This window comes from candidate division KSB1 bacterium (assembly GCA_034521575.1).
In the GTDB taxonomy this organism is placed as follows: domain Bacteria; phylum Zhuqueibacterota; class Zhuqueibacteria; order Residuimicrobiales; family Krinioviventaceae; genus JAXHMJ01.
Map to the genome: position 1 here is coordinate 2,422,201 of JAXHMJ010000005.1, position 57,671 is coordinate 2,479,871.

At 49.4% G+C, this 57,671-nt stretch carries 50 protein-coding genes, 4 tRNA genes and 1 pseudogene (2 of these 55 only partly in view); 46 read left to right on the plus strand and 9 right to left on the minus strand.

Features of this window, described 5'->3' with window-relative positions; translation table 11 throughout:
• The 9 genes from polX to nifJ form a co-directional block, all read right to left on the minus strand.
• Nucleotides 1-670 carry the 5' end (the start) of a DNA polymerase/3'-5' exonuclease PolX gene (gene polX / locus U5R06_23855; protein ID MDZ7725777.1) on the minus strand. 1,058 nt of this gene lie to the left of the window's left edge, so only the first 670 of its 1,728 coding nucleotides appear in the window; its start codon is at nt 668-670; its stop codon lies off the left edge, out of view.
• A 127-nt stretch (nt 671-797) separates the two neighbouring features.
• Complete coding sequence (locus U5R06_23860; GenBank protein ID MDZ7725778.1) at nt 798-1,610, minus strand: hypothetical protein; 813 nt, start codon at nt 1,608-1,610, stop codon at nt 798-800.
• A gap of 259 nt (nt 1,611-1,869) precedes the next feature.
• Nucleotides 1,870-2,631 (minus strand): creatininase family protein, encoded by a 762-nt coding sequence (locus tag U5R06_23865; protein ID MDZ7725779.1) that lies wholly within the window; start codon nt 2,629-2,631, stop codon nt 1,870-1,872.
• Nucleotides 2,632-2,674: 43 nt separating this feature from the next.
• Nucleotides 2,675-2,980, minus strand: a complete 306-nt coding sequence (locus U5R06_23870; protein MDZ7725780.1) for a YhbY family RNA-binding protein — start codon at nt 2,978-2,980, stop codon at nt 2,675-2,677.
• 18 nt (nt 2,981-2,998) lie between these two features.
• Nucleotides 2,999-4,237, minus strand: coding sequence for an N-acetylmuramoyl-L-alanine amidase (locus tag U5R06_23875; protein ID MDZ7725781.1), 1,239 nt, complete (start codon nt 4,235-4,237; stop codon nt 2,999-3,001).
• Nucleotides 4,238-4,242: 5 nt separating this feature from the next.
• Nucleotides 4,243-4,755, minus strand: a complete 513-nt coding sequence (locus tag U5R06_23880) for a nitroreductase family protein (protein MDZ7725782.1) — start codon at nt 4,753-4,755, stop codon at nt 4,243-4,245.
• 137 nt (nt 4,756-4,892) lie between these two features.
• Entirely contained in the window at nt 4,893-7,430 is a 2,538-nt protein-coding gene (glgP, locus tag U5R06_23885) for an alpha-glucan family phosphorylase (protein MDZ7725783.1), read from the minus strand.
• Between the two features lie 241 nt (nt 7,431-7,671).
• Complete coding sequence (locus U5R06_23890; protein MDZ7725784.1) at nt 7,672-8,661, minus strand: dihydroorotate dehydrogenase-like protein; 990 nt, start codon at nt 8,659-8,661, stop codon at nt 7,672-7,674.
• Nucleotides 8,662-8,732: 71 nt separating this feature from the next.
• The gene (gene nifJ / locus U5R06_23895) at nt 8,733-12,302 is read right to left on the minus strand and encodes a pyruvate:ferredoxin (flavodoxin) oxidoreductase (GenBank protein ID MDZ7725785.1); all 3,570 of its coding nucleotides are present in this window, start codon (nt 12,300-12,302) and stop codon (nt 8,733-8,735) included.
• Between the two features lie 231 nt (nt 12,303-12,533).
• On the opposite strand from nifJ, the gene U5R06_23900 reads away from it, so the two are divergent.
• The 46 genes and pseudogenes from U5R06_23900 to U5R06_24125 all read left to right on the plus strand — a co-directional run.
• Nucleotides 12,534-12,606: transfer RNA gene (locus tag U5R06_23900), tRNA-Phe, on the plus strand.
• A 199-nt stretch (nt 12,607-12,805) separates the two neighbouring features.
• The gene (locus U5R06_23905) at nt 12,806-14,518 is read left to right on the plus strand and encodes a T9SS type A sorting domain-containing protein (protein MDZ7725786.1); all 1,713 of its coding nucleotides are present in this window, start codon (nt 12,806-12,808) and stop codon (nt 14,516-14,518) included.
• A gap of 288 nt (nt 14,519-14,806) precedes the next feature.
• Nucleotides 14,807-17,014: a glutamine synthetase III gene (locus tag U5R06_23910; GenBank protein ID MDZ7725787.1), complete on the plus strand. Its 2,208-nt coding sequence runs from the start codon at nt 14,807-14,809 to the stop codon at nt 17,012-17,014.
• Nucleotides 17,015-17,108: 94 nt separating this feature from the next.
• A complete protein-coding gene (locus U5R06_23915) occupies nt 17,109-17,333 on the plus strand; it encodes a hypothetical protein (protein MDZ7725788.1) in 225 nt (74 codons plus the stop codon).
• Nucleotides 17,324-17,398, plus strand: a tRNA-Val gene (locus U5R06_23920). Before U5R06_23915 ends, U5R06_23920 begins: the two co-directional genes overlap by 10 nt.
• Before the next feature lie 61 nt (nt 17,399-17,459).
• Nucleotides 17,460-17,533: transfer RNA gene (locus tag U5R06_23925), tRNA-Asp, on the plus strand.
• A gap of 188 nt (nt 17,534-17,721) precedes the next feature.
• The gene (locus U5R06_23930; GenBank protein MDZ7725789.1) at nt 17,722-17,970 is read left to right on the plus strand and encodes a GIY-YIG nuclease family protein; all 249 of its coding nucleotides are present in this window, start codon (nt 17,722-17,724) and stop codon (nt 17,968-17,970) included.
• 676 nt (nt 17,971-18,646) lie between these two features.
• On the plus strand, nt 18,647-20,830 hold the full coding sequence (gene katG / locus U5R06_23935) for a catalase/peroxidase HPI (GenBank protein MDZ7725790.1): 2,184 nt from the start codon (nt 18,647-18,649) through the stop codon (nt 20,828-20,830).
• Between the two features lie 580 nt (nt 20,831-21,410).
• On the plus strand, nt 21,411-21,947 hold the full coding sequence (locus tag U5R06_23940) for an N-acetyltransferase (GenBank protein MDZ7725791.1): 537 nt from the start codon (nt 21,411-21,413) through the stop codon (nt 21,945-21,947).
• Between the two features lie 144 nt (nt 21,948-22,091).
• Nucleotides 22,092-22,445, plus strand: a complete 354-nt coding sequence (locus tag U5R06_23945) for a hypothetical protein (GenBank protein MDZ7725792.1) — start codon at nt 22,092-22,094, stop codon at nt 22,443-22,445.
• A gap of 279 nt (nt 22,446-22,724) precedes the next feature.
• Complete coding sequence (locus U5R06_23950) at nt 22,725-24,191, plus strand: sodium:solute symporter family protein (GenBank protein MDZ7725793.1); 1,467 nt, start codon at nt 22,725-22,727, stop codon at nt 24,189-24,191.
• Between the two features lie 15 nt (nt 24,192-24,206).
• Nucleotides 24,207-24,680 carry a DUF1801 domain-containing protein gene (locus U5R06_23955; protein ID MDZ7725794.1) on the plus strand — a complete coding sequence of 158 codons (474 nt, stop codon included), beginning with the start codon at nt 24,207-24,209 and terminating at the stop codon, nt 24,678-24,680.
• A gap of 125 nt (nt 24,681-24,805) precedes the next feature.
• Nucleotides 24,806-25,435: a GNAT family N-acetyltransferase gene (locus U5R06_23960; GenBank protein ID MDZ7725795.1), complete on the plus strand. Its 630-nt coding sequence runs from the start codon at nt 24,806-24,808 to the stop codon at nt 25,433-25,435.
• A 121-nt stretch (nt 25,436-25,556) separates the two neighbouring features.
• The gene (locus U5R06_23965; GenBank protein MDZ7725796.1) at nt 25,557-27,179 is read left to right on the plus strand and encodes a T9SS type A sorting domain-containing protein; all 1,623 of its coding nucleotides are present in this window, start codon (nt 25,557-25,559) and stop codon (nt 27,177-27,179) included.
• A 394-nt stretch (nt 27,180-27,573) separates the two neighbouring features.
• Nucleotides 27,574-28,251, plus strand: a complete 678-nt coding sequence (locus U5R06_23970) for a zinc metallopeptidase (protein MDZ7725797.1) — start codon at nt 27,574-27,576, stop codon at nt 28,249-28,251.
• Nucleotides 28,252-28,448: 197 nt separating this feature from the next.
• Entirely contained in the window at nt 28,449-28,652 is a 204-nt protein-coding gene (locus U5R06_23975; GenBank protein ID MDZ7725798.1) for a hypothetical protein, read from the plus strand.
• On the plus strand, nt 28,649-28,999 hold the full coding sequence (locus U5R06_23980) for a nucleotide exchange factor GrpE (GenBank protein MDZ7725799.1): 351 nt from the start codon (nt 28,649-28,651) through the stop codon (nt 28,997-28,999). Before U5R06_23975 ends, U5R06_23980 begins: the two co-directional genes overlap by 4 nt.
• A gap of 20 nt (nt 29,000-29,019) precedes the next feature.
• Nucleotides 29,020-29,187: pseudogene (locus U5R06_23985) on the plus strand (DnaJ domain-containing protein).
• Nucleotides 29,188-29,394: a hypothetical protein gene (locus U5R06_23990; protein MDZ7725800.1), complete on the plus strand. Its 207-nt coding sequence runs from the start codon at nt 29,188-29,190 to the stop codon at nt 29,392-29,394. It abuts the pseudogene before it with no gap.
• Nucleotides 29,391-29,891 carry a J domain-containing protein gene (locus tag U5R06_23995; protein MDZ7725801.1) on the plus strand — a complete coding sequence of 167 codons (501 nt, stop codon included), beginning with the start codon at nt 29,391-29,393 and terminating at the stop codon, nt 29,889-29,891. The genes U5R06_23990 and U5R06_23995 overlap by 4 nt, the downstream gene beginning before the upstream one ends.
• Nucleotides 29,892-30,149: 258 nt before the next feature.
• Nucleotides 30,150-30,389, plus strand: a complete 240-nt coding sequence (locus U5R06_24000) for a hypothetical protein (protein MDZ7725802.1) — start codon at nt 30,150-30,152, stop codon at nt 30,387-30,389.
• A gap of 20 nt (nt 30,390-30,409) precedes the next feature.
• The gene (locus tag U5R06_24005) at nt 30,410-31,444 is read left to right on the plus strand and encodes a PDZ domain-containing protein (protein ID MDZ7725803.1); all 1,035 of its coding nucleotides are present in this window, start codon (nt 30,410-30,412) and stop codon (nt 31,442-31,444) included.
• Nucleotides 31,445-31,704: 260 nt separating this feature from the next.
• Nucleotides 31,705-33,624: a molecular chaperone DnaK gene (dnaK, locus tag U5R06_24010; protein ID MDZ7725804.1), complete on the plus strand. Its 1,920-nt coding sequence runs from the start codon at nt 31,705-31,707 to the stop codon at nt 33,622-33,624.
• Between the two features lie 94 nt (nt 33,625-33,718).
• A complete protein-coding gene (clpB, locus tag U5R06_24015) occupies nt 33,719-36,322 on the plus strand; it encodes an ATP-dependent chaperone ClpB (GenBank protein MDZ7725805.1) in 2,604 nt (867 codons plus the stop codon).
• An 89-nt stretch (nt 36,323-36,411) separates the two neighbouring features.
• Complete coding sequence (locus U5R06_24020; GenBank protein ID MDZ7725806.1) at nt 36,412-36,921, plus strand: tetratricopeptide repeat protein; 510 nt, start codon at nt 36,412-36,414, stop codon at nt 36,919-36,921.
• A gap of 101 nt (nt 36,922-37,022) precedes the next feature.
• The gene (locus U5R06_24025; protein MDZ7725807.1) at nt 37,023-37,982 is read left to right on the plus strand and encodes a hypothetical protein; all 960 of its coding nucleotides are present in this window, start codon (nt 37,023-37,025) and stop codon (nt 37,980-37,982) included.
• 17 nt (nt 37,983-37,999) lie between these two features.
• Nucleotides 38,000-38,989, plus strand: a complete 990-nt coding sequence (locus U5R06_24030) for a MoxR family ATPase (GenBank protein ID MDZ7725808.1) — start codon at nt 38,000-38,002, stop codon at nt 38,987-38,989.
• A gap of 30 nt (nt 38,990-39,019) precedes the next feature.
• The gene (locus U5R06_24035) at nt 39,020-39,898 is read left to right on the plus strand and encodes a DUF58 domain-containing protein (GenBank protein MDZ7725809.1); all 879 of its coding nucleotides are present in this window, start codon (nt 39,020-39,022) and stop codon (nt 39,896-39,898) included.
• Nucleotides 39,899-39,922: 24 nt separating this feature from the next.
• The gene (locus tag U5R06_24040; protein ID MDZ7725810.1) at nt 39,923-40,846 is read left to right on the plus strand and encodes a hypothetical protein; all 924 of its coding nucleotides are present in this window, start codon (nt 39,923-39,925) and stop codon (nt 40,844-40,846) included.
• Between the two features lie 24 nt (nt 40,847-40,870).
• Entirely contained in the window at nt 40,871-41,872 is a 1,002-nt protein-coding gene (locus U5R06_24045; protein MDZ7725811.1) for a hypothetical protein, read from the plus strand.
• Nucleotides 41,865-42,863 carry a VWA domain-containing protein gene (locus tag U5R06_24050; GenBank protein MDZ7725812.1) on the plus strand — a complete coding sequence of 333 codons (999 nt, stop codon included), beginning with the start codon at nt 41,865-41,867 and terminating at the stop codon, nt 42,861-42,863. The genes U5R06_24045 and U5R06_24050 overlap by 8 nt, the downstream gene beginning before the upstream one ends.
• Before the next feature lie 15 nt (nt 42,864-42,878).
• The gene (locus U5R06_24055; protein ID MDZ7725813.1) at nt 42,879-43,901 is read left to right on the plus strand and encodes a VWA domain-containing protein; all 1,023 of its coding nucleotides are present in this window, start codon (nt 42,879-42,881) and stop codon (nt 43,899-43,901) included.
• Between the two features lie 25 nt (nt 43,902-43,926).
• A complete protein-coding gene (locus tag U5R06_24060) occupies nt 43,927-44,187 on the plus strand; it encodes a tetratricopeptide repeat protein (protein ID MDZ7725814.1) in 261 nt (86 codons plus the stop codon).
• Nucleotides 44,163-44,714, plus strand: a complete 552-nt coding sequence (locus U5R06_24065) for a tetratricopeptide repeat protein (GenBank protein ID MDZ7725815.1) — start codon at nt 44,163-44,165, stop codon at nt 44,712-44,714. Before U5R06_24060 ends, U5R06_24065 begins: the two co-directional genes overlap by 25 nt.
• A gap of 7 nt (nt 44,715-44,721) precedes the next feature.
• Nucleotides 44,722-46,524: a BatD family protein gene (locus U5R06_24070; protein ID MDZ7725816.1), complete on the plus strand. Its 1,803-nt coding sequence runs from the start codon at nt 44,722-44,724 to the stop codon at nt 46,522-46,524.
• Nucleotides 46,525-47,274 (plus strand): tetratricopeptide repeat protein, encoded by a 750-nt coding sequence (locus U5R06_24075; GenBank protein ID MDZ7725817.1) that lies wholly within the window; start codon nt 46,525-46,527, stop codon nt 47,272-47,274.
• A gap of 291 nt (nt 47,275-47,565) precedes the next feature.
• Nucleotides 47,566-48,684, plus strand: coding sequence for a hypothetical protein (locus U5R06_24080; protein ID MDZ7725818.1), 1,119 nt, complete (start codon nt 47,566-47,568; stop codon nt 48,682-48,684).
• A gap of 25 nt (nt 48,685-48,709) precedes the next feature.
• Nucleotides 48,710-50,113: a hypothetical protein gene (locus U5R06_24085; GenBank protein ID MDZ7725819.1), complete on the plus strand. Its 1,404-nt coding sequence runs from the start codon at nt 48,710-48,712 to the stop codon at nt 50,111-50,113.
• 192 nt (nt 50,114-50,305) lie between these two features.
• Nucleotides 50,306-50,884, plus strand: a complete 579-nt coding sequence (locus U5R06_24090; protein ID MDZ7725820.1) for a hypothetical protein — start codon at nt 50,306-50,308, stop codon at nt 50,882-50,884.
• Between the two features lie 158 nt (nt 50,885-51,042).
• Nucleotides 51,043-51,372, plus strand: a complete 330-nt coding sequence (locus tag U5R06_24095; protein MDZ7725821.1) for an OB-fold nucleic acid binding domain-containing protein — start codon at nt 51,043-51,045, stop codon at nt 51,370-51,372.
• Entirely contained in the window at nt 51,339-51,602 is a 264-nt protein-coding gene (locus U5R06_24100) for a hypothetical protein (protein ID MDZ7725822.1), read from the plus strand. Before U5R06_24095 ends, U5R06_24100 begins: the two co-directional genes overlap by 34 nt.
• Entirely contained in the window at nt 51,551-51,988 is a 438-nt protein-coding gene (locus tag U5R06_24105; GenBank protein ID MDZ7725823.1) for an HD domain-containing protein, read from the plus strand. Before U5R06_24100 ends, U5R06_24105 begins: the two co-directional genes overlap by 52 nt.
• A gap of 70 nt (nt 51,989-52,058) precedes the next feature.
• A tRNA-Asn gene (locus U5R06_24110) sits at nt 52,059-52,130 on the plus strand.
• A gap of 126 nt (nt 52,131-52,256) precedes the next feature.
• Nucleotides 52,257-54,527 carry an alpha-amylase family glycosyl hydrolase gene (locus U5R06_24115; protein MDZ7725824.1) on the plus strand — a complete coding sequence of 757 codons (2,271 nt, stop codon included), beginning with the start codon at nt 52,257-52,259 and terminating at the stop codon, nt 54,525-54,527.
• Nucleotides 54,528-54,730: 203 nt separating this feature from the next.
• Nucleotides 54,731-55,756 carry a LacI family DNA-binding transcriptional regulator gene (locus tag U5R06_24120; protein ID MDZ7725825.1) on the plus strand — a complete coding sequence of 342 codons (1,026 nt, stop codon included), beginning with the start codon at nt 54,731-54,733 and terminating at the stop codon, nt 55,754-55,756.
• Between the two features lie 84 nt (nt 55,757-55,840).
• Nucleotides 55,841-57,671, plus strand: partial view of a TonB-dependent receptor gene (locus U5R06_24125; protein ID MDZ7725826.1) — the 5' portion only. The gene runs 1,115 nt beyond the window's last position; only the first 1,831 of its 2,946 coding nucleotides appear in the window; its start codon is at nt 55,841-55,843; its stop codon lies beyond the right edge, outside the window.

Here is a 57,671-nt window from a genome sequence, read left to right on the forward strand (position 1 = left end):
CATCTTCATACCGGACAAATGGGTCCATGACATCCGCATCCTGCTTCCAGCTCACCAGGATATCCACATCGCCTACCGTCTCTTTGCGGCGCCGATAACTGCCGGCGATATCGAGCTGTTTGACGCCGTCGATGCCCTGCAGATAATCCTGCAGGGGTTTGATATAGTCTTCGGCAATGGCCCACCTGAAGCGTTGTTTTTCGCCGCTTTGCTGCAAACGCTCCAACTCGTCCAGGATTTTGTCCTGGGTTTTCTGGCCGAATCCCTTCAGAGCCTTGATCTTGTCCGATTTTGCGGCGCTTTCCAGATCGGACAGACTTTTGATATTCAGTTTGTCATACAGGGTTTTGACGCGTTTGGGACCCAGACTCTCCATTTGCATCATGCGCGGCAGCGCTTCCGGGAGCTCGGCTTCGAGTTCTTTGAGCTGTTTCAGGCGGCCGGTCTCTGCGATTTCCTGAATCTTGCCGGCCAGATCCTGTCCGATGCCCGACAGGTCGCTCAGGTTTTTGCCCTGATCGAGCATGTCGGTTATGTTTTGCGATAATCCGGAAATGGTAGCCGAAGCCTGCCGGTAAGCGCGCACACGGAACGGATTGGCGCCTTTGATGTCCAGCAGGTCGGCAACTTTGGACAAACTATCGGCAATATCGCTGTTGTGTATGGGCATAATGTGTTCTCTTTTATTGCAAAGCTGTCATTGATTGTGTTTCATCTGGCGTCTTGTCGCGCTACAGACAAAGTTCAAACGCCCGGGTCCTGTTTTGCCTGACCGGGCGCTCATTATTAATAACAAATCAGAGATGGCGCTTTAAAGATGCGCGAAGGTAAGATGCTGATCCCCCCGAGAGACGATATTTACTGCAGGTGTGCACCAGATCCCCGACCTGCGGCGACCCGTCGACAATTTTGAATGCAATATTGTTATCCAGGGTCTGGATCACCCGGCCTTCTCCGATAGATGCATAGTCGGATTTGCTGCCGCGGACGATTTCACAGAGTTTGCCTTTGCTGAAATATTCCGGGCGATCGGCTTTGACCAGGAAATAACCTTGTTTGATTTTTAAAATCTCATAAAACAGATCCTCGACCCTCTGTTGATCCTGAGAGTCTGCCCACACCGCCTCCGTATCGGAGTCGGCCGGTTCGGGTTCAAAGGCATCTGTTTGCTGTACGGACTCTGCCTGTGCCCCTTGCCGGTTCACCACCTGGCCGGTGATTACGGTCATCGCGCCATGCCGCATGCCCAGCAGTCCGAGAATCCAGGGACCTTGCGGCGTATAGGATACATGCGCGCCGATTAGGGCATCGCCGCCCATCTGTTCAACCTCCGGGATGATCTTGGCGTCAAAAACAAATTGCGGGCTTGCGTTTCCGCTTTTCATAAAGATGCCCAGAATGGGGATCGGCAGGTAGGCCTCCTTTTCCACGTGGATCAACTGACCCCGCGGAGAATACGGCGTGGCGCTTTCGCTGCCGGGATCATCGCCCAGGGTGACAAACAATTCATCGGGAGACGGATAGCCCACTTTGTGGGTGATGCTGGAGGCACAGTTCAATAACAGAGACAGAATGGCAAACAGCACAAGACATAAAGAGATGTTTTTCAATTTGATCTCTCCTTTGAATGATTTGCATTTTCTGTTTTAGCATGCAGTCAAATGTATCAAACGCTATACATTTGAAAATTGTCCAAATCGATTAATCTTTTGAATCCAATGCGTCTGGCTCCTGTATGGTCAATCTGTTGGCACGCGCGTATGTATTCACGCTCTGTCAACAGTGTGTATTTCTGTACAAATAACCCCGACATTACTCTCCAAACTTAGTATTTTTTATGTTTGAATGCAAGATATTTTTCCAGATAACCTATTCGTACATATTTTCCGGGTCCATACGGCATAGCTCGAACAGGACGTCCGCGATTTTTTCTGTCACAGCTCTGAAAAACCGCTCCCCTTTGTCTTTTGAGGCATGTTGGGGATTTCCCACACCTGTGTCGGCTGTGATTTTGGACCACTTGCGTTCGGTCCACAGCCAGTGTTCAGAGAATTCTTTAATTTTGAACGATTTTACTTGTCCGTTTCCCCATTTTTTTTTGGCAAGCACGAGTTCGGGATTCAGATAGAGCAGCAGGCTGGTTTCCATTTCCTCGGCATGGTCACCCGGGTTTGTAAAAAAATCAGAGCGGTCCAGAGCCTCGAACCAGTTTGCCGTGCACAGGAACATGTTTTGAAACTCGAGGCCCAGTTCCCGCAGCATGGGTTTGAACTCATTGCCGCCGTGACTGTTGAGCAGCATCAGCTTGTGAATACCCTGACGGTTTAATACGGTTACGAGGTCACGCAGGATGGCCTGCTGAGTCGAGGGGCTGAGGTTCATGTCCAGATAAATATCCGTCTGGCCGGTGTTGACGCCGTAGGGGATGGGGGGCAGGACAATCAGTCTGGCGCCCTTTTCCCAGGCGATGCGGGCGGATTCGGCAGCAATGGCTTTGGATTCAATGACGTCACTGGAATAGGGCAAATGATAATTATGGGCTTCAACCGCACCCCAAGGCAGCACTGCCAGGTTAAATTTGGCGTTTTTGATGTGGTGCCAATTGGTTTCAGCCAGGATATAGGGGCGCATGGTCAGGTCCTGTTTTTTACAAGATTTTTGCAAAACATTACTTTTATTTTGTTGGCAGATTCACTTTGCGTTTATCTTCTTCCGGGTGCTGACGGTACAGAATGGCCACATGCCCGATCAGATCGACCAAATGACAGCGCAGTTTTTGGGTGATCTCTGCAACCAGGTCTTTTTTCTGATCCTTGAACTCCAGAAACCGGATTTTGATCAGCTCATGATCATTCAGCGAATGGTCAATGGCGTCCAGGACTTCAGTTGATAGTCCGTTTTTTCCGATAACGGCCACCGGGTTGATGGAATGCGCGAGTCCGCGCAGTTTGCCGCGTTGTGAACTGGTGAGTAACTCCATAGGTTTGGTCCTTTATACTTAGGGGTCAATATAGTCGAGTACGCCCAGATAGAGCCAGTTGGCGACGGCCTGACGATTGTTTGCCCGCACGAATCGATCCTGATCGCGTTGATTTTGAATGTTGCCCAATTCGATGTAAACGCTGTTGACCTGGCTGTGTTCCAGCATGTACAGGTTGCGGGTGGTGATCAGGCTTTTGTATCCGCGACCGGGCTGGTGCTCGTCGTATTTGTCGCGTACGGTTCTGTACATGGACAAAGCAAGTGCTTTGCCGATGCGGTCGTTCTGCTTGTAATAATAAAAAATATCCACGCGTTTTTTCCCGGATCGGGAATCGACGTGCAAAATAATGCTGTATTGATTGCTGCTGCGGAAGCGGTTCTTATGTTTGAGCGCGTTGAGAATATTGGCGCGTTTTTCGAGACGGTTGATGGTGTAGCGGGATATGGCTTCATTGCCCCAGTAATATTCATCCCGGTCTCCCTTGAGAATGGCATCATCCCGGATGCCGTCATCGGGGTCGCGGACAATAATATAGACCAGGGCGCCATGTTTGATCAGTTCCCGGCCCAGTCTCAGAGTGATATCATAGGCGTATTCGTCTTCGTGCAGGTGGTAACGGCCGCGCTTGCCGATCGCGCCGGGATCGGGTCCGCCATGCCCGCTGACCAGGTAAAAAATACAGTCCTTGAGCCGCTGATCTTCGACTGTCACGCGCGAATACTTTGGTCCGAATATAGAGAAATTGTATTCCTTGCCAGGATTTGATTCGCCGGTGTCCTCTGCATCAGAATCTTGGGGTGTTTTCAGTTCCGGATTGTCCCGAAACCAGTGCAGCGGCACCCAGAGCCGGTTGTCGTCCGTATACAGTTCATCGCGCAGGCCCAGCAGGTGCATGCGTTTGTTGTAACGCTCCAGTTCCTTTGCCCGGTCATAATCATCGATTCCCAGGGTTGAACGAATGGTTTGTCCGTCAAAACGGACAACAAGGATTGGCATTTGATAGAATTGACCGCGAACCAGCGTGTCATCGCCGTCCAGACGGTCTTTATTCAGGGTGCAGAAGGATTCGATGTACGGTTGGGTGGTGGGCAGTTCGTATCGCCGCAACAGCGTATAGATTCCGTCTCCGTCCCGGGTGCCGGTCTCTACATAAGTAATCGCATGGGCAGAGTAGGGGCTTGCAAGGAGGAATAACAGCCATATAAATACAAAAGGGTTCCGGCAGCTGTGTTTCGATTTCAGTGAGCTCTGCATGCGGTTCATATCATTCGGATACGGTCGGTTAACAGGTCTGATTCCGGAATACCCGGTTTGTTTTCGTCCGGATAGCCGATGGCAATAATCGATTCCACTTTAAATTCAGGCGGCAAATCAAGTTTTTCTTTGATATAATCGCTTGCCGATCCGCTGTGATCCGGCTTGCGCCTGCGGATCTGGATCCAGCAGCTGCCGAGTCCGAGCGACTGCGCGGTCATTTGTAAAAGAATGGAAGCAATTGAACAGTCTTCGATCCATACATCGGTTTTGTCAGTATCCGCGGCAATTACAACCCCCAGCGGGGCGTGCTTGAGAAAATCCGCACCGTGCGGTTTGGCATTGGAGAGAATGTGCAGGTATTCGGGATCGGTAATAAAAATAAACGTCCAGGGATGACGGTTGCGTGAAGTCGGGGAGCGCAAACAGGCTTCTTTGAGAAGTTCAATTTTATCGGATTCGACAGGTTTTTGCTGAAACACACGGATGCTTCGCCGCCGGCGCAGCAGATCGATCATGGTTCGGCTCCTTGCTAAAATTCACGTCATTTGGTCTATAATTTATAAAAAAATGACAGACATCAAAACCGTTTTTTTTGGAATGCCGGCCTATCGATCCGTAAAAGCCCACCGGTACTGCCGGTGGGCTCAAACGTTTAGTGCCAGGTGATCAAACCCATTTCGTATTTATTGCCGAGCAGCGGATGGACGGGGATCACCCGGATCGTGAATCCCTGACGGCCGGTACGGTCAGCTGGCACATCAGTCCGGTAATGGTGGTGTTTGGACTGTCCGTTCACGGTCATTTCTTTAAACTGTCCGTTTTTAATGGACCCCTGTTCATCTACGGATCCGTAAAACACTTCCACGCTGACATCATCCGGTGTCAGTTTTCCGAGATCAACGGTTGCTTCAATGGTCAGAGATTCTCCCATTAGAATATCGCTGCTGGTTTTTTTAGTACTGATAATTTTGACGGAATCCCAGTTGGCGCGTATGTTTTGACACCAGTTGGCCAGTTCTACAGCCGGTTTTTGCTGGTCTGTGTTGATTTTTTCATACTGTTCCATGGCCGGTAGATAATAATCATGCGTGTACGACTGGACCATGCGGTAAGTGTTGAAATACGGTCCGACCATCTTGATGCTGTTTTTCATCATTTCGATCCATTGCACCGGCAGGCCGTTCTGACCGCGTTCGTAAAAGGCGGGAATAACCTGTTGTTCCAACAAGTGATACAGCTCTTCAGACTCGACTCGATCCTGTTCATCCGGATCATTATACGTTTCGCCGCGTCCGATGGCCCATCCGGATTTGCCGTCCATATAATAGCCTTCGTCCCACCAGCCGTCCAGGACACTCAGGTTGAGCGCGCCGTTGGCTCCGGCTTTCATGCCGCTGGTGCCGCTGGCTTCACGGGGGCGGCGCGGGTTGTTGAGCCAGACATCAACACCCTGAACCAGATCGGATGCAATATCAATGTTATAGTTTTCCAGAAACACAATGCGCGAGCGAAAATTGTCCTGGCGAATGACATTGATGATATCGCGGATAATGCCTTTACCGATCTTGTCGCGCGGGTGTGCTTTGCCGGCAATGATGATTTGCACCGGACAGTCTTTGTTCATGAGAATATCGTGCAGGCGGTCCAGATCTTTGAACAGCAGGAATGCGCGTTTATAAGCCGCAAACCGGCGGGCAAAGCCGATGGTCAGGGCTTCCGGATTCAGCACTTCGTTTGCTTCTTCGATCTCGGCCTGAGAAGCCCCGGCATTCTGCATTTGGTTTCTCAGATGCTTGCGGCTGAATGCAACCAGGCGTTCACGCCGGCGCTCGTGAGTGCGCCACAACTCTTCGTTGGGTATCGCGTCAACATGCTCCCAAACACTTTTGTCAGCCGGATTTCGGTACCAATTGGGTCCCAGATAACGGGTAAACAGCTCTGACATATCTTCGGAGACCCAGGTGCGGATATGCATGCCGTTGGTGATATGTCCGATGGGCACTTCTTCCTTTAAGACATTCGGCCAGATATAGGACCACATGTCGCGGGCTATGTTTCCGTGCAGTTTGCTCACACCGTTGTAGGTGCTGGCCATGCTGATGGCAAAAACAGCCATATTGAACTTGCCGTCGGTTTGCTGGTACTGAACACCGCCCAGATTTAAAAACTCGTCGTCGGGAATGCCGAGATCTTTGTAATGCGGTTTCAGGTATTGGGTGACAAGATCAGGCGCAAACATATCGATACCCGCCGGAACCGGGGTGTGGGTGGTGAATACATTGCTGCCGCGTGTGGCCATGCGCGCCTGCGCAAAAGACAGTTCCGGATTTTCCTGCATGAGCATTTTGACGCGTTCCAGCGCCAAAAAGGCCGAGTGACCCTCGTTCATGTGGCAGACGGTCGGGGTGATGCCCAGCTTCCGCAACGCCTGCATGCCGCCGATTCCGAGCATGATTTCCTGTTTGATGCGCATCTCATTGTCCCCGCCGTACAATTGCGCGGTGATCTCGCGGGTTTTGGCCGGATTGGTGTCGAGATTGGTGTCGAGTAAATACAGATCGACCCGGCCCACATGAATCTTCCAGACCCGGGCCGTGACCGCACCATCCGGATAAGTTACATCCACCGTCAAAGGATTTCCCTGGTCATCTGTGACAAGCACAGTAGGCAGATTGTAAAAATCATTGATTGGATAGGTTTCCTGCTGCCAACCGTCACGCGAAAGGTACTGCTGGAAATAGCCCTGCTGATACAGCAATCCGATACCGACCAGAGGCAAACCTAAATCACTTGCTGATTTCAGATGATCCCCGGCCAGTATTCCCAGACCGCCTGAATAAATGGGCAGACCATTGGCCAGACCATATTCCATGGAAAAATAAGCAATGGTGACATCTTTTTTGTCGCTGTATTGCTGCTGGAACCAGGTTTTGCGTTCCATATAGTTTTCGAAATTGGTTTTGACTCGCTGCAGGTACGAGATAAAACCGTTATTTTGGCTGAGTTTGTCAAGGCGTTCCTGGTCGATCATGCCGAGCAGCTTGACCGGATTGCGCTGCAGTTCTTCCCACAGATCCGGTTCCAGGCGGCGGAACAGCGCCTTTGAGTTGTGATCCCAACTCCAGTACAGATTATAAGCCAGTGTTTCCAAATAGGACAGCGATTTTGGAAGATTCGGTGGACATGGTATCGCTGGACTGTATACATGAGCCTCCTCATAATTTTTAAGCTTGAGACTGTGAAAATTTTTGAAATAATGCAAAACATGGAAACGCTTCCATGTGCAGCGATAAGGTAATAAAAAGATTAATACCAATCAAGTTGTTTGAGCTTTTATGCGGGAGACAGGTGATTGTCCGGGTGCATTGCTCGGTCAGAGTGGTGAAGATGAGCAGTAAAAAGCCGGAGGTTTGGTCACCTCCGGCTTTTTATTATTTGTACTCGTTCAGCGCTTTCATATAATTGGCTCGCTCAAACGCCGAAGGTTCGGCGCATGATTTCTGGCTGAGACTTCCTTTGAGAATATCCAGAGAAGCATATTCTTTTGCTTCGAGCCATTCGTTCATGCCGTTCAGAACGGTTTTCAGGTGTTCCGGGCCCTTTTGCAGCAGAGCTGCGCACAGATTGGCGACATCGGCGCCGGCGGCGATCATTTTCAAGGCGTCCTGCGCGGTATGCACGCCCGTACTTCCGGCGAAACTGACATTCAGCTTGCCGTACAGAATGGCGAGCCAGCGCAACGGCAGGCGCAGATCGTTCGATGTGCTCAACACCACACCGGGTTCCACCTCGAGTTCTTTTAGATTCAGATCCGGTTGATAAAACCGGTTGAACAGCACCAGCGCGTCGGCGCCCGCATCTGCAATTTTCCGAGTCATATTGCCCAGTGCGCTAAAGAAGGGGTTCATTTTCACCGCAACCGGAATATCTACACTGGATTTTACAGCCTTGACGATGGAGATATATTCGTTTTCCACGTCCTGTGCGGTCTGCTTGGGATCTGTTGATAAAAAATAAATATTCAGTTCAAGACCGTCGGCGCCGGCATCCTGCATTTTTTTAGCGTAATCGATCCAGCCGCCTTTGGTCACGCCGTTGAGACTGGCAATGATCGGAATATCCACAGCCTCTTTGGTTTTACGGATGTGATTCAGATAATCTTCCGGTCCCAGGTTAAAATCCTGTTCCTGGGGGAAATACTCGAGCGCTTCTGAAAAATGTTCGGCGCCTTTGTGCAGATAAAAATCCAGTTCTTCGGCTTCAAACGAGATCTGTTCTTCAAACAGTGAATACAGAACAACTGCGGACGCTTCTGCATCCTCCAGCTGCTTGATGCCTTCAACGGTTCGCGACAGCGGTGAAGCTGACGGGACCAGCGGGTTTTTTAGCTTGAGCCCCATATATGTGGTTGATAAATCCATAAAATTGTCCTCTTTTTGTTTCCAATGCCCTAAAGGCGGCGCCTGAACAGACGCCGCTCTTGTTTGTTTGATTATTCCTGACCGTTACCGTTGCCGTATTCGATGGCGGCCCATTCTTCGTACAGGTGCCATCTGGATTTGACGTCTTTTTGCGCCATATCGATGAGCATCTTGGCACGTTCGGGTTTGGATTTGGTGAGCATTTTAAAACGGGTTTCGCGGTAGGCGAAATCTTCGTAAGAAATACTCGGCGCCTTGGAATCCAGTTTGAGAGGATTCTTGCCTTCTTTGGTCTTGTCGGGATCAAAGCGGAACAGGGGATAATGTCCGGATTCGACCGCTGCTTTTTGATTGTCAAGACCTTTGCTCAGATCAAAGCCGTGAGCGATACAGTGTGAATATGCCAGAATGATACTGGGTCCGTCATACGCTTCCGCCTCGTTAAAGGCGCGAAGGGTCTGCATGTCATTGTATCCCATAGCAACGCGGGCCACGTAAATATTGCCGTAGGTCATAAAGATCATACCCATGTCTTTTTTGGGCAGCGGTTTACCCGCAGCGGCAAATTTGGCCACAGCGCCAAGCGGCGTTGCTTTGGACATCTGACCGCCGGTGTTCGAGTAGACCTCGGTGTCCAGAACCAGCACGTTGACATTACGTCCGGAAGCCAGAACGTGATCCAGGCCGCCGTAACCGATATCATACGCCCAGCCGTCACCACCGAGAATCCAGACGCTCTTTTTGACCAGATAATCGGCCAGAGACATCAGCTGTTTGGCATCGGGCGAGTCAATGTCTTTCAGTTTATCTTTTAGCGTTTTTACGCGCTCGCGCTGTTCGTAAATACCGGCTTCATCCGATTGATCCGCTTCGAGCAGAGCCGTGACCAGCTCGTCACCGATCTGCGATGAGAGAGTTTTAACCAGTTCGCGTGCAAATTCGACAAATTTATCGATGGTCAGACGGAATCCGAATCCAAATTCCGCATTGTCCTCAAACAACGAGTTGGACCAGCTGGGCCCGCGTCCGTTGTCGTCTTTGGTGTACGGGAACGTTGGCAGGTTGCCGCCGTAGATGGACGAACAACCGGTGGCGTTGGCGATCAGCATGCGGTCGCCGAACAGCTGCGTCATCAGCTTGACATAAGCGGTTTCGCCGCAGCCTGCACAGGAACCGGAATACTCGAACAAGGGTTTCAGCAGCTGCGATCCTTTGACTGTGCTTACTTTAACGTCACGCCGATCCATTTCCGGCAGATTCAGGAAAAAGTCGTAATTTTCACGTTCCTGGAAACGAATGGGCGGCTGCTCAACCATGTTGATCGCTTTTTTACCGGGTTCCTTTTTGTTTTTGGCGGGACAGGCCTCGACGCACAAACTGCATCCGGTACAATCTTCAGGAGCGGTCTGTACGGTATAAACCCAGCCTTCCGGGAAGCTGCGTCCGCGGGCCTCGGCATGTTTAAAGGTCTCGGGAGCGTTTTCCAGATGCTTGGGATCGTAGGCTTTTTGCCGGATGGCGGCGTGTGGACAGACCAGAGCGCATTTGCCGCACTGGATACAGACCTCGGGATCCCAGGCCGGTATCTCGAGAGCGATGTTTCGCTTTTCATACTGCGTGGTACCGGTGTCAAATGTACCGTCACAGGTAAATGCACTCACCGGAACCTCATCACCTTTGTTGGTCAGGGATTTTTCAGCGACCGTGCGAACAAATTCCGGGGCGTGTTCCGGAATGATCGGCGGAATGTCGGAATCGCTGGTCACCTTGCCAGGCACATCTACTTTGTGCAGATGTTCAAGCGTCTGATCTACAGCATCAAAGTTTTTCTGTACAATCTTTTCGCCTTTTTTACCGTATGTTTTTTTGATGGCGTTTTTAATATACTGAATAGCCTCATCACGCGGCAATACACCTGAAATGGCAAAGAAGCAGGTCTGCATGATCGTGTTGATGCGCGCACCCATGCCGGTTTTCTTGGCGACTTCGTACGCGTCGATGACGTAAAAGTCAATGTTTTTATTGATGATATCTTCCTGTACCGGCTTGGGAAGTGTGTCCCAGGCTTCGTCAGGGCCAGCCTGTGTATTCAGCAGAAATGTTGCGCCGTCCGTTGCATTGTCCAGAACATTAAAGCGTTCCAGAAAAAACTGCTGATGACAGCCGATAAAATTGGCTTTATTGATGAGATAAGTCGAGTGAATGGTTTTCGGTCCAAAACGCAGGTGTGATTTTGTCACCGACCCGGCTTTTTTGGAATCATAAACAAAATAACCCTGGGCATAATTGTCGGTTTCCGTTCCGATGATCTTGATCGAGTTTTTGTTGGCGCCGACGGTGCCGTCAGAGCCCAGACCAAAGAAAATACCGCGGATGACATCGTCACTTTCGGTGGAAAATTCGGGATCGAAATCGAGATTGGTATGTGTGACGTCGTCATGGATACCGACCGTAAAGTGGTTTTTCGGGGTTTTTTCTTTCAGATTATCAAACACACCTTTGACCATAGCGGGTGTAAACTCTTTTGAAGAAAGTCCGTAACGTCCACCCACGATGCGGGGCAGCTTGTCAAGTTTACCTTCGGCATGCGCTTCGGACAAGCCGGCCAGAACATCTTTGTAAAGCGGTTCGCCGTGTGCGCCCGGCTCTTTGGTGCGATCCAGAACAGAGAGGCTTTTGACGGTTTCAGGCAGAGCTGAAAGCAAATGCTCTATGGAAAACGGACGGTAGAGGCGTACTTTGATCATACCGACTTGTTCGCCCTGGTTGTTCATATACTCGACTGCTTCCTGAGCAGATTCAGCGCCGGATCCCATCAGCATGATAATGCGTTCGGCTTCCGGATCTCCATAATAATCAAACAGATGATACTGGCGTCCTGTTAGTCCGGCGAATTGATCCATGGCGTTCTGTACAATTTCCGGGCAGTTCTGATAATACGGATTCACAGTTTCACGCGCCTGGAAAAACAGATCCGGATTCTGTGCCGTACCGCGAATTTTCGGGTTTTCCGGGCTCAGGCCGCGCATACGATGCTCAAAAACTTTTTCATCGTTGATCATGGCTTTCAGGTCATCCATAGTCAGCTGCTCGACTTTTTGGATTTCGTGTGAAGACCGGAATCCATCGAAAAAGTGAATAAACGGCACGCGCGCTTCCAGAGTTGCGGCTTGTGCGATCAGGGCAAAATCCATAATTTCCTGGATCGAGTTGGAGGCGAGCAGGGCCCAGCCGGTAGAGCGGGTCGCCATGACATCGCTGTGATCACCGAAAATCGACAAGGCATGAGTGGCCACACTTCGGGCCGATACGTGAAAAACCGTAGAAGTTAATTCGCCTGCAATTTTAAACATGTTGGGAAGCATCAATAGCAGGCCCTGGGACGCGGTGAATGTCGTCGTCAGAGCGCCTGTCTGCAGTGCGCCATGAACAGCGCCGGAAGCGCCGCCTTCGCTCTGCATCTCAGTCACCTGGGGAATCGTACCCCAAATGTTTTTTTGACCCGCCGCAGAATAGGCGTCAGCCCATTCTCCCATCGGGGAAGACGGCGTGATCGGATAGATTGCTATCACTTCGTTGAGTTTGTGGGCTACATAGGCGGCCGCTTCATTGCCGTCTATGGTTACCATTTGTCTTGACATATATTTCCTCCGTCAAACAAGTTGTTGTTATAGTAAAAGAGATCCCGAGGTTAATTACGTTAATCTGCAGTTTAAAATTAGTTAAAAAAAAGAAGAGATGCAAGGATGAAAACGACCGCAACTTGTTCACATTACAATGAATTACATTTGATTTCGTTTTGAAAAAAAGTTAAAATCATCAAGAAATTTCTTGACTATTTATCAGATTTTGTTATCTTTACATTTCTATGTGGCGCTTTAGCTCAGTCGGTAGAGCAACGGACTGAAAATCCGTGTGTCCCCAGTTCGATTCTGGGAGGCGCCACTTTAAGCTCCTGATGACGATCAGGAGCTTTTTTTTTGCCCCCCTGCCGGTCCATACCCTTTTGCTTTTATCAAATAAGAGGAATAAATATACGTTCTTTCTGTTATAGTAACCCTGTCTCTAATAGACGGGAGCAATGGAGTTAGGGTCTCCTTGTTGAATCCTTTAATAGAGTAGAGGTTGCTCGGAGGTTACGGATATGAAGATAAAAGCGATTATACTATTTGCTCTGATACTGTTTGTGACGGCGGTGCAGGCACAGGTGGTTCCCAACGAGGGTGAAGCTGTTGTAAATGGAGATGTTTCGGAATGGACATCTGATGACTATGCCGTTGATCTTTTAAAAGCCTGGGGCAAGGAAAAGCTGGGTGAATTGTATCTGCGTTATGATTGCGCGGACCAGGTCATGTATGTTTATGTTAAGATGACAGAGGGTGAATATGTTCAGGTTCAAAGCGGAGATGAGGTCTATATTAAGGTCAATGGTAGCAAACGCGTCTCAAGTGACGATGCTTCGTTTGCCTGGGTGGCGTTAGACGATAATCAGGCACAGGGCTGGGAAGCATCTTTTACCCTGACTGAAGGCGCTTTTTCTTTTGATATACACACCAATGTCTGGCAGGATAATGAATCTCAAACCATGGGCTATAAAGATTTTGATGTGCTCATTGAATGTGAATATGATTACGGTGACGCCACGGGCACGCCTCCGGCGTATAATGTGATGGATCAGAACAGAATCCGACTGGGCGGCACAGTGGACAATGAAACAGAACAGCAGGAAGACGGTTTTTGCGCCGGCGGTGACGACGCGCTTGACGGCAATGATGATGAAGATGGAGTAACATTCAAAGAAAACGGTGTCGAGCTGGCGTTCAATAACTATATTATGAGCTTTCAAAAAGGCAAGACCATGCAGGTGAGTGTAAACGTTTTTAATCAATCCGGAAAAGATGCTGTTCTGCGCGCCTGGGTTGATTATAACGGTGACGGGGATTTTCGGGACGATCAGGAGGATATCATCAATACGAGTTTTAATCACGGGACCGAGACGGTCTATAATACAAAATTTATCGTGCCGAATGAATCCTTTGTGGTTGAGGATCAAACCGTATTTTTCAGATTTCGTCTGCAGGCGGTCGGGGCTACTGTACAGACCAACAATACCACAGGAGAAGCATCGACTGTGCTTGGCGCTGAAAATCTTGCGGCCGTTGAAAACACAGTCGATTCAGAAGGGCGCGGCGGTTACGGGGAGGTCGAAGACTATGGCGTTCAGTTCACCGGCAGCCCTATTGCTGTTGTATTGTCGCAATTAGCAGCAGACGTTGAAAATGACCTGGTGCATGTCAGATGGACTGCTGAATCCGAAGTGGATCATGCGGGTTATAATGTATACCGAAGTACAAAACACAATGATGGGTTTGTTAAACTGAATGAAAAGATGATTTTGTCCTCTCTATTTGATCATCGAGGCAGTTCTTATGTCTACAAGGATCAGGTCGCTGAGAACGGTGAGTATTTTTACCGGCTGGAAGCCGTGAATCTGGACGGAACATCAAAGCTTTACGGACCTGTAACTATCAAAGTTTCCGGATTGTCCGTTACCTCGGTAGAAGATCAGTTGTTGACTGAATCCTTCAAGCTGAACAAAAATTACCCGAACCCATTCAATCCGGTGACCACGATTTCCTTTAATCTGCCGAGTCAGGAAAATATTGATCTTCGGGTCTATGACATTCAGGGCCGGCTGGTCAACACGCTTGTGTCCGGCAGCCTGTCCGCCGGTGAGCACCGTATCGTCTGGGATGCAACCAGCCAGACTGGCGAGCCGGTTGCCAGCGGAGTTTATTTTTACCAATTAACCTCCGAATCGTTCAACGATACACGTCAGATGACGTTGATCCGTTAACGTTCATACGCGTGCCATGCCTCCCCGGGCATGGCACGCTTTTCAGGGGCGTGTTTTTATTGAATGAAACAGAGTGACGCATGGATAATCTCAGCCATTGAAAAGAGGGGCGGGAGAGAGGTTGTGATTCTTTTCGGGGATGGCTTTTGCTGTTGAGACTTTATAAAAAAATGATTATATTTTATTAAAATGTCTAATCATGTACCCCGTCGTATCCCTGGAAAACAGGAAAATTCCGAGTTCAATATCCGAATCTACAGCGGCACTGAAATAAAGAGGGAGTCATTAATGAGTCAAACACCGTTGGTTTCAAATTCACGTCAACAGATTTTGCTGCGTATGGGTGTGGACCGCATGCCGCCCCTTCAGCTTGCTACGGTCAGTATAACCAGCAAGTTTGAAGAAAACACCTTTAACGACCGTGTCATGCGTGAACGTCTGCCCAAGGACGTCTATCGCAAACTGTGTGACACCATCCGTAAGGGCTTTAAACTGGACATGACTATTGCGGACAGCGTGGCGCATGCCATGAAAGAGTGGGCCATCAGCAAGGGGGTTAGTCATTTTACGCACTGGTTCCAGCCGCAGACCGGTCTGACAGCAGAAAAGCATGACGCGTTTTTGGAACTGGATGGCAACAATATGGTGGAACGCTTTCGCGGCAATCATCTGGTTCAGGGCGAACCGGACGCATCATCGTTTCCCAGCGGCGGCGCCCGGTCTACGTTTGAGGCGCGCGGCTATACCATGTGGGATCCTTCCAGTCCGGCGTTCATTATGGAAGGCCCCAAGGGCGGGATTTTGTGTGTGCCGTCTGTGTTTATCAGCTATACCGGCGAAGCCCTTGATAAAAAGACGCCGCTCATTCGTTCCATGCATTCGATCAATGACGCTGCATTGCGGGTGCTTCGGCTGTTCGGCAATACATCTGCGACGCGGGTGACTACTACCCTGGGTACGGAACAGGAATATTTTCTCATCGACAAGGCTTTTTACAATCTGCGTCCGGATCTGCAGATCACCGGCCGCACCCTGCAGGGCGCTCAGCCGCCCAAAGGTCAGCAGATGGACGATCATTATTTCGGCGCCATCAAGGAACGGGTGCTGGCGTTTATGCAGGACGTGGAGGAAGAATACTATAAACTCGGTATTCCGGCCAAAACGCGTCATAATGAAGTGGCGCCGCATCAATATGAAGTCGCGCCCATTTTTTCAGAGAGCAATGTGGGAGCCGACCGCAACCAGATCATGATGGAAGTGCTGAAAAAAGTCGCCAATCGTCACGGTCTGGCGGTGCTGATGCACGAAAAACCGTTTGCCGGCATCAACGGCAGCGGCAAGCACAACAACTGGTCCATGCAGGATTCGGACGGCCGGAATCTGCTGGATCCGGGCGATACCCCGGAGAAAAATTTGCAGTTTCTGTTTTTTCTGATTGCCACATTAAAGGCGGTGCACCGATACGGCGATCTGCTGCGCATGTCCGTGGCATCCGCCGGCAATGACCACCGTCTGGGCGCTAACGAAGCGCCGCCGGCCATTATGTCCGTGTTCCTGGGCGAACGCCTGAACACCATTCTGGATGACCTCAAAGAGGGGCGTAAAAGTCGCAAAACCGAGGATTATATTATCGATCTCGGCGTCAGCAACCTGCCGTCGATTTTTCGCGATTACACGGACCGCAACCGCACCTCGCCGTTTGCGTTTACCGGACAGAAATTTGAGTTCCGCGCTGTGGGTTCTTCCGCCTCTGTGTCTCTGGCCAATACGGTGTTGTCCGCTGCTGTAGCTGAATCCAGTCACAATCTCTGCGATCAGATCGAAACCAAAATGCAGGGCGGGGCCGATTTGAACGATGCTGTGCTGGCGGTCCTGCAGCAGTCGGTGCGGGAAACCGAGACTGTTCGTTTTGAAGGCAACAATTACGACCGTGCCTGGGAAAACGAAGCAGAAAAACGAGGATTGCCGAATGTCAAGCGCACCGGATATGCTCTGGATGCTCTGGTGGATCTCAAGAATATCAAGATGCTGATAGACCAAAAAGTGTTTACCGAAAAGGAAATTCGCGCCCGCTATAACATCAAACTGGAACAATATATCACCACATTGGAGATCGAAGCCGAAGCGTTTTGCGATTTGATCGAGACGCGGGTGCTTCCGGCTGCGCTGAACTATCAGAACCAGCTGGCGCAGACCGTAGCTTCACTGGTGCAGGTGGAACAGGTGATTGCCGGTGTATCGATTGAGCCGCAGAAAAAGCTGCTCAAGGCGATGTCTGAACAGATTGATCTGTTGATGAACGGCGTGAAGCAATTGAAGGAAATACGCCGCAAGGCGGATACGATCGATGATCTGTCGAAGCAGGCCAGATTTGTTGCTGATCAGCTGGTGGATGCTCTGGAAACTGTGCGAAAGCCCGCGGATGAACTGGAACGACTGGTTCCGGATGCCGAGTGGCCGCTGCCCAAATACCAGGAAATGTTGTTTATCATGTAAAAACGGAAACATATTTTGTCCTATCAAGTAAAAAATCTTGACTGGGATAAAAATTATAATTAAATTAACAAACTGAATAATGATGGGTTGACTTATGGCAAAGAAAAAAACACAACAGAATAAGGCGCTCGGAACGCGGAATTATGTGATATTTGGTATCGCGGTTCTGCTGTTAGTCGCGGGCTATGTGATTATGGCGCAGGGTTCCACCAACAGTGCCGCAGCGCTGACGGTCGCGCCGATTCTACTGGTGATTGCGTATTGTGTGCTTGTTCCGATTGCAATTTTGCTGAAACCCAAAAAGTCTTTGGGCGATTAGCTCAGCTGGTTCAGAGCACCTGCCTTACAAGCAGGGGGTCACTGGTTCGAATCCAGTATCGCCCACTGCGGAAAAAAAGCTTGCGATTGGATAGAATATTTACTATTTTTTCAAGCTTTCATATACGGGGTCGTAGTGCAGTTGGTTAGCACACCGGCCTGTCAAGCCGGAGGTCGCGGGTTCAAGTCCCGTCGGCCCCGCATTAATAGGAGAATCATTTTTTGGTTCTCCTATTTTTGTTTATAGTGAAGAGATATTTTCATTGGTGCGGGCGCAGCTGTTTAGCACATCCCGATGCTCGGGAAGGTCGCGCAAGTCGGGTTCGGCCCAGCCCGAAGGAGGACCCCCAACGGTCCTCCTTTTTTTGTTAGGCTAAAAAAGGGGGTCTATGTATTATACTTATATTTTAGAAAACGCTCAGGGGGTTTACTACATTGGACAAACGAATAACCTTAAAGAAAGAATAAAGCGTCATAATCGTGGTGGATCGCAATATACCCGTGGTAAGGGTCCCTGGCGGCTTGCTTATTATGAAGAATTGCCGGACAGATCGAGTGCAGTAAAACGCGAGAAGGAGTTAAAAGCGATCAGGAACAAGAAAGTGTTAAAAGAAATAATCGAGCAAAAGAATGGTTAGCACATCCCGATGCTCGGGAAGGTCGCGCAAGTCGGGTTCGGCCCCGCATTAATAGGAGGATCCATACGGGTCCTCCTGTTTTTGTTTATAGGCGAAAGGATTCTCTTTTTAATTCTTCCCTCTGTTAATTCCATTGCCCTGGTTTCAAACCTGTTCGTTTTGGAACTCTTTGCAAAACTTTTTCGCGTTCTCTGGCCTGTCTGTTGTTTTCTCATCCGAAGCACCTGTTTTGCTGCCCGTTTCAAGGTTTTACGGGAGAATGAGAGGAGTGCATTTGAAGCAATGTTTAATGCACCAGCCCGGCTTAAGACTTGATGTTAAATACAATATTTATAATAAATCGTCAGGTCTTCACTACAAGGGGTTTGAAAATACGTTTCATTGTAAATAATGAACTTGAAAAAATGACCAAAACAGGAAACAATAGTCGAACTTGCCGGCATAGAGGATAGCGGTTTCGATGATGCATTGCTACCCGTAGTTTTGGTTTTATTGAGAATTCTCTAGAAATTAGCGAAATGGAAAAAGAAAAGAGGGTGTTATAAGAATTATGTCGGCGGTCTTGCCGGTATACTCATGAATTGTTTGACATCCAAGGCTGTTCAGAAAACCGGTTGTTCAACGGCTGCAACGACAGCACAATGTTAGATATGAATAACATAAAGGAGGAGATATAATGAGTGAACATAAAAAATGTCCGGTAACGGGCGCGGTCGCAAAGCGGGGCAGCGGTGGCGGTATGACAAACCGGGACTGGTGGCCGAACCAGTTGAATCTGAGCATTCTGCATCAGCATTCAACGCTGTCCAATCCCCTGGGCGAGGGATTTAACTATGCTGAGGAATTCAAGAAACTGGACCTGAATGCCATAAAACAGGATCTTTACGCTTTAATGACCGATTCGCAGGACTGGTGGCCGGCGGATTACGGTCATTACGGCGGGTTGTTTATCCGTATGGCCTGGCACAGCGCCGGTACTTATCGTATGGGTGACGGTCGTGGCGGCGCGGGGTCCGGTACCCAGCGGTTTGCGCCGCTGAACAGCTGGCCGGACAATGCCAATCTGGACAAAGCGCGTCGGTTGCTGTGGCCGATCAAGCAGAAATATGGCAGTAAAATTTCCTGGGCCGATCTGATGATTCTGGCCGGCAATTGCGCTCTGGAATCTATGGGATTCAAGACATTCGGGTTTGCCGGCGGACGCGAGGATGTATGGGAGCCGGAAGAAGACGTATACTGGGGATCGGAAGCCGAATGGCTGGGCGACAAGCGCTACAGCGGGGACCGTGATCTTGAAAATCCGCTCGCCGCGGTGCAGATGGGATTGATCTATGTGAATCCGGAAGGTCCGAACGGCGAACCGAACCCGGTGGCCTCAGGTCGGGATATTCGCGAGACCTTTGCGCGTATGGCGATGAACGATGAAGAGACCGTGGCCCTGGTGGCCGGGGGACACACGTTCGGCAAATGCCACGGCGCCGGCGATCCCGCGCATGTGGGACCTGAACCCGAAGCAGCTGCTATCGAAGAGCAGGGACTGGGCTGGAAGAGCCGTCACGGCAGCGGTAAAGGCGATGATACCATCACCAGCGGTCTGGAAGGCGCCTGGACACCGAATCCGATTCAGTGGGATATGGGTTATTTTGATATGTTGTTCGGGTACGAATGGGAACTCACCAAGAGTCCCGCCGGAGCCTGGCAGTGGTCGCCTAAAAATTTAAAGGATAAAGATCTGGCGCCCGCCGCGCATGATGCGGAACAAAAGGTGCCGACTATGATGTCCACGGCGGATATGGCGCTGCGCATGGATCCGGTTTATGAGCCCATTGCCAGACGCTTCCACAAGAATCCGCAGGAATTTGCAGATGCCTTTGCCCGCGCCTGGTTCAAACTGACGCACCGTGACATGGGTCCGCGCTCGCGTTACCTGGGGCCGGAAGTGCCGGAAGAGGAACTCCTCTGGCAGGACCCGGTTCCGACGGTGGATCACGAGCTGATCGATGATGAGGACGTTGCCGAGCTCAAGAACCGGATACTCAAGTCGGGATTCTCTGTAGCTCAACTGGTGTCGGCGGCCTGGGCGTCGGCATCGACGTTCCGCGGCTCTGACAAACGCGGCGGCGCCAATGGCGCGCGCATCCGGCTGGCGCCGCAAAAGGACTGGTCGGTGAACCAGCCGGTCATGCCGGCGATCAAAAAGCTGGAGGATATACAGCAAACATTTAATAACGAACAGTCCGGCGGAAAAAAAGTATCGCTGGCTGATGTGATCGTTCTCGCCGGATGTGCCGGCGTGGAAGAGGCGGCCCGGAATGCCGGACAGGATGTGACGGTGCCGTTTACCCCGGGGCGCACGGATGCATCGCAAGAACAGACCAAAGTCGAATCCTTTACCGTACTCGAGCCGGCTGCAGACGGATTCCGCAATTACACGAAAGCAAAATATGCCGTACCTGCGGAACAGCTGCTGATCGATCGCGCGCAGCTGCTGACCCTGACGGCGCCCGAAATGACCGTGCTTCTCGGCGGACTGCGCGTGCTGAACGCCAACTTTGAACAATCAGCGCACGGTGTGTTCACCAACCGGCCGGAAACGCTCAGCAATGATTTTTTCATTAATTTGCTCGATATGTCTACCGAGTGGAAACCGGCATCAAAAGACAAAGATGTGTACGAGGGACGTGATCGCAAAACCGGTGCGGTCAAATGGACGGCCACGCGTGTCGATCTCGTTTTTGGCTCAAACTCGCAGCTGCGGGCTTTGGCGGAAGTTTATGCGAGTGATGATCAAAAATTTGTAAATGATTTTGTTGATGTGTGGAACAAGGTTATGAATCTGGACCGGTTTGATCTGCGTTGAGCGTGGTGCAGACCTATCTGGAAACCGAACACATGCTTGAAAAGATTCTCAAAAATTATTCAGAATACGATTACTGTTTCTGGAAAGTCCTGAATAAAGTGGATTGAGAATTTCTGGGCATCGCCGGAGTACTCTAACAGAAGATTGAAGGTACGGCGGAGACAGAGATATCCTATCGGATCATGCGCAGGTATTGGAATAACGGCTATGCAACAGAAGCAGCCGGGGCATGCAAAGAGTACGGAACGAACATATTAGGCAGGAAAAGGCTCATATCTCTGATCCGTCCGGGAAATATCGCTTCGAAACGGGTGGCCGAAAAGCTGGGCACCAGCGCATCGGAAATGGTTATTTTTGAGGGTGCTGAACATGTGCTTTATCTTTAGAAAAATAAAATAAGACGTTTTGCTGCAGGGAAACACAATTCTAAATATGTTTACAGAAAATCTGAGTTTTAATTGTTTGGAACTATATATTTGAAAATTCAGTCATGAAACAGTTTCCGGAAAAGCGGCCGTGTTAACAGAGTTTTCCGTTTCGATAGATATATTGAATTTATTAATCGCAAAAAGGAGTGTCCATGGAGATTCGTGAAACCACAGATTCGGATACTGGAAACATGTTATGGGTCGAAAAAAGAGCCTTTGGGGAGGACGAAGAGGCCAATCTCGTAAACGATCTTTTGGCAGATGCGAGCGCCAGGCCGCTTTGCTCCCTGCTTGCATTTGATGGAGACAGAGCCGTTGGTCATATTTTTTTCACCGCCGGGCGGCTGGAAAACGGTCCGCAGAGCGCTGTTGTATCCATATTGGCGCCGCTGGCGGTCATTCCGGAGTATCAAAAACAGGGGATCGGCGGCCAGCTCATCGAACGCGGACTGCAGTTGCTGACCGGGTCCGATGTCGATCTGGTGTTTGTGCTCGGACACCCGGAGTATTATCCGCGTCACGGGTTCAAGCCGGCGGGCGTGCAGGGATTTGAGGCACCTTATCCGATCCCGGACAAAGACGCGGATGCCTGGATGGTTCAGGAGCTGCAGCCGGGTGTGATCGGCCGGGTGTCCGGCCGGGTTCGCTGTGCAGAGATGTTGGATAAACCCGAATATTGGCAGGAATAAGCGTATACATGCTTTGAACAAAAAATCAATGTGCCCCTGGCGCCTATTACAAAGAGGGTTGTTGTGACCCTGGAAATGTTTAAAGAGCAAATTGACTGGCTGCTGCAGGGCGATCCTTCGATCCGCTATTAGGTTCTGCGGGATTTGACCGATGCCCCGGAACCCGATGTGCAGCGCGAACAGCGGAGAATCCTTAAAGCGGGCTGGGACAGGCAGCTGCTGGAGCTTCAGGATGAAACCGGAACCTGGTCCCAGGCTCTGTATTCGCCCAAATGGACGTCGACGTTTTACACCCTGCTGCTGTTGAAGCGGCTGGGGGCGGGACCGGAACCGGCGCTGCAGAAAGCCTGCCGGGTGCTGCTGGACAAAGGATTTTACGAAAAAGACGGCGGTATCAATTACTGGAAGACCTGGAAACAAGGCGAATGCTGTGTTATTTTCAGATTGACGATCCCCGCATGCACCGTATGCTGGAATATTTGTTCACCATGCAAATGAACGATCAGGGCTGGAATTGTGAACGTCCCCGGGGCGCGACGCATAGTTCGTTTCACACCACAATTTCGGTGCTGGAAGGGTACGCGGATTTGCACGGATTGCTATCATAGGTCAAGTCAATATCCTGCAATACTCGCCGTCCCTCCGATTCACGATTCCTCAATCCCGAATCTCCCAATGTCCGCGGGGCAAAAAACTAAAAAATCCTTTTGATTTTACAGGAATAATCGCTTAATTTCAAAAAATTGTTCAGTCACGCGTAAAAAACCGGGAGAACCTATGTACTGGCATTTAATCGTTATTCTGGTCTATTTTCTCATTCTGCTTGGCATTAATATTCATCGATCCAGAAAGATCAAGAGTCATGATGATTATATGGTTGCAGGACGCTCTCTGTCCATCCATGTGATGGTATTCACTCTGATTGCCACATGGATCGGCTCGGGGACGTTTATTGCCGGCGCCGAGTATGCGTTCAAGGCGGGGTTCAGCTCGCTCTGGATGCCTGCCGGCGCGTGGGCCGGTATCCTTGTTATTTATTTTTTGGCGGCCAAGATCCGAACATTCGGACAGTACACCGTCGGCGATATTCTGCACGTCCGCTATGGTAAATTTGCCAGATTGTTTGGCTCTATTGCCATTATCATTGCTTTTACCACGATTGTCAGTTATCAGTACCGGGCGGGCGGCTATATTTTGAATATTGTAACGAACGGGGATATCTCGGTTGCGACCGGTCAGGCGATCAGCGCATTTTTTATTATCATATTTACCGCGCTGGCGGGCATGGTGTCTGTGGCGCATACAGATTTGTACAATGGTATTTTGATCGTCGTGGCCTGTATTGTATCCGCGCCGTTTGTCATTATGAATGCCGGGGGATTGGAACAGGCGCACGCGGTGCTGCCAGCGGGTCATTTTGAGCTGTTCAGCTCGGATTTCGGCGAATATCCGGCATTAAAGGCGTTCGGATTTTTCTTTGCGACTCTGATGCTGCTGATGGGCGAACAGTCCATGTATCAAAAGTTTTATTCGGCAAAAAAACCCGGTGATGCCCGGACCGCAGCCGGATTGTGGATTATCGGTACTATTGTGGTCGAGGTGGTTGTGGTGGTCATTGCCATTTTTGCCGCTGTTAAATTCTGGGGCCAGGATATCGATCCCGCCTCGATTGTCATTCTGGCGGCCAATAACATGGTGCCCGCGCCGGTCGGATTGCTGCTGCTGGCAGCGGCCTGGGCCGTGCTGGTGTCCACGGGTATGAATTTCCTGTTGTCGCCGACGACCAATATCATGCGTGATATTGTGGATAAAACATTTCATAAAAAGCTGCCGGAACACCGGAAAATTATCACACAAAAAATACTGGTTCTGGTTTTAGGAATCTGTGCATTTGCTATGGTGTTTATACCCACGGTTTTGAATAAACCCATTTCCGTATTAAAATACGCCTATTTTGCCTATACCCTGTACGGGGTCTCGATTACACCGGTTTTACTGGCTGCATTGTCATGGAAACGGGCGACCAAAGCAGCCGGGATCACCTCGATTGTATTGGGAGCCAGTTTGGCGTTGTTTTTCGAATTCATTGCGCCCTTTGCAACGCCGGGTATTATTATAGACGGCGATCCCTGGGGCATTCCGTCTATTTTTATCTGTCTCTTCTTTTCAGTGGGGTCACTGGTTGGGGTCAGTCTGCTGACGCCCAAACCGGAGGATGTGGTGTTGAACGAGATATTCAACTGATTATCTCTAATTTTTATGAATTGTTTGTTTTTAAATCATTCTTTTGTTTTATGCTTTGCTGAGTGTGTTGCTTTTGTATCCTCTAAGATATCGATCCCGGCAGTCTCTGACAGTACGTACCCGGGTACGTACTGTTCGGAGGGATTTGAGGAAACTACGAGCTACGGTATGATCGGATATGAGGTCCCGCATCGGCTTTATCCCGCAGGATACCATGTATCGCCGGATCAGCCGCTGCTGTTTGTTCATCTTGCTTTGCAAAAAAACTATATTGCTTTATATCACATGGGGTTATATGTCATACCGGAGCTGCTGGAGTGGTTTAAGACGGAATATGCAAAGCACAGCCGCTACAAGCTGGATATGGGCAAGAGCTGTATTCGCTTTAAAAGGCTGGGTGTGATTCCGTTTAAACTTGTCGGTGTGCTGATGAGCAAAATATCGGTTCAAGACTGGATCAATATTTATGAACAACAACATAAACGCTAAACCGGCGGCTGCCGATTGCAATCGGGTAATTTTATCTATATATTTTAAATTGGCAATTTTAACAGAAAACAATGGCAAGTGCAGGGTATTGAACTCATTTGATCCGAGAAATATAAATGATTGATGTGAAAAAGCGACAGGATAACGACATGCTTTATGAGATTCAGAAAAAAGACATTCCTAAAGCCGGTGTTGTACTGGCCGATGCGTTCCAGTTCGATCCGCTTTGGAACAAGATATTTGAAGGAGAAGCAAACCTGGAAGCAAAATTCCGCGCCTGTTTTGAAACACCGGTGCGGTTTTGTTACAAATACGGCGAGGTCTATGCGCCGTCGGACAACCTGGAAGGCATTGCCGCTTATGTCCCGGGGAGTCATTCGAACATGACACCCTGGCGCATGCTGTTGAGCGGCGCTTTTCTGTCCGGGATGAGAATGGGGACCCATGTCGGGAGAAAAATGGCGCCTGTGTTCAAACCGCTGGATCAGGATCGCAAACAGCATATGAAAAACAAAGAGTTTCTCTATCTCTTTATCATCGGTGTATCCACGGCTCATCAGGGAAAGGGTTACGGCGGAAAAATGCTGCGGCATTTGATCGAGCAAAGCGATTCAGCTGGAATTCCCATCTATCTGGAAACCGAAACCAGAGACAATGTCGCGATGTATGAAACATTCGGGTTCAGGGTATTGAAAAATGGCATCCTGCCGATGATCGATCAGCCCATGTGGGAGCTGCTGAGGGAACCACGCTGAAGAAATCCAGGCTAACGCATTGGTTGTAAAAACCTGTCGCCTTTTTCCCGCGTTCCTTTACAATAAAACCGCGTGCCGTGCGTTTAATCTGTTGAATGTTCATGTTCATACGGAGGCGGATATGCGGAATTTTTACAGTTGTGTTCTGGGGGTGATTGTTATTGGTTTAGGCGGTTTTGCCGTTCGCGGACAGGCGGCGGGGGAAATCCATTATACGTTTGTACATACAGAGGATATCGGTCATATTGCGGTGCGCCTTGAAATGCCGGACACCCCGCGCTATTCCGAGGGGGCGCCGGTGGTTGTTGAGGTGTCCACCTGGTTTGTCATGTATAACGAATTTCACCGGGTGAACGATACGCGGCGCATCGGCGCGGTGACGGTGTCGTATTTGTGGCCGGGACGCCGGGACGCGGCAACCGGGATGCAGAGTGACGGCGAATACGATTACGGCGGACCGGATTGTCTGGCCGCGCTGCGCGATGTCATCCGGTTTGCCGCCGGCCAAATGCCGGACACGTCCGGACTTTATATCGATGATTACACCGACATGACGGTGCTTACCGGCAATCTGGGGTTGTTTGCCTCGTCGCACGCCGGGGTGATGGGCACCAATGTGCTGGCGTATTTCGGGCATGAACTGCCGGCTGTGGATTATTTCATCGGACGCGAAAACCCCACCCGCGACGAAATGTATCCCCTGGAACTCGGCCATTTCGAGGGCGCGCCGCGTCAGTCCAGCAAAGTGCGCAATCCGTTTTTCAATGAGGCGGACTATAGCCCGGATACGGTGCAGGTGGATTATTCGACCCTGGACTGGTACGGGCCGGAGGGCAATGACGGCCGGCCGTATTTCAAAGGAACGGATTCCAAACCGGAATATATCATGGCGCCGGACAAGAATCCGACCCTGTGGGGCAAACGCTGTTATTCGCGCGCTCTGACGCGTGCGCTGCTGGACAACGGTGTGTTTACCCTGCAGGACTGGCCTGCGGATGTGGCCAAGCCTCGGGAGGCGGATGCCTGGTGGGAGTACCGGACCACGGTGGACAATTATCCGTTGATCGGCGAGTATCAGTCCGGCCTGAAAGTGATGCTGGTGTTTTCGCGCTATGATCATGTACAGGCGGCGGACAGTAAACCGCATATTCATCAGGCCTGGGACGGGTTTTGGCATACCGCCGGACTTTGGGTGCGTATGAATCCGGACCGCTGTTATGCGCAATCGGTGAACCCGGATTATCGGACCGCGTTTCCCGACAATCCGGCCAATCACGAGCCGGACGACTGGTTCACGATCGAGGAGTGGGGCTTTCCTGCGGACAATCGGGTGCGCAAAGATATCTGGCTGGCATCGGTGGCGGAAATGGCGGACCGGGTATACAGCAATGACTGGCGGTCCGATCTGGACCAGCCCGTGCGGCCGGTGCTGGTGGAAGAGGCCGTCAGCGCCGTTCAAAGTGTGGAATCCGCGCCCGGCGGCATGTGTGCGCTGATCGACAATTATCCGAATCCGTTCAATCCGGCAACCGTGATCCGGGTGTCTGTAGAAAAGTCGGAGCCGGTTGATATTACGGTCTGGAATATCCGCGGACACTGCGTGGCACGGCTGCATGACGGCTATCTGTCTGCGGGTGCGCACCGGTTTGTCTGGGAGGCGCATGGAATGCCGGTGGGCGTTTATTTCTGTCGGATGGACGGTGCGTCGGTGTCGGCATCACAGCGCATGCTGCTGGTGAAATAAATGCTGTGCAGCAAAAGGCTGATTAGCCTCTTTTTGTATTCACGGTCTTTTGCTGCACGTTTTTACAGAATTGTTCTGATACGAGTCGGGTCTTGCGCCGCCTTTTCAGTTGTAAATAGCACTCGGATTTGAGCGGACGGTACCGGGCGATCAGGCATATGATGTGCGATGTAATGATGGGGGTATGGCTTCCTGGACACTGAGATCCTGAACGGCAGAACTGGAGCCGCGAGTTTTGCGCTGGGGTGGTGAGCGGATATGGCTATTTGACACTGTTTCTTGTTGTGGACTTGCTTTGAAATATTACGGCCAGGAATTTGTTCCAGTGTTGGAACCTTTTGCAGTTTTGGCGTAAAATAGTAAAGAACTGATAGGATTGACAGGAGGAACGGTAATGTATTTTTTTCATTGGTCCATATTGCTTTTGATTCCGGCTTTGATCTTCACGATCATTGCCCAGATCCGGGTCAAAAGCACATTTGCAAAAATGAGCAAAGTCCGGTCTGCGTCCGGTATGACCGGTCGGCAGGTGGCCGAGGATTTGCTGCGTCGCAATAATATCCATGATGTGCAGGTGGAGCAGGTGTCTGGAAATCTGACGGACCATTATGATTCCAAACACAAAGTATTGCGGCTGTCCGAGGGGGTGTATAACTCGTCGTCGCTCGCCGCGGTGGGCGTGGCGGCGCACGAAACCGGGCATGCCATTCAGCACGCCCGCGCCTATGCGCCGCTGAATATCCGTCACATGATTTTTCCGGTGGCCAATTTTGGCTCAAGATGGGGGATCTGGCTGTTTATCATCGGGATGTTTATTTCCCAGTTTCAGTTTTTAATGGACGTGGGGATTGCGTTTTTCGCCGGTGCTGTATTGTTTCATATTGTCACCCTGCCGGTGGAATTCAATGCCAGCCGCCGGGCGCTGGCGCAGTTGTCGGGCAGCGGATATCTGCGCGAGCAGGAAATCGGTGGCGCGCGTTCCGTTCTGAATGCGGCCGCACTGACCTATGTAGCGGCTGCCGCTATGGCGGTTTTGCAATTGATCCGCCTGCTGATCCTGCGGGACGAATAAGCGCTTTATACCTGACACTTTATGACAATATGGCACACAGTGATTCGCGGCAGATTTCAATAAAAAATGTCAAGATATTGATAATATTAAATTAAGCAGGGTGTCAACGGCCTTGGCACATTCATTGCATTAATAAAAAATAAAACGTTTTTTAAAAGAGAGGGATCTTTGACTTATGACAGATAAAATTCAAGATAATGAAAAAGAACGGACCTCTTCATGCTGATGAAGCGGAAGAGCAAGGTCAGGAACAGCCCGTGGAAAACGACACAGAAAGGCAGGAAGAACCGGAAAACGAAAAAGACAGCAATTATCTTGAACAACTGCAGCGTTTGCAGGCCGAGTTTTTGAATTATAAAAAGCGTACGGAACAGCGCATGACCGGCATAAAGAAAATATGACCCGGGAGATCGTGGCGCAGTTGCTGCCGGTAATCGATGATTTTGATATATTGTTCACTCACAGTAAAGATGATTCAACGGATAACGTGAGTCTGGACGGGATCAAAATGATATATAACAAACTGCTGGATACCCTGGGCGAGATGGGGCTGGAGCCCATCGAAGCGGAAAACGAAACGTTTAATCCGGCATATCACGAAGCGGTCTTGACCGAAGAGAGCGATAAAGAGGAAGGAACGATTCTCAAGGTCTGGCAGAAAGGTTTTACATTTCGTGATTCTCTGCTTCGGCCTGCAAAAGTCGTCACCGCAAAAGAGAAAGAGGCAGAAAACGATAGCGATGAATAGCAATAAGGATTTATTAAAATATTGGGTGTTCCCAGACTGCGTCTCAGGATGAAATCAAACGCGCCTATCGCCACCTGGCGAAAAAGCATCATCCGGACCGCAATCCCGGCGAAGAAAGCCGTTTTAAAGACATATCCGAGGCTTATTCCGTATTAAAAGACCCGGATAAACGGTCAAAGTACGACCAGATGCGGAAATTCGGCGGCGGATTCGGTGGTCAGGGAAGCAGCCAGGGCGGTCAATATCAGACGAACGGATTTAATTTTGAAGATATGGGTTCTATGTTCGGTGGCGGGTCCAAGCGCGGCGGCGGATTGGGAGTATATTTGATCAATTTTTCGGTGGATCTCCCGGTCAGCAACAGCAACAGCGCTCAGTCAAGGGACAGGATGTGACGGCAGAAGTTACAGTGCCGTTTGATGTGGCGTTAAAGGGCGGAAAGCAGTCGTTTTCCTACAACAACAAACGTCTGTCCGTCAATATCCCCGCCGGAACCGAGGACGGTAAAAAGATACGGCTGCGAGGTCAGGGTCAACAGGGCATGGCCAACGGTCCGGCCGGCGATCTTATCCTCACCATCCGCGTGGCTCCGCATTCGCATTTCAGGCGTGAGGGCCGAAATCTGTACACCAGCAAATCCATCAACATGGTTCAGGCGGCCTTGGGCGGCAAAGTCCGGGTGATGACCTATGACAAAGGCGCGGTGGATTTAAAAATTCCGGAAGGAACGCAGCCTGGAAAACGTTTTAAATTAAAAGAACTGGGACCCGAAATCAACGGGAGGCGAGGAGATTTGTATGTGGATATTCATATCGACGTACCGCGTAATTTAAGCGCCAAAGCAAGAGCCAAACTTGAAGAATTTGCAAAAGCTGCAAATTTGCCCCATTAACGCGCCCCGGATGCGTGCAGCATCTCTCCCGGTCGAAAGCAAAATCAATAATGAAAGGATAACCCATGAAATCAAAAAGAACAATTGCTTTAACAACCGTAGCCGTATTTATTGGTGTGGTCGTTGGGCTCGTATTGTCTTCTAGAATGGATTGGAAACTACCGAGTACGATTTGCGGCTGATCAACAAGCAAAAACCCGCAATGTAAAACTCGGTTCAGATGAACCGATTTCTGAAGAATTGTACGAACTGGATAGGATGAGTAAAGGATTTGCGCAGGTTGCTGATAAAGTCAAATCATCGGTGGTCACCGTCAAATCTACAAAGATGGTTGAACTGCAGCAGCCGGAACTGTTCCGGTACTTTTTTGATCTGCCGGAGAAACAGCCGCGTCAGGGCCTGGGGTCAGGTGTAATTGTTTCCCCGAAGGGATATATTATTACCAACAATCATGTGATTGCCGAAGCCGATGATATTGTAGTAGGCATTGATGAGTGACGAGTACGAAGCTGAAGTGGTTGGTCAGGATTGGGGAGAGTGATATCGCTGTGATCAAGATCGATGCGTCTGGATTGCAGCCTATTAAAATCGGCAATTCCGAGGATCTGCAGGTGGGTGAATGGGTTCTGGCGATCGGGAATCCGTTCAGCGCCCAGCTGGATCAGACCGTAACGGCGGGGATTGTCAGCGCCAAAGGACGAACCGGCCTGACGCGGGGCGAGATCAGTTTTGAGGATTTTATCCAGACGGATGCCGCCATCAATCCCGGCAACAGCGGCGGCGCCCTGGTGAATCTGAAAGGCGAGCTGGTGGGCATCAACACCATGATTTTTTCCCGAACCGGGGGTAATCTCGGCATCGGATTCGCTATTCCCGTCAACTGGGCCAACAATGTGATGGAACAATTGATCACACACGGCAAAGTTTCACGCGGCTGGCTGGGCGTGATGATCAGCAATCTGGATGAAGAAATGGCCGAAGCTTTTAATCTTGAATCCACAGACGGCGCTCTGGTGTCTCAGGTTGTCGATGACAGTCCGGCGCAAAAAGCGGGACTGAAAGAAGGCGATGTGATTATCAAGGTTGAGGACAAAGAGATCAAGAACAGCAATGAACTGGTACAATATATTGCCGGGCTTAAACCGAATACTAAAGTCGATGTTGTGGTCTGGCGCGAAGGTGATGAAAAGAAAATGACGGTCAAACTCGGTGAACGTCCGCAGGGCGGCCGTGTTGAGGAAGAACAGGCCGAGGAAGTTTTCAATCAAATCGGATTGCAGGTATCCAACCTCACACCGCAGGCCGCAAGACAATACGGCTATGAAGGCGAAAAAGGTGTGATCATCAGCGACGTCAAACCGGGTTCGGTGGCCAGCCGGGAAAATATCCGGGTCGGTGACCTGATTATTTCTGTCAATAGAAAACCGGTTAATGATATCAGCGACTTTAATCGTATTCTCAAAGACGCCGGCGCCAATGATGTGGTGCTGTTTAGAATGCGGCGCGGCAATACAAGCTTTTTCACCGCATTGAGAATACCAGACAACGAATAATCGTACAAGACAAAAGGCGCCGGAGATCCGGCGCCTTTTTTTACGGGGTTGACGGTTTGACATCATGTCACACTGACAGAGTGGCAGACCTGAATGACAGGCTTGAAATTGCGCTCTAATTTACCAAAAAAATATAAACAAAATAAAAACAATAGATAAAGTAAGATTGATCGGCCGTAATTAATTATGGCATAGCAGTTGCATGGATATACAGCAAAGAGGATACTAAACTTATAAATATAGAGAAAGGATGTGTTTTTATGGGTAAAGTCATTGGTATTGATCTGGGAACGACAAACTCATGTGTAGCGGTCATGGAAGGCGGAGAATCGACGGTTATCCCCAATGCGGAAGGCGGGCGAACCACACCGTCGATGGTCGCATTCAGCAAAAAAGGAGAACGCCTGGTGGGCCAGGTGGCCAAACGACAGGCGATTACCAATCCGGATAAAACGGTTTATTCGATCAAACGATTTATGGGACGCCGTTATGCTGAAGTCAAGCATGAAATTGAAGAAGTCCCTTATAAAGTGATAAGTGGTCAGAATGACGTGGCGCGTGTCAAAATTGATGATAAAGAATACACACCGCAGGAAATTTCCGCTATGGTGCTGCAGAAAATGAAACAGACCGCGGAAGATTATCTGGGTGAAAAAGTCACCGATGCGGTTGTCACCGTACCGGCCTATTTTAACGACAGCCAGCGTCAGGCGACCAAAGAAGCCGGTGAAATTGCCGGATTGAATGTTCAGAGAATCATCAACGAACCGACCGCCGCCTCTTTGGCGTACGGGCTGGATAAAAAAGCCAATGAGAAAATCGCTGTTTTTGACTTTGGCGGCGGTACGTTTGATATTTCCATTCTGGAAATCGGCGACGGCGTGTTTGAAGTCAAATCCACGAACGGTGATACACACCTGGGTGGAGATGATATTGATCAGCGCATCATTGACTGGATGGTCGACGAATTTTTGAAAAATGAAGGCGTTGACCTGTCCAAGGATCCGATGGCGGTTCAGCGTTTGAAAGAAGCGGCTGAAAAAGCAAAAGTTGAATTGTCCTCGACCGCGCAGACGGACATTAATCTGCCGTTTGTCACGGCAACGGATTCGGGTCCCAAGCACCTGAATTTGACGCTGACGCGTTCCAAGTTCGAACAGCTCTGCGACGATCTGTTTCAGCGAACGGTTGAACCCTGCAAGAACGCGATGAAAGATGCCGGGTTATCCGCCAGCGAGATTGATGAAGTCGTGCTGGTCGGCGGTTCAACAAGAATTCCGAAAATCCAGGAACTGGTCAAAGAAGTGTTTGGCAAAGAGCCGCATAAGGGTGTGAATCCTGACGAAGTGGTGGCGATCGGCGCCGCGATTCAGGGCGGTGTATTGGCCGGAGACGTGTCGGATGTACTTTTGCTTGACGTGACGCCTCTGTCACTGGGTATCGAAACCCTGGGCGGTGTAACCACCAAGCTGATCGAGAAAAACACCACCATCCCGACGCGCAAGTCCGAGGTCTTTTCCACGGCAACGGACAATCAGCCTTCTGTGGAAATTCATGTGGTTACAGGTGAGCGCGAGATGGCGGCGGACAACCGCACGCTCGGACGGTTTCATTTGGACGGCATTCCGCCGGCGCCGCGTGGCGTGCCGCAGATTGAGGTGACGTTTGATATCGATGCAAACGGTATCTTGAATGTGTCCGCCAAAGACAAGGCCACCGGCAAAGAGCAGTCGATCCGCATTGAAGCGTCTACCGGCTTGTCCAAGGACGAAGTGGATAAAATGGTGGATGACGCCAAGGCTCACGCCGCGGAAGATAAACAGCGCAGAGAGATGATCGATCTGCGCAACCAGGGTGATCAGCTGGTGTATCAGACTGAAAAACAGCTGAACGAGAACGGTGACAAGCTGGATGCTGATCTGAAAAACCAGGTTGAAGCCGGAGTCGGACGCCTCAAGGAAGCTCTGAAAACCGAAAACAAGGATGAGATCAAATCGTCAATCGATGCATTGACCCAGGTCATGAGTCAGGCCGGACAAAAGATGTATGAGGCTGCCGGCGCCCAGCAGGGTGCACAACAGGGCGGCGCTCAGCCCGGCGATGAACAGGCAGGCGGCGAACAGAAAACCGATGCTGAAGACGCTGACTATGAAGTGGTCGATGATGATGATAAAAAATAAGTTGTAAAACAAATATTTCATATAGATTGTATAGGCATATGTAAAGGCGGAATGCACAGTTCCGCCTTTTTTAGATTAGAGAAAGGAAGGCGTTATGCTGTCTTTTGATAAAATGACCATAAAGTCCCAGGAGGCGCTGTCCCAAGCTCAGCAGCTTGCCGGTGAGCACGGACACGCTCAGATAGAACCGATACATTTATTTCACAGCATATCATCAAGTTCGGAAGGCATTGCCCGGGCCATGTTTAAAAAAGCCGGGGCTGATCCGGAAGCCTTGTTCAGGCGGGCCGAACAGGAGCTGGCGCGCCTGCCGCGGGTGAGCGGCGGGGTGGGTCAGGTTACCCTGTCCAAAGAAACGGCGGCTTTGTACGAAACTGCGCACAAGGAAGCCAATCAACTCAAAGATGAATATGTCAGTATCGAGCATGTGCTGCTGGCTATGAGCGAGGATTCGGGAGCGGCCGGCCGGCTGATGCGCGAAAACGGTGTAAACCGGGATCTGCTGCTGCGAACTCTTAAAGAAATACGCGGGTCCCAGCGCGTGACGGATCAGAATCCGGAAGAGAAATACCAGGCGCTGCAGAAATATGCGCGGGATCTGAACGATCTGGCGCGGCGCAATAAACTCGATCCGGTGATTGGCCGCGATGACGAGATCCGGCGGGTGCTGCGTGTGCTGTCCCGGCGTACCAAAAACAATCCCGTACTCATCGGCGAGCCGGGTGTGGGCAAAACCGCGATTGCCGAAGGTCTGGCGCATCGGATCATCGAGGGAGATGTGCCGGAGAACCTGAAGAGCAAACGCATTCTGGCCCTGGATCTGGGCGCATTGATTGCCGGAGCCAAATTCAGAGGCGAATTTGAAGAGCGCTTAAAAGCGGTGATCAAGGAAATTGCTGCGGCCGAAGGCGAAGTTATTCTGTTTATTGATGAAATTCACACGCTGGTCGGGGCCGGAGCTTCAGAGGGCGCCATGGATGCATCCAACATGCTCAAACCGGCGCTGGCGCGCGGGGATCTGCGTTGTATCGGCGCTACCACTCTGGACGAATACCGCAAGCATATTGAAAAGGATGCGGCCCTGGAACGGCGGTTTCAGCCGGTATTGGTGCGCCAGCCGAATGTGCATGACACCATTTCCATTCTGCGCGGACTCAAGGAAAAATACGAAGTCCATCACGGCGTACGCATCCAGGACAATGCGATCATTGCCGCCTCGACCTTAGCGGACCGGTATATCACGGACCGGTTTCTGCCGGACAAGGCCATTGATCTGATCGATGAGGCGGCCTCCAAGCTGCGCATCGAGATCGACAGCATGCCGGTGGAGCTGGATGAAGTGGACCGCAAATGCAAGCAGCTGGAAATTGAAAAACAGGCGCTGAAAAAGGAAAAAGACAAAGAATCCAGAGAGCGTCTGGAGCGGGTGAACCAGGACCTGGCGGATTACGAAGAGAAACGCAATGAACTGCGCGCGCACTGGGAGATTGAAAAGAATCAGATTTCTGCAATCCGGTCTTTGAAAGAGAATCTGGAACATACCAAAGGCGAGGCGCAGCGTGCCGAACGCGAAGGCGATTTGAATCGCGCCGCTGAATTGAAATACGGCCGGGTTCGCGAGCTGGAAAAGCAGCTGGAAGAGGCCAATCAGAAACTGATTGATGTTCAGAAAGACCGGAGGATGCTCAAGGAAGAAGTGGAAGATGAGGATATTGCCGAAGTGGTATCCCGCTGGACCGGTATTCCGGTGAGCCGCATGCTGGAAGGCGAGCGCGAAAAACTGCTGAAAATGGAAGAGCGCATCCATCAGCGGCTGGTGGGGCAGGACGAAGCCGTGACCTCGGTGGCGAACGCCATCCGTCGTGCGCGTGCGGGACTGCAGGACAAGGCGCGTCCCATCGGTTCGTTCGTTTTTCTGGGGTCCACCGGTGTCGGGAAAACCGAACTGGCGCGGGCGCTGGCCGAGTTTTTATTTGATGATGAACATGCCATGGTGCGCATTGACATGTCCGAGTATATGGAACGGCATTCGGTCTCGCGGCTGATTGGCGCACCGCCCGGATACGTGGGTTATGAAGAAGGCGGTCAATTGACCGAAGCCGTGCGCAGGCGACCTTACTCGGTGCTGCTGCTGGACGAGATTGAAAAAGCGCATCACGAGGTCTTTAATATTCTGCTGCAGGTTCTGGATGAAGGCCGGCTGACGGACAACAAGGGCCGCACCGTGGATTTCAGGAATACGATCATCATCATGACGTCGAATATCGGCGCTCAGCTGATTATGCAGGAATCCGAAACAATCACCGAAGATAATCGCGAGGCGGTGTATGAAACGATCCGGAGTCAGGTGCTCAAAATGTTAAAAGACCAGCTGCGTCCGGAGTTTCTGAATCGCATTGATGATATCATTGTCTTTCATGCTCTGAACAAATCCGAGATCCGGGAGATTGTCGGTCTTCAGGTTAAATTTGTTCAGGATCTGCTGGCTGACAAAAATATGATGATCGAGCTGAGTTCCGAGGCCATGGACTGGCTGGCGGAACACGGGTATGATCCGGCGTTCGGCGCCCGGCCGCTCAAGCGTTTTGTGCAGAAGGAACTTGTGAATCGCATCGCCACGCTGATCCTGGAAGGTCGGTATGAACACGGCGACACGATACGGATCGATATAAAGCAAAATTTGCTTGATTTTCAGTGAAAAAAAGAATACTTTGCCTATTCATGTTTGGAACTTTAAGCTACAATAGTCGTTCAATGGACGATCATTATTTAAGGAGGAAGCTCTACATGAAACAAAGCGGGATACAGAGTACGATTTTTCTTGTCGCAGGAATGATTCTGGTTATGACGGTTGGCTGCGGAGAACAATTGACAGAGCAGCAGTTGCTCGCCAAAGTTCAGGATTTTCAGGACAGTCAGCAGTGGGAAAAAGTTGCAGACACTTACGACACACTGCTGCAATCCTATCCAGAGTCTGATAAAGCTCCCGAGTACATGTATAATTTGGGCATGGTTTACTCGAACAATCTTCAGGATTATGACAAAGCTGTTGAAACCTGGGAACAGTTATTGGAACAATATCCGGACAGTCATTTGCTGACCAACACAAAGTTTATGATCGGATACTGCTATGCCAATAACATCCAGGACCTGGACAAAGCGCGTGAAAAATATCAGGCGTTTTTACAGAAACATCCTGATCATGAATTGGCCCCATCCGTGAAATGGGAACTGGACCATCTCGGTCAGGATATTAGTGACATTGAACTGGAACTGAACGCTAATGTGACGGAATGATGTAGAAAACCTTTCCTTTTTACACAAATACAGATTGATTCATGATAAAAGAGCCGAGTTATTCGGCTCTTTTAAAACCCAACAGGCAAAATGGAGTCAGCATGTCATTATTGAGGCTGTATCCGACGGGTCTTGTGCTGCTTTTGCTCTGGATTCCTCTGTTCGCACAAGACACCACACGCACGCAGACGAACGACACAGGCATAGAAATCACAGCGTTTGTAACGCCCGATCCGGTGGCTCAGAACCGCAGTGCGAAACTGACTGTTCGCTTGATGTGGTACGGTGATCTGGATCGTTATGACATTCATCCCCTTGACACCCCTATTATTGAAAATTTTGAACTCCAAGGCTCCGGCTCGGCCAACCGCATCAATGTGCAGGACGGCCGTCGGACGGCGGTGCGTGAATATACCTATACCCTGAACCCTCAGGCCATGGGCATGGCTTATGTGGAAGGTATGATTCTGACCTACACGGATCTTGAAACGGACACAGATTTTCGACTGGTCACGCAGCGCATCCCGGTTCAGGTTGTAGAACCCGTCAAAGAAAGCGGGGGTTGGCCCTGGACGATGTGGGTGATACTGGCGGGCGTGCTGGTCGGTGGTCTCGGCGCAGGCGGCTATTTGTACAGGCGGCGCCGGATTGCGGAAACGGGAACGGAAGACGTGTCGGTGGCGCTCGAACAGGTATTCCAGCAGGAGCTGGTCTCTGAGGTAGATTTGAACGATCCGAATCTGAACACGGCCGAAGCCTATATCTATCTGTCCCGTCTGCTGCGCCGTTTTTTGTCGCAAAAATTTGATCTGCCCGGACTGGAGGCCACGACACCGGAGTTACTCAACGGGATGCGGTCCAAAGGGTTTTCTGCCTCCTTTACGGACTCGGTGGGCTCCATTCTTGAACTCGCGGATGCGGTTAAATTTTCCGGAAAACGGATCGGGAAACAGGATATGGATCAGTGTTATCTGCGCATCGAATCCATTTTGGACAAGAGTTCAAAGCAGGAAATCGAACAGTTTTTTGAAAACAGTCAAAACAATTCTATAAATGAATAGTCGGCATGGAGGATAACGTGAGTATAGACATCAATGCCATCAATGAAAAGATTGAAAAAGAGAGTCAATTTATTGACAAGATCAGGGAAGAAATCAGCAGGGTTATTGTCGGTCAGCATTACATGGTGGAACGGCTGCTGATCGGGTTGCTGTCTGACGGCCATATTCTACTGGAAGGGGTTCCCGGTCTGGCAAAGACCATGACAGTCCAAACCCTTTCAGATACCATCAAAACCCAGTTTCAGCGTATCCAGTTCACTCCGGATCTGTTGCCCGCTGATGTGATGGGTACAGTGATCTTTGAACAGAAATCCGGAAAATTCCTGGTCAAAAAAGGTCCGGTGTTTTCCAATCTGGTGCTGGCTGATGAAATCAACCGCTCGCCCGCCAAGGTGCAATCGGCTTTGCTGGAAGCCATGCAGGAACGCCAGGTAACCATTGGTGACGAGACCTTTAAACTGCCGGCGCCGTTTCTTGTGCTGGCCACGCAGAATCCGATTGAGCAGGAAGGCACCTATCCATTGCCGGAAGCCCAGGTCGACCGGTTTATGCTTAAACTCTCGGTTGGATACCCGGATCGAGAGGAAGAGCTGGAGATCATGCGCCGCATGACAAAAATTGAAACACCCACCGCCCGTGCCGTGGTGACTCCGGAAGATATCCTGAACGCCAAAAAGATGGTGCACGAAATTTATATCGATCCCAAGATCGAAAATTACATTGTTGATATTGTATTTGCATCGCGGAAACCTGCTGATTACGGTCTGGACGATCTGGCCGAACTCGTACAATTCGGAGCGTCTCCGCGCGCCTCAATTTTTCTGAGTATGGCCTCGCGCGCGCATGCATTTTTACAACGCCGCGGATTTGTCAGTCCCGAGGACGTACGCTCCATCGCCCTGGATGTTCTGCGTCACCGGGTGATTCCGACATATGAGGCGGAAGCGGAAGAAATTACCTCGGAAGACATTGTGCGCAAGATCATCAACAAGATTGAAGTGCCCTAACAAAGTCGAACGGAAATCAGAGAGGTTCTGTTGATACCCAAGGAGATATTAAAAAAGGTCAAGCGAATCGAGATCCAGACCCGGGGGCTGGTTAACGATGTGTTTTCCGGTGAGTACCATTCGGTATTCAAAGGGCGTGGTATGGAGTTCGCCGAAGTGCGTGAATATCAGTACGGCGATGACATTCGCAATATCGACTGGAACGTCACCGCCCGTCAGAATCATCCGTTTGTCAAAGTGTTTGAGGAGGAACGCGAACTCACGGTGATGCTCCTGGTGGATGTGAGCTCGTCCGGGGAATTCGGCACCTTTGAACAGATGAAAGGTGAAATTGCGGCTGAAATCTGTGCGCTTTTGGCGTTTTCGGCGATTAAAAATAATGACAAAGTCGGTTTGTTGATCTTTTCAGATACAATCGAGAAATTTATCCCGCCGAAAAAAGGAAAGTCACATGTACTGCGGGTGATCCGCGAAATATTGTACCACAAACCGCGCGGCAGTCAAACCGATATCGGACAGGCGCTCGAATATTTATCCCGGGTAACCCGGCGGCATGCTGTGGTGTTTTTGATTTCTGATTTTTTAAGTTCGGGTTACGAAAAGGCCCTGCAGATTGCCAACCGGCGGCACGATGTGGTGGCTATTACCATTACAGATCCGCGTGAAGTGGATTTGCCGGACGTCGGGTTTATTGAACTCGAGGATGCCGAGACCGGTGAAACGTTTTTACTGGATACATCCAATCCGGGTGTGAGAAGTGATTTTACGGAAAAGACCCATACCGCTGTCGCGGAACGGGAAAAGCTGTTCCGGTCACTGGATGTAGATACGGTGGATATACGGACGGATCAGTCTTATGTGGAACCGTTAATCCGGTTTTTCCGCATGCGCGCCAAGCGGTTCCGATAAATTTGTCAGCATTATGGAGGAAATATGCGAGCGTTAGTTGTCATCTTGTTATCTGTGGTTCTCCTTTCGAGCTGCGGTGACTCTAAAAATCAGGCGAAAAATGGCGATGAGATGCGCGAGTATGCCGGCGCTTTGATCAATAAATCATTGTACCAGCAGGCTGTGGATGTCTATGATCAGTATCTGAACGAATTCGATATAGATCCCCAGGAACGCGCCAATGTGAATTATATCATTGCCAATACCTATTTTGAACGCATCAGGGATTATGAAAAAGCTTTGTCCTATTATTTGAAAATCAAACACATGTATCCGGAGAGCGGATTTATGGACGAGGTGAACAAAAAAGTTGTGGCCTGTCTGGAACGTCTGGAGCGCACCGAAGATGCGCAGCAGGCACTTGACGAAGCCGTACAGATGGACGAAGGAGATGTCAGAAAACAGCGTCCGGGTGAGGTGATTGCACGCATTGGTGAACGCGAGATCACCCAGGGCGATTTGAATTTCGAACTCGAGCAGCTGCCGCCGAGTGTGCGCAATCAGGTGATGGAAACAGAGCAAAAACGTCAGTTTCTGCGCGAATATATTGCCACCGAGTTATTGTACGACACGGCCAAACGCGCCGGTCTGGACAAGGACCCTGAAGTGATTGAAGGAACGTTTCAGGCCAAAAAATCGTTGATGGTGAACAAACTGTTGCAGCAACGTGTGTCGGATAATGTGGATATCGACCGCAATGATGTTGAACTGTACTACAAGGCCAACACGGAACGGTATTCGGAAAAAGATGAGGACGGCAACATTGTGCGCGAAAAACCGCTGAACGAGGTATTTGAGCAGGTTCAGCAGGATTTGATGCGGGAACGCACTATGCAGAAATATCAAAATATGATCACGCGCATGTTCAATTCGGAAGGTGTAAAAATTTACGAGGACAGGCTGGAATAGCAGCGGGAAAGGCGTTGACGTTTTATGAAGATGCTGGCGACAATACTTTTAATCTGTCTGAGTCTGGCGGCTCAGGTGTGCGGACAGGTCACGGTTGAATCGATGGTGGACAGCAACACAATACTCATCGGTGATGTCATTACCTATTCCGTGATTGTGAAACATGATCCGGATGTGGAACTGGATCTGCTGGAACTGGCGGAGAATCTGGGTCAATTCGAGCTGCGGAATTACGATAAAAAAGAGCCAGAAAAACAGGACGGACAGATTGTAGAGCGGATCGATTACGAGATATCAACCTTTGAGAGCGGTGAGTTTGAAATTCCGCCTCTGCAGATCGGTTATCAGCTGCCCGGCGACAGCACCCGCTACCGGATTAAAAGCGAACCGATATTGATAAGTGTGGAGAGCCTGAACCCGGATGACAGCGGAGATATCCGCGGCATCAAGCCGGTGAAGACACCGTCCTACAACTATGCCCGGCTGTACCGCAATATTGCGATCGGTATGTTCGGCGCACTGCTGGTTGCAGCGCTGGTCTGGGTGATTCTGCGCCGCCGGCGCGGAGAATCGATTCTGCCGGGCCGCAACGCGCCGCCGCGTCCCGCGCACGACATTGCGCTTGAACGCCTGACGGCATTGCAACAGTCAACATTGATTGAAAATGAACAGATTAAAGATTATTACACGGAATTGTCTGAAGCGTTGAGAGAATATATTGCCAACCGGTATTTTATACACGCTCTGGAAATGACGACTCTGGAATTATTGCAGCATATGAAACGCGAGACGATTCAAAGCGAAACCATTGAACAACTGCACGACCTGCTTTCGGTCTGCGATTTGGTCAAGTTTGCCGGTTTTATCCCGGATGCGGGTGAGCACGAACGCCTGCTGCAGTCCGGATTCGAGTTTGTAAACAATACCAAAATCAGCCTGGCTGTCCCGGATATGCCGGAGGCGGATACGGAAGAAGCGGAAACAGAGGATGCATCTGCGGCATCCGGGGAGGTAAAGGATGCTTAGGTTCGCGAATCCCGAATTTCTGCTTTTGCTCCTGGCCGTGCCTGCAATGATTTACGGGTATATCCGGCGGCACCGAGCGCGCGAGGGCGGGGCCACATTGCGGTATTCAAATCTGGGACTGGTGAAAAAGGCCGGTTCCACAGCGCGGAAAAAATACCGGCACAGTTTGTTTGTGTTTCGGGTGCTAACTGTTATTTTTTTGGTGATTGTTCTGGCGCGTCCGCAATCCGGACAAAAAGAGACCGAGGTGCACACCGAAGGCGTTGATATTATTTTGGCCATGGATATTTCCAGCAGTATGCGGGCAGAGGATTTCAAACCGAAAAACCGTCTGGAAGCCGCCAAGATTGTGGCCACGGATTTTATTCAGGGCCGCCAAAACGATCGGATCGGTTTGGTGGTGTTTGCCGCGCAGAGTTTTACCCAGTGTCCCCTGACGCTCGATTACGGTATTCTTTTACAATTTCTGGAAAAAATCGAGATCGGTCTGATCGATGACGGTACGGCCATCGGTATGGCGCTGGGCAATTGCGTCAACCGGCTGCGCAACAGCAAGGCAAAAAGCAAGGTTATTATTCTATTGACGGACGGGCGCAACAACCGCGGTGAACTGGATCCGCAGACGGCGGCCAAAGTGGCTGAAGCGTATAATCTCAAAATCTATACGATCGGTGTGGGAAAGCGCGGTGAAGCTCTGTACCCGGTTCAGGATCCGGTGTTCGGCAAACGCTACGTGCGCATGCCCGTACAGATCGACGAAGAGCTGCTCGAAAAGATTGCATCGACCACCGGCGGCCGTTATTTCCGCGCCACCGATAAAACCAGTCTGGAACAGATTTTTGATGAGATTGATCAGCTGGAAAAAACCAAAATTGAGGTCAAGGAATATACCCGTTACCGCGAACTGTTCATTCCGTTCCTGCTCGCGGCGCTGGGTCTGATTCTTTTGGAAATTGTTTTGGCCAACACTGTTTTTCGAAAAATACCGTGATGCAAAAGGATGAATATGCTTAGATTCGGAAATCCCACTATCTTGCACTTGCTCTGGCTGCTGCCGCTTTTAATTCTGTTTTACCTGTATGCGTTCAGGATCAAACAGCGGGCTCTGGCGCGCTTCGGAAACCCGGAATTGCTCAAAAAACTCATGCGCAATACCAGCAGAAAACGTCAGGTGACCAAAATCAGTTTGATTCTGATTGCTGTTTGCTTTATGATTTTTTCGCTGGCCCGGCCGCAGATCGGCACCAAAGTCGAAACCGTCAAGCGCGAAGGTATTGATATTCTGGTGGCGATTGACGTTTCCAAATCCATGTTGGCGCGGGATATCCAGCCGAGCCGATTGGAAAAGGCCAAGCACGAAGTGGAAAGCTTGATTCATCGTCTTGAAGGCGACCGCATCGGTTTGATTGCCTTTGCCGGTGTTCCCTTTGTGCAGTGTCCGCTGACTCTGGATTATGGCGCTGCAAGTATCTTTCTGGATATTATGGATCCGGCGCTGATCCCTACACCGGGAACCGCTATCGGCGCGGCTATTGAAAAAGCGATGCAGACGTTTGATCAGAAAGAACGCAAACACAAAGTGCTGATCCTGATTACAGACGGCGAAGATCACAAGGGCAAGGCATTGGATATTGCCAAGCAGGCAGAACGCGAAGGCATCAAGATTTATGCGGTGGGAATCGGTTCTCCCAAAGGCGAGCCCATTCCGGCAGCCACCGGCAGTTCCGGGTTTGAAAAAGACCGGGAAGGTCAGGTGATTATTACCAAACTTGATGAAATGACCCTTGAAAAAATTGCACTGCAGACCGGAGGTAAATATTTCAGGGCCACCAGCGGTGAGAGTGAACTGGATCGGATTTATGATGATATTTCAAAAATGGAAAAAAAGGAACTCGGATCACTGAAATATTCGCAATTTGAAGACCGGTTTCAATATCTTGTTATTATTGCATTGATATTACTTTTGGTTGAATTTGCACTGTCGGAGCGCGTCAAGGTCAAACGTGAGTGGCGCGGACGGTTTATGTAAAGCAGTTAAACGATCGAGTAGGCTTATGATACGATATCAAAAATTATTTATTCTGTGTCTGGTTGTGTTTATGGCTGTGTCTGCCGGTTATGGAGCCCAGGAGCGTAAAAAAGTGATCCAGGGCAATGACCTGTTTGAACAGGAGAAATATGACGCCGCACTGGATAAATACAGAGATGCATTAACCAGCAACCCGGAATCCCCGCTGATCGAGTACAATATCGGCGCTTCGGAATACCGTAAGCAAAATATGAAACCGCATTGGAGCAGTTTGAAAAATCTTTAAAAAGCGATGACATTGACATACAGTCGGATGCATATTATAACATGGGCAACGCGCTGTACCGGATGCAGAAATTGCCGGAAAGCATAATGGCCTATAAAAAGGCGTTGGAACTGGATCCGGAGGATCAGGATGCCAAGTACAATCTGGAATATGTGCGTAAGAAATTAAAAGATCAGCCAAAGGATCAGCAGCAGCAAAACCAGCAGCAACAGCAAAATCAACAACAAAACCAGCAGCAGCAAAAGAATAAACAGCAGCAGGATCAGCAGAACCAGCAGCAGAACCAGGAACAGCAGCAAGCGGAGGAGCAGACACAGAAACAGCAGGGTGAGGAGCAGCAAGAGCAGCAGAAACAGCAGGAACAGCAATCCGAGCAGCGTCAGGCTCAACCGGCCGGAGAAGAAGAAAAGCTTTCAAAAAAGGATGCGGAACGAATTCTGCAGGCGCTGCAGGAAGATAAGGAGAAAATGCAGGATGCCCGCAGACGCCAGGTACCGGGCAACGCGCGTGTTTTAAAGGATTGGTAAACCCGATATGAAAACGATAAACTATTTTTGTCTGGTTGTTTTGTTGTTTTATGCAGGTTCAATGAACGCGCAGGATCTGAACGTACAAGCCAGTGTGGATCGCACCCGCCTCAGTGTGAATGACCGTTTGACATTAACCGTTGAATTATCCGGAAGTGACGCCCGGCAGGCGGGACGTCCGGATCTGCCGGATATGCAGGGCTTTTTACAGTTTCTGGGATCCGGAGGCACGTCCCAGAATATCAGTATTGTCAATGGCAAAATGTCGGCGTCCAAAGCATTTACGTTTTATTACCGGGCATCAAAAGCCGGTTCATTTACCATTCCTGCGATTCAGGTGACGCATAAAGGCCAGACCGTGAGCAGTGATCCCATTCCACTCACCATTATGCAGTCGGGAGCACAGCCGAGCCGGACGCCCTCTGATCAGACAGAGGGACTGGACGATCACCTGATGGTGCGCGCGCTGGTGGATAAAAAGCAAGTTTATCAGCATGAACCCGTGCACGTGACGTATCGGATTTACGCCAGAGTCAATGTAACCAGTTATGGAATTTCGAAATTGCCGGAGCTGACCGGATTCTGGTCTGAAGATTTTGATATGCCGTCGCGACCGCAAACCCGGCAGGAGGTGATCAACGGAAACCGCTATACGGTGGCGGACATCAAGCGTACGGCGCTGTTCCCCACGTCACAGGGGAAAAAAACCATCGGTCCGCTGGTCCTGGATTGTGAGATCCGCATGCAGCGGGGTTCGGGGCGCGACGTGTTTGATTCATTTTTCGATGATCCGTTCGGCCGAACGGTGCGCAAAAGCATCTCGAGCGAGCCCGTTGATATCACGGTCAAACCGCTGCCGAAAAACGGCCGCCCGCCCGGATTTTCCGGCGCTGTCGGGCAGTACCAGCTCGACGCTGGTATTGACAAGCGCCAGGTCGAAACCGATGAAGCCATTACCTTGAAAGTGACCCTTTCCGGAACCGGCAATATCAAGATGCTGCCGGTTCCGGAACCGGACTTTCCGTCTGACTTTGAATTGTACGATCCGAAAGTGACGCAGACTGTCAACCGCAGCGGGGACCGCATCACCGGAAATAAAACAGTCGAATATGTGCTCATTCCCCGATTTCCGGGCGAGCAGCGCATCCCGCCTGTGCGGTTTTCGTATTTTAACCCGAAAACAAAATCCTATGAAACGCTGTCCTCGCCCGAGTTTATCATATCCGTATCCAAAAGCGATGACACGTACAGCGCCCCGGCTGCCGGATTGAGCCGGGAAGAGGTCAAGCTTTTGGGACAGGATATTCATTTTATCAAACTGGAATCAGGTTCATTTCAGCGGCTCGGATCGCATTTTTATAACAGTTTAGTGTTTATCCTGCTGGCATTTATCCCGCTTGCCGGTATTGCAGGTACGGCTGTTTATAAAAAGCAGCGCGACAAATTGTCGCAAAATTACGCGTATGCGCGCCGGAAAAAAGCCAATGCCATGGCTATGAAACGGCTCAGCCGGGCCAAAGCGGTCATGAATGTGGATACGCAGAAACAGTTTTATTCTGAAATTTCCGACGCCCTGTACGGGTTCGCCGCTGATAAACTCAATAAGGAAAAAGCCGGGCTGCTCAGTTCAGAGATTGAAAAAGAATTTAAAATCCGAACTGTTCCGCAGGATTTCCGGAACGAGTTTTTTGATCTGCTCAAGACCTGTGACTTTATGAGATTTGCCCCTGCCGGCGGTACGGAAGAAGATATGGAACAGTTCTATCAGAGGGCAAAAGAAATGATTATCAAACTGGAAAAAGAATTTTAAATGAAAACGTTACTATTGATTCTTCTGTTTGCTGTTGGTGTTCTTTACGGACAGCAGCAAGTCGAGTACCTGTTTGAAAAGGGCAATGACCTGTACAAGGACGGCAGCTATGAGAAGGCCATTGAGGTCTATGAATCGATTGTTGCCAATGATTATGAGAGCGCTGAGTTGTATTATAACCTCGGGAATGCCTATTACAAGCTCCGGGATATGGGACATGCGATTCTATACTATGAACGGGCGCGGGAACTGGCTCCCGGCGATGCGGATATTTCGCATAATTTAAAACTGGCGGAACTGCGGGTTGTGGACAAGGTACAGTCGCCCCCCTCATTTTTGCAGCGCACCTGGCAGACGGTTCGCGATGCGCTGGCTCTGGACTATGTTGCTGCACTGACACTTTTTCTTCGGATGGTCACGAGTGTGGTGATCATATTGCGGTTATTGATGTCCCGGGCCGGAGTGCAAAAATGGCTTCGATTTGTGTTTTCGCCGGTTTTGATTCTGTTTGTTCTCTCACTATGTTTTTTTGTTCTACGGTTAAACTATGATGCTTCACATGACCAGGCGGTTGTTATGTCCGACAGGGTTGAGATCAAAAGCTCCCCGACGCCGGATGCGCAAACCGTGTTTGCCCTGCATGAAGGCGTCAAGGTTACGATCACCGATCAGGCCGATCAATATTACCGGATCCAGCTCAAAGACGGTAAAATCGGCTGGCTGATTCAAAACGCGGTCGAAAAGATATAGGTTTTGACTGATCCGCCGGGGGATTTTCAAATGAACTTTTTATTTTTTCTTGTTTTTTTGCATATTTTAGATTAAACTACAGATGGTATCTTTTCTCAATACCTGCTGATAAATTCAAAGGTGAAACTCTGGAACACGCGAGTCGTTGCGTTCGTTTCATTATTGCAGGATGGAGAATGAATATTTGTGTAAACAAATTTATTAAAGAGACGTCTAATCTGTGAAAAGAAGAAAAGAGAGGACAATCTCTTTGTAAACGTCTCGTATGGCAGCGAGCGAAAGGAGAAGGCCATGTATAACAATATGAAACGTAACCATTTGCTGTTGGCGTTTTTGCTGACGGGCTTGCTGAGTTTCAGCTGTTACACAACCTTTGGTACGCCGGGAATGCGTACCGAAAGTGATTACAGTGATTACTACTCACAAGACGAAACATCAGAGTACGGCGTGAATCAGTATCAGAACCAGGGTACACATGAAGAAGAGGTATTGTATCAGCAATACGATCACGATTTGTCCCTGTCCTATTATGACGCTCCGTTGTATATGGACTCTTATTGGTACGAGCCGTATTGGTATTACACCATGAACAATTGGTGGGATCCGTTTTATTCTTCCCACTATCATTTTGGTTATTATGATCCGTTCCGGTTGTCCTACTATCCGTATTTTTACGCACACCGGCCCTGGAATTCATTTTATTTCGGCTTTGGATATTCTTCCAATTACGGTTATTACGGAAGCGGATTTTACAATGACGGCTATTATTCTCCCTATTACGGGCACGGCTCATACGTCCGATCTGAACCTTACAAAAAGCGGACTGTCGCCCGGCGGAGTATTTACACATCAGACCGGCAGCAGCGTACGGTTATGACCAGCACCGGTCCGTCGGTCGTGACTTCCCGGTCCCGTGCCTATGACACATCTGGCAACAGGTCCCGGGACAATAGCGGATCTGTCTATTCATCGAGCCGGTCGCGAACTATATCAACCGGACCGCGTTCCGATGTGGTAACGATCCGAAAGCCGTCATCCAGCGATAATAACTCGTCACGAACCTATGTGCGGACGCGCAGCTCTAGCCGGACAAGGACATATACTCGAAGCCGTTCATCCGAGCCGAGATCGTCTGAAACCACAGTAAGATCAGTGGATAACAAGGTGCGTTCCAATCAGAACAGCGCTACACGTTCTCGTATATACCGGCGGTCGCGTTCGTCTTCGAGCCAGCCTTCGAGTGCCAGACGCTCATCATCGAGCAGCAGTAGCAGATCGCGCTCCTATTCAAGGCCGTCCAGCAGCAGTTCATCCCGGTCTCGATCCAGTTCGAGTTCAGGCTCAAGCTCGTCAAGAAGTTCGAGTTCCAGTCAAAGATCTTCGTCCAGCCGATCCCGGAGCCGTAATTGATATTTATCAGATTTGGAGAATTCCGATGAAAACCTTACGAATCGTATTTTTGTCTGTTTTGATAATCTTTCCTGTCAGCCGTGTCCGGGCTCAGCAGGATGTGTTTTTCTGGGGTCAGGAACTGGGCGTCGGCGCCCGGGCCATCGGTATGGGGGGCGCGTACACCAGTGTGGCGGATGACTATTCAGGTGTATACTGGAATCCGGCCGGTATTGGTCAAATGGACCGCAGTGAGTTTCATGTGGGACTGAACCGCAATACCATTGCGACAAAAACTGATTTTTTTGGTAATGAAACTTCAGCTGAGGACGGATTTACGCATCTGAATTCTCTGGGTCTGGTTTTCCCCTTTCCAACAGTTCAGGGAAGTTTTGTGATGGGGTTTGGCTTTCATCAGGCCCGCACGTTTGACAACCATGTGAACATGGAGGGGTACAATGAGAGTTGGGCTGCTTTCCCGGATTTTTTTGATATGGTCGCTCCGGATAATGAATTTACCACTGTGCTGGATAATGTACATCAGACCGAGTCTGTGACTGAAAAAGGCGGATTGAACAATTATTCGCTCGCTGCTTCCGTCGAATTTCAAAAAGAGTTGTATTTTGGAACAACGATTGGTCTGGTTCAGGGTACGAATGAGTATTCACTGCGTCTCGAAGAAAGCGATATTTATAATCTTCATAATGAAACTTTTGAGGATCAGGACGGCAATATTATCGTAGGCGACCTGGATTACTGGACGTATAATCAAAGTATCAATTCGAAATTTACGGGATTGGAAATCAAATTAGGGACACTGTATCGCCTGAACAAATTAGCCCGGATCGGAGCGGCGGTCACGCTGCCGAGAACGTTAAATATCACTGAAGAATGGAGTGATGAATGGGAAGAGGTTTATGACGATGGTACAACCTATACGACGCCGCCGGAAACATTTGAAAGTGAGTACAAAATCAAAGAACCTCTGGCCTTTTCTATGGGCGGATCGCTCGAACTGCCGTTTGTCGCCAAGTCCAAGCTGCTGCTGGCCGCCGATATGGAGTACCGGGACTGGTCCGAGGCTGAGTTTAAAACCGATGCTCCGCTGGAAGGTGTGACAAAAAGCGAGGTTAATAATACAATTCAGAATGATCTGGGCAGTGTCGTCAATTTGCGTTTGGGCGGTGAACTGTATGTGCCGTTTATCCAGGGAAAACTGCGCGGCGGCTATATGTACAACCCCTCACCTTATAAAGATGTCGCTGTAAAACCGGATAAAACCTATTATACTCTTGGGTTGAGCTTTTTGCTGGATCACCAGATCAAGTTGGACCTCGGATATGTCCGGGGTCTCTGGGAAGTGGAAACCTATGATGGTTTGACCAATACTGTTGCGTTTGAGGATAAATCTCTGGATCAAATTATAGGGACCTTGTCTGTAAGATTTTGACGCGTATAAATTCCGCAAACTCCTTTAATGTTCGTATAAACTACCCGCATGCAATAAATGATGCGGGTAGTTTATGATAATAAAAAAGAAATCTGTTCTTGATTTAGTGTCAAACTATGCCTATCTTTTCAATTGCCTGCCTTGCTCAATAGGAATAAATGATACAAGTGTTTTTGAATGAGTGGAGAATGTATGCAAAAAACTATCATTTTGATTTTGACGTTGTTGGTTATTCCTTCTCAACTGTTTGCTCAGCGAAGAGGGTCACGGGATATGGGAGGCGGTATTTCGTTTGTGGCGCCGTCTGATTCGGCCAAGACACAATTGTTTGTATTCGGCGTTATGGGATATTATATGGATCAAGGGCAGTTGATCGAGTTTGAACCGATACTTAATGTCGATTTTTCAGACGGAGAGATTGACCTGACCAGTTTTTTAATTCTCAGCTACTCTGTGCGTGTTTTAACCATGGCTATGGGTGGAGAATATGGCGAAATCAGGCGTCGTTCCGAGGGAGGGGATGAGGCGGGGGTGTATTTTTCCGCCGGAGGCGGTCTGTGGCTGGATTCATATAAAGACCAGCTGGACAGCAAGGTTTACAGTGCGCCTCTTTTATCACTGGGGGTTGGGACTCATTCTTTACTGGGATCAATGGCCTCGATGAGAACCCAAGTAAAATATTTATACAATTTCCCGACCGGTAAAGAGCACACAGCTCCGTGGAGTACAGTTCTGGTCACGACCAGTTTTAGTGTCTTTACCAAATTATAGGTGTTCAAAAAGGTCTTTGATCCCTTTTTATTGTGGAGCCGTTTTTTCTATAAATTAATCATCAAATCCATGTAATTTTTGAATAATCACAGGCGTTTTCTTGTTATATTTGGTACTCATTCTAATTTGCATTTCAAACGCTAAAAAGGGGTTCTATTGTGATAAAAGATCTAAAGTCTGGTGATAAAATAGACGACAAGTTTGTCGTGCGAAAGAAAGAATTGCGGTCCAGAAAAGATTCCAAAGTAAAATTTCTATCCATCGAACTGGGAGACTCTTCGGGGCGCATGTTCGGAACCTTGTGGGACAAGGTAGAACGAACCAATAATAAAATAAATGTCGGGGATGTGGTTCATGTAAAAGGTTCGGTAATCGACTGGAAAGGCAGGAAACATATAACCATTGAAAGCGTCGAACCGGACGAAAAAAAATCGGAAACCGAAAAGAGAAGTTTGTGCCCAAATCCGATAAAGATATCCCGCAGGTAACCCGGGATTTTCTGGCACTTGTTGATTTGATAAAGAATGAACATTTGAAAAAGCTGCTCGAGTCCATTTTTACAAATGAATCGGTTCTCGATTGTTTTCAGACCGCAGCGGCGGGAAAATTATGGCATCATAACTACAGCGGCGGTCTGCTTGAGCATTCGTACAAAGCGGCAAAAATTTGTCTAAAGCTGGCAAGACTGTATCCGGACTGGATCAGGATTTGCTTTTGACCGGAGCCATGCTGCATGATATCGGAAAAATGAAAGAATATGACTGCAAAGGATTTATAGATTACAGTGATGACGGCCGTTTAATCGGCCATATCATGCTGGGATACGGGTTTGTCAAATCCTATATTGACAAGATAGATGGTTTTCCGGAAACACTAAAACGTGAATTGCTGCATTTGCTGATATCGCATCAGGGAAAACGGGAAAAAGGGTCCCCGGTTGAGCCCATGATGCGGGAGGCCTTTGTGCTCTATTATGCAGATGAGTTGGATTCAAAGCTTGGCGCTTTTGACCGAATCTACAAACGTGAATATGAAAAAGGAAAATCCTGGAGCAGTTATGTCAAACTGCTCAACCGATTTCTGTATTTTGGGGATGATAAATAAGTTCTGCAGCTTTTTCTGCTTGACATTTAGTTGAAAAAAATTTATATTATGAAACTTTATTAGATAGTATTCCGGTGTAGCTCAACGGCAGAGCGGGTGACTGTTAATCACTAGGTTGTAGGTTCGAATCCTACCACCGGAGCCTGTAAAAGGCTGAATGCAACGCATTCAGCCTTTTTTTATGTGTTTTCCGATTTTTCTTCCCTTTTTCCTTTAAAAAGTGTATCATTAGCAAATTTAAAAGACAATGCTGATCGAGAGGTGTATCATGTATCGTATTCTGCTTGTAATTTTGATTGGTTTTGCCGGTTTTCTAAAGAGTGACGAACTTTACACGGTAGCGTTTGATTTTCAACCCATGATTTCCGGAGTAGAGCAGGTTTATCTGGCCGGCTCTTTTAATGACTGGAAATCCGGTGAGCTGTTAATGACGGATCCGGATCAGGATGGTATGTTCCAGACCCATATCACTCTGCCTCCCGGGAGGTATTTGTACAAGTTTGTGGTGGATGGAAAATGGCTGACAGATCCGAATGCACAGGATTATGAATCGGACGGACACGGCGGCCGCAATGCGGTAATTCTTGTGGACTCAAGTTTTGCCCGAGTGACTTTTGAACGGGGAGACGGCAGCATTCTGACAACAAATATTCCTCTTGACGTCAGTTACCGCATGATCCATCCGTTTTCACCGGATTCTTTTTATTTTCAAATCCCCGTACATCGCAAGGATATACAGAGCGCGGAACTCTATATAAGCAAAAAGGGCGAGCGGATGCAGTATACGCTGCGAAAAACCGGACATGATGAAAAATTTGAATACTGGGGGACGCACCTTTCGGTTCAGGCGCCTTTTTCTTTTACATTTTTATTGACAGACGCTGATGCGGAGGTCTATGCCACTAAAACCGGCTGGAATTCGGTTCCGGCAGCGGATTCCATGTGGCTGGATTGTGATTCGAATAAATTGCCCACGTTTTTTGTGCCGGACTGGGTGCAAAGCGGTGTGTTTTATCAGATTTTTCCGGAACGCTTTCGAAACGGAAATCCGGACAATGATCCTGATTTTACCGAGCCCTATTACCAGGGTCATACCGAACTGCCTGCTGATGGAAAGACGAATGATGAATATTACCATTTGATCAGAGACTGGTATGATATCGATGGATTGTCAAAGAGTCCGTATCGCACGGACGGCAGACCAGATTATTATTCGTTCTACGGCGGCGATATACCCGGTGTGCATGAAAAGCTGGATTATCTGGTCGATCTGGGTATCACCATCATTTATTTCAATCCGCTCAATGCCGGAAAATCGAATCACAAATATGATCCGGTTGATTATCTGACCATTGATCCGCATTTTGCCACAGAAAACGAGTTTATAGATTTTGTTAATGCGGCTCACAAGCACGGTATCCGGATTATTGTCGATATGGCTTTTAATCACACCGGCGATTGGCATTATGCGTTTGTGGATACGAGGGAAAAAGGGCCGGAATCCCGGTATTGGCACTGGTATGAGTGGAACAAGTGGCCCCTGCCGCCCGAGGGCTGTCCCACACCCTGTGACTATTACGATTGCTGGTGGGGGTTCCCGCTGCATCCAAATTTGAATTTTGATCTGAGCCGGCCCAATGATCAGGAAAATGATTTTTATGACATCTGTAAAGCGGAACCCAATCAAGAGGTTGTGAATTATATTCTAAATGTTGCCCGCTATTGGCTGGGTTCTCTCGGAATTGACGGATTTCGTCTGGATGTGCCCAATGAAGTCCCGTTCTGGTTTTGGAAAGAGTTCAGGGCTGTGGTGGATTCGGTGAATCCGGATGCGTTTCTCATCGGTGAAATCTGGGGGGATGCACTACCCTGGCTGGGGCAGGATTGTTTCCACGGCACTATGAATTACAAATATTTTCGCGAGCCGGTTCTTGATTTTTTTGCACGCCGAACAATCGATGCACAGATATTTGTTCGCAGACTGGCGCCTGCGCAATTTTCTTATCCGTTGCAGGCGCGAAGAGCCATGATGAATTTAATGGGAAGCCATGATACGAAACGCTTTATAACACTGGCTGATGATAATATCCGGCAGGTCAAACTGGCGGCATTGTTTCAGATGAGTTATGTGGGCGTGCCGCATATATACTATGGGGATGAAATCGGATTGCACGGCGGCGCTGATCCGGATAACCGTCGTACATTTCCCTGGAATTGGAAGAAAGATGACTGGCGACGTGGATTGTTCGAGTATTATCAGCAGTTGATCGAACTGCGCAGGAATCATGCTGCTCTGGTTACCGGCACCTATGAGCCGCTGTTTGCGCAGCGTGGACTGGTGGCATTTGCGCGCCGTTCTGATTCCGAGAGGTTTGTGATTGCCTTGAACAACTCGGCGGATTCCGACACTCTGCGTTTAAGCGAACGGGATATGGGAGCATCGCGTTTAAGCGATTTGTTGTCTGAAATTACCTATAAAGCGGTCGGAGATACGCTTGTGCTGCCGCTGCAGCCTTTTGAGGGGATGCTGTTAAAATAGCCGATGTTATCCCCGGGAATTCTTCCGGGGATAAAAAAAGACCGGAATTAGAGTTTTCCAGGCCAATTTTAAAAATTTTTCTTGACAATAATTATTAAAATGATTAGTATAAGGCTGTGGAAGGGCTTCCACTTTTTGGGACTGCAGATGGAAGCCCTTCCAAGCGTGCGAGAGTTTTTTTATTGATGAATGGAAGGGCTTCCATGGCCGGAGCCAGTGAAAAACCGACAATTTATAATGTTGCGACTAAAGCCGGGGTGGGGATCGGGACCGTGTCGCGGGCTCTGAATAACAGTCCCAATATATCTCCGGACACCAAAAAACGCGTCCTCAAGGCGATTGAAGAATTGCATTATCAACCGCATGCCATGGCCAGGGGATTGGCCCGACGCAAAAGCCATATGGCTGCTATTATGCTTCCGATGTTTACCGGCTATTTTTATATGGAACTCATGCAGGCGATTCAGGAACAGGCCTCGCGTCATGAATATGATCTGATCATGTACAGTATTGACAAACCTTCAAAATCTAAAGATTATCTCAAGCGCGTTCTTCAGGAAAACCGCGTTGACGGCATCATTATGATTTCGTTGAGAATGGATGATAAATATGTGCAGCGGTTTGTTGATTCTGAATTTCCTGTGGTGCTGGTTGACAGTTATAACAAAGATCTGGATTCGATTACAGTGAAAAATAAAGAGGGCGCCTATAAAGCCGCCTGCCATTTGATTCAACAGGGACATCGAAGGATTGGTATGATTGACGCCCAGCTGAAAAGCTTTCCCGCACAAATACGGCTGGATGGATTCAAGCAGGCTCTCGATGAATATGGTATTCCTTTTGAAAAAAATTATTTGGTAATCAGTGATTCGATTACTGAACGGGATGGGTTTAACCGGGAGGCTGGATATGATGCCATGCAGAATATTTTGTCATTGAAAGACCGCCCCACTGCCATTTTCGTCGCCAGTGATATCCAGGCCGCCGGAGCCCTGCAGGCCATTCGGGAGGTGGGACTCAAAGTGCCGGATGATATTGCTTTGATCGGATTTGATGATATCGAATTGGCAAAATATCTTGGCATTACTACGATGAAACAGCCCTTGTTTCAGATGGGAACACTGGCTTTTCAGAGGTTGATGGAAAAAATGGAAACGCCGTCTTTGCCGCTCTTGCATAAAAGCTACAACACTGAACTGGTGATCCGGCAAACATGTGGCGCGAAATAACGGGTTAATTTTTGGAGACACAATATGAAGTGTACTCGAATAGCGTGTTTGATTTGTGCTTTTGCTGTTGTTATGGTGGCAATTTTGCCTCTGCATGCTGCCACCACGGGCAAAATTACCGGAACGGTTACCGATTCCGAGACGGGGGAGCCGTTGGTCGGTGCCAATGTCATCGTGCAGAGAACGAGTCTTGGCGCAGCTGCTGACGCTGACGGGGATTATGTCATTTTGAATGTCTCCCCGGGTCAGTATACACTCGTTTTTCGTATGATGGGGTACACCCCGAAACAGGTGCAGGAGGTGAGAGTGTCCTCAGATTTGACCACCACTATTGACGTCGAATTGTCCCCCACTGTGTTACAGGCCGGCGAGGTGGTTTCTGTGGTTGCGGAGAAACCTCTGGTCACCCGCGATTTGACCGCATCTACTTCAATGGTGAACGCGGAAGAGTTTGATAAACTGCCCGTCACCGAAGTGGGTGAAGCCCTTGAACTGCAGGCCGGTCTGATCAAGGATGCCTCAGGGGCGCTGCATGTGCGCGGCGGACGCGCCGGTGAGGTCAGCTACTGGATTGACGGTGTGCCGGTCATGGATGTCTATGACCGCAATACCGTTGTTGATGTCAACAAGGATATGGTTCAGGAACTGCAGGTCATCAGCGGCGCGTTTAATGCCGAATACGGACAGGCCATGTCCGGAATCGTAAATATCACCACAAAAGAAGGATTTGACCGGTTCGGCGGTTCTGTTACCTCGTATATCGGCGATCACGTCAGCACCCATAAAGAAAAATTTCCGCACATTAGCAAAATCAATCCGTTTGCCATTCGTAACTTTGAGGGCAGTCTGTACGGACCGATTATTGATGAAAAACTATCCATATCCCTGAACGCACGCCATATTTATTTTGACGGTTGGCTGAGCGGGACCAATGTTTACAATCCCGGTGCAGTGACCGGCAATCTTGTTTTACCTCAGGATTTTATTGATGAATATTTGCCGGAATACTCTGAAAGCGGTTCTATGGTGGATTCTGTGAACCGGGGATTCCCTTATATCGTCGGCAGTAATGACTATATGGATAGTCTGGTTGTGATGAGTGAACTTGACAATCCGGATTCTGTGAGCTTTGCCGCCCATTATGACAGTCTGAAATCTCTGCATCCGAACGGCAAGGGCGACGGTGACCCGGTTCCCATGAACTGGAACCGAAAGCTTTACCTGCAGGGTAAAATCAATTATCGCTTCACGCCGTCCATGAAGCTGGATTACACCTACATTCTGGATGACGTCGAATACAATGATTATGACCGCAATTATTTTCTCAATCCCAAAGGCGATCTGGACCGGTTCCGGACCGGAGAAACCCATATCCTCAGGTGGACGCAAACGCTGAGTTCCCGGACCTTTTACAAGCTTTCCATGTCTTATTTTACCAAAGAATATAAACATTCAACGTATGAAAATCCGCACAGTCCGTTGTATGTGCACCCGGACCTGTCGGTTCAGGATCCATATAGTTTCAGAACCGCAGGGACGAATAACAATCGTCTCAGACGTCAGACCACGACAATGCTGGGCAAGATGGATCTGACCAGTCAGGTCACCAAACGGCATCAGATCAAAACCGGTCTGGAGTTCCGGCAGCATGATCTGACCTATAACAATATTACCCTTCGCCCTGTTGCTTCACAGACCAGTATGAATTTTTTGTGGGAAGGGCCGTATATCGACACCCGTATTTTGCCGGACACTACGATTTATGCCAGCAGCTATCGCCATAAACCAGTCGAGTTTTCGGCGTATATCCAGGACAAAATGGAATACAAAAGCATGATTGTGAATGCCGGCATCCGCTTTGATTATTTTGAGCCGGACGGCAGGATGCTGGCAGATGAAAGTGATCCCACGATCA

Coding starts and splice junctions, on each gene's coding strand:
- nifJ (MDZ7725785.1), bottom strand. CDS start 12,302: ATGTCAAGACAAATGGTAACCATAGACGGCAATGAAGCGGCCGCCTAT.
- U5R06_24120 (MDZ7725825.1), top strand. CDS start 54,731: ATGGCCGGAGCCAGTGAAAAACCGACAATTTATAATGTTGCGACTAAA.
- U5R06_24040 (MDZ7725810.1), top strand. CDS start 39,923: ATGCGAGCGTTAGTTGTCATCTTGTTATCTGTGGTTCTCCTTTCGAGC.
- U5R06_24115 (MDZ7725824.1), top strand. CDS start 52,257: ATGTATCGTATTCTGCTTGTAATTTTGATTGGTTTTGCCGGTTTTCTA.
- U5R06_24055 (MDZ7725813.1), top strand. CDS start 42,879: ATGCTTAGATTCGGAAATCCCACTATCTTGCACTTGCTCTGGCTGCTG.
- U5R06_24020 (MDZ7725806.1), top strand. CDS start 36,412: ATGAAACAAAGCGGGATACAGAGTACGATTTTTCTTGTCGCAGGAATG.
- U5R06_23975 (MDZ7725798.1), top strand. CDS start 28,449: ATGAAAAAGAACGGACCTCTTCATGCTGATGAAGCGGAAGAGCAAGGT.
- U5R06_23915 (MDZ7725788.1), top strand. CDS start 17,109: ATGGCAAAGAAAAAAACACAACAGAATAAGGCGCTCGGAACGCGGAAT.
- U5R06_23970 (MDZ7725797.1), top strand. CDS start 27,574: ATGTATTTTTTTCATTGGTCCATATTGCTTTTGATTCCGGCTTTGATC.
- U5R06_23910 (MDZ7725787.1), top strand. CDS start 14,807: ATGAGTCAAACACCGTTGGTTTCAAATTCACGTCAACAGATTTTGCTG.
- U5R06_24085 (MDZ7725819.1), top strand. CDS start 48,710: ATGAAAACCTTACGAATCGTATTTTTGTCTGTTTTGATAATCTTTCCT.
- U5R06_23980 (MDZ7725799.1), top strand. CDS start 28,649: ATGACCCGGGAGATCGTGGCGCAGTTGCTGCCGGTAATCGATGATTTT.
- U5R06_24070 (MDZ7725816.1), top strand. CDS start 44,722: ATGAAAACGATAAACTATTTTTGTCTGGTTGTTTTGTTGTTTTATGCA.
- U5R06_24000 (MDZ7725802.1), top strand. CDS start 30,150: ATGAGTAAAGGATTTGCGCAGGTTGCTGATAAAGTCAAATCATCGGTG.
- U5R06_23870 (MDZ7725780.1), bottom strand. CDS start 2,980: ATGGAGTTACTCACCAGTTCACAACGCGGCAAACTGCGCGGACTCGCG.
- U5R06_24050 (MDZ7725812.1), top strand. CDS start 41,865: ATGCTTAGGTTCGCGAATCCCGAATTTCTGCTTTTGCTCCTGGCCGTG.
- U5R06_23950 (MDZ7725793.1), top strand. CDS start 22,725: ATGTACTGGCATTTAATCGTTATTCTGGTCTATTTTCTCATTCTGCTT.
- clpB (MDZ7725805.1), top strand. CDS start 33,719: ATGCTGTCTTTTGATAAAATGACCATAAAGTCCCAGGAGGCGCTGTCC.
- U5R06_23905 (MDZ7725786.1), top strand. CDS start 12,806: ATGAAGATAAAAGCGATTATACTATTTGCTCTGATACTGTTTGTGACG.
- U5R06_23965 (MDZ7725796.1), top strand. CDS start 25,557: ATGCGGAATTTTTACAGTTGTGTTCTGGGGGTGATTGTTATTGGTTTA.
- U5R06_24075 (MDZ7725817.1), top strand. CDS start 46,525: ATGAAAACGTTACTATTGATTCTTCTGTTTGCTGTTGGTGTTCTTTAC.
- dnaK (MDZ7725804.1), top strand. CDS start 31,705: ATGGGTAAAGTCATTGGTATTGATCTGGGAACGACAAACTCATGTGTA.
- U5R06_23955 (MDZ7725794.1), top strand. CDS start 24,207: ATGAATTGTTTGTTTTTAAATCATTCTTTTGTTTTATGCTTTGCTGAG.
- U5R06_23990 (MDZ7725800.1), top strand. CDS start 29,188: ATGCGGAAATTCGGCGGCGGATTCGGTGGTCAGGGAAGCAGCCAGGGC.
- U5R06_23875 (MDZ7725781.1), bottom strand. CDS start 4,237: ATGCAGAGCTCACTGAAATCGAAACACAGCTGCCGGAACCCTTTTGTA.
- U5R06_24045 (MDZ7725811.1), top strand. CDS start 40,871: ATGAAGATGCTGGCGACAATACTTTTAATCTGTCTGAGTCTGGCGGCT.
- U5R06_23880 (MDZ7725782.1), bottom strand. CDS start 4,755: ATGATCGATCTGCTGCGCCGGCGGCGAAGCATCCGTGTGTTTCAGCAA.
- U5R06_23890 (MDZ7725784.1), bottom strand. CDS start 8,661: ATGGATTTATCAACCACATATATGGGGCTCAAGCTAAAAAACCCGCTG.
- U5R06_24080 (MDZ7725818.1), top strand. CDS start 47,566: ATGTATAACAATATGAAACGTAACCATTTGCTGTTGGCGTTTTTGCTG.
- U5R06_23940 (MDZ7725791.1), top strand. CDS start 21,411: ATGGAGATTCGTGAAACCACAGATTCGGATACTGGAAACATGTTATGG.
- U5R06_24060 (MDZ7725814.1), top strand. CDS start 43,927: ATGATACGATATCAAAAATTATTTATTCTGTGTCTGGTTGTGTTTATG.
- U5R06_23865 (MDZ7725779.1), bottom strand. CDS start 2,631: ATGCGCCCCTATATCCTGGCTGAAACCAATTGGCACCACATCAAAAAC.
- U5R06_24025 (MDZ7725807.1), top strand. CDS start 37,023: ATGTCATTATTGAGGCTGTATCCGACGGGTCTTGTGCTGCTTTTGCTC.
- U5R06_24090 (MDZ7725820.1), top strand. CDS start 50,306: ATGCAAAAAACTATCATTTTGATTTTGACGTTGTTGGTTATTCCTTCT.
- katG (MDZ7725790.1), top strand. CDS start 18,647: ATGAGTGAACATAAAAAATGTCCGGTAACGGGCGCGGTCGCAAAGCGG.
- U5R06_23930 (MDZ7725789.1), top strand. CDS start 17,722: ATGTATTATACTTATATTTTAGAAAACGCTCAGGGGGTTTACTACATT.